The sequence below is a fragment of the Granulicoccus phenolivorans DSM 17626 = NBRC 107789 = JCM 15570 genome (assembly GCF_000423085.1).
Taxonomy (GTDB): Bacteria; Actinomycetota; Actinomycetes; order Propionibacteriales; family Propionibacteriaceae; genus Granulicoccus; species Granulicoccus phenolivorans.
In genome coordinates this window covers 57,672-101,687 of the sequence record NZ_AUHH01000012.1, presented here as the reverse complement: position 1 = coordinate 101,687, position 44,016 = coordinate 57,672, and the positions used below count along the sequence as shown (strand labels likewise).

The following is a 44,016-nucleotide window of genomic DNA, read 5'->3' as shown; positions in this document are numbered from 1 at the left end:
TTCCCGCGTTATTCACGCCGTGGCAACTCGATCTACTCTAGTAGCAACCCCCGACCCGGTCAAATCCGACCCGCAAGCACCACCCTCCGAACACCACAACACCGCCGGAACCCTGGCAGGCCCCAACTGGACACATACCTGAACCGGTCAACACTGAAAAGGAGTTCGCAACCCGTCGGCCGCGGCCATCACCTCCCGGCTGAAGACCAGGTTCCGACGTCCGCCCCTCCGACGAGGCTTGATGAAGCTTAGACCCCGATCCGGTGTCGGTCAAGTCCGACTTTTGCCGAGTCCGACAACGCCGAACGCCCCGGTTCCCCGGGGCGTTCGGCGTACTGGTCGATCCGGTCGGTCGTTGGGGTGTCAGCCCCGATCGATAGTGGTGACACCGGCGGTCTTCTTGCCCCGCCGGCACACTACGTACCGGCCGCCCAACAGGTCGGCTTCGGTGATCCGGGCTGCCGGGTCGGTGACCTTCGCGTTGTTCAGGTACGCCCCACCCTCATTGATGGCGCGTCGGGCGGCCCCCTTGGACTCCACCACCCCACTGGCCACCAGCACAGCCACGACCTCCGGCAGTTCCGCGCCGGCGGTGAGCGTCCCCCCACCCACTTCGGCGGCGAGCGCAGCCATGGTGGCGTCCGGCAACTCACTCAGGTCGCCGCGGCCGAACAGGGCCTCGCCCGCCTTGACGGCGGCCTCGCGTTCGGCCGGGGAATGCACCAGGTCGGTGATGTCGTCGGCCAGCGCCTTCTGCGCCGCCCGCCGGTACGGGACCTCCTCGGTCTGCCGGGCCAGCTCGTCGATCTCCTCCCGGCTGCGCGGGCTGAACACCTTGAGGTAGTCGATCACCTTGGCGTCCTCGGCGTTCAGGAAGAACTGGTGGAAGGCGTACGGGCTGGTCAGCTCGGGATCCAGCCAGACCGTGCCCGATTCGGTCTTGCCGAACTTGGTCCCGTCGGCCTTCGTCAGCAGCGGCGTGACCAGGCCGTGTACGCCGGCCCCCTCGGTGCGCCGGACCAGGTCGATTCCGGCGGTGATGTTGCCCCACTGGTCCTGGGCGCCGGTCTGCAGGGTGCACCCGTACCGGCGGTACAGCTCGAGGTAATCCAGTGACTGGAGCAGCACGTAACTGAACTCGGTGTAGGAGATCCCCGATTCCAGCCGGCGGGCCACCACATCGCGGGCAAGCATCCGGTTCACCGAGAAGTGCTTACCGATGTCGCGCAGGAAGTCGATGGTGTTGAGCTCGGAGGTCCAGTCGTAGTTGTTCACGAACCGCACCGGGTTCGGGCCATCGAGCTGGACGAACTTGCTCATCTGCTCGCGCAGGTTGTCCACCCAGCCGGCCACCACCTCGCGGGGGTTCATCGCCCGCTCGCCGGCCTGCTTCGGGTCACCGATCAACCCGGTCGAGCCGCCGACCAGCAGCAATGCATTGTGCCCGGCGGCCTGGAGCGCGCGGACGACCATCAACTGGACCAGGTGCCCGATGTGCAGGCTCGATGCGGTCGGGTCGAAGCCCACATAGGAAGTGATCGGTCCGGCATCCAGGTGCTCCGACAGGGCGTCGAGGTCGGTGGAATCGGCGATCAGTCCGCGCCAGGTGAGTTCTTCGAGCAGCGTGTTCACCCGGTCACCCTACCGGCGTCGGCCCACGCTCGAGCGTCCTGCCAAGCGGCGTCCGCCTCGTCGAGTTGTTCGCGTACGCGGACGACCGCGGTCCCGCCCCGGCCGTCGCGGGCGTTGATCGACCCGGGCACCGTCAGCACCCGGAGCACCTCCGGGGTGAGTTCGGGGGCGATCTGGGCCAGGTCCGAACCGGTGAGGTCGGACAGTTCCAGGCCACGCTGCTCGCACCAGGCCACGCTCGCGCCGGCGATCTCGTGCGCCCGGGCGAACGGGACCCGTTGCCGGACCAGCCAGTCGGCGACATCGGTGGCCAGGGAGAAGCCGCGCGGAGCGAGTTCCTCGGTCCGCTCGGGGTGGAAGACCAGGGTGCCGACCATCCCGGCGACCGCGGGCAGCAGCACGTGCAGCTGGTCCAGGGTGTCGAAGATCGGTTCCTTGTCCTCCTGCAGGTCTCGGTTGTACGCCAGCGGCAGTCCCTTGAGGGTGGTGAGCAGCCCGGCCAGATTGCCGATGAAGCGGCCGGCCTTGCCGCGGGCGAGTTCGGCGACATCGGGGTTCTTCTTCTGCGGCATGATGCTGGACCCGGTCGACCAGGCATCGTCCAGCGTGACGAACCCGAACTCATGGGTGCACCACAGGATCACCTCTTCGCTGAGCCGGGACAGGTCGATGCCCACCTGGGCCAGGATGTACGCCGCCTCGGCGACCAGGTCCCGGGCGGAGGTGCCGTCGATGGAGTTGGCCACCGAGGAGTCGAAGCCGAGTTCGGTGGCCACCAGTTGGGGGTCCAGGCCGAGCGAGGTGCCGGCCAGTGCCGCCGATCCGTACGGGCTGACGGCCAGGCGCTTGTCGAGGTCCTTCATCCGGTCGACGTCGCGCAGCAGCGGCCAGGCGTGGGCCAGCAGGGCGTGCGAGAGCAGCACCGGCTGCGCCGACTGCAGATGGGTCCGGCCCGGCATCGCGGTCGGGTGCGAGACGTGCTGGGCGCCGGGAATCTCCAGGCCCAGGTGGATCCCGGCCTGGATCAGCAGCGCCTCGATCACCTCGGCGAGTTCGCCGGCGACCCGCCGCAGGTCCTCGCGCAGGTACATCCGGATCAGGGTGGCGATCTGGTCATTGCGGGACCGCCCGGCGCGCAGCCGACCGCCGAGTTCGGGTCCGACCCGTTCGATCAGGATCCGTTCCAGGGCCCCGTGCACGTCCTCGTCGGTGGCGGCCGGTTGCAGGGCGGGGTCGTCGGCGCGGGCCTCGGCGAGCATCTGCTCCAGCGCGGCGGTGAGTCCGGCGTACTCGTCGTCGGTCAGCAGGTCGGCCGCCCGCAGCGCCTTGGCGTGGGCCAGCGATCCGCGCAGGTCGTAGGGGGCCAGGCGCCAATCGAACTGGGTGGACTGGGAGAGCCGGAACATTGCCTCGGCGGGTCCGCCGGCGAAGCGTCCACCCCACAGCCGGCCCTCCCCGGCATGTGACTCGCGACCGGATGTTTCGGGCTGCTCAGACTGCATGCGGGTCAATCTATCGGTCGTCGGCGCCGCGGCGGCACAGGGCCAGCGCCCGGTCGGCCAGCGCCTGTCCCCCGGTCGGGTCCCGGGCGATCAGCAGCACGGTGTCGTCCCCGGCGATGGTGCCCATCAGGTCCGGCCAGGCCACCTTGTCGATCGCCGAGGCGAGGTACTGCGCGGCCCCCGGTGGGGTGCGCAGCACCGCCAGGTTCGCCGATGCCTCGGCCGAGAGCACCACGTCCGGGGCCAGCCGTGCCAGCCGGGCCTCGTACGCCGGGGCCTCGCCGGTGACCGCCGCCCCGTCGCCCTCGCGCGGGACGGCGTACACCAGTTGCCCGTCGGCACCGCGCAACCGGGTCGCGCCGACCTCGACCAGATCCTTGGAGAGGGTGCCCTGGGCCACCCGGATCCCGCGCTCGGCCAGTTCGTCGAGCAACTGGCTCTGGGACCGCACCGTCCCGGTCGCGATGACCTCGAGGATCATCGCGTGCCGGGCGGCTTTGGTCACCAGCGGCATGGCAGTCACCGGACTCCGGTCACGCACCCTGCGCCAGGAAGGTCAGGATGGCCTTCTGGGCATGGCGCCGGTTCTCCGCCTCGTCGAAGAGCACCTGGGCGTGCTTCTCGAGGACGTCCTCGGCGATCTCCTTGCCGCGATAGGCCGGCAGGCAGTGCATCACGATGGCGTCGTCCTTGGCGTGACTCATCAGGTCGCTGGTGACCGAGTAGGGCCGGAAGACCCGTTCGCGCTCCTCGGCCCCGTCCTGACCCATCGAGACCCAGGTGTCGGTGCAGATCACGTCGGCCCCGTCGGCGGCGGCCTGCGGATCCTCGATCACCTCCACGGTGCCGCCGGTGGCCTCACCGATCCGGCGGGCACGGTCGAGGATGGCCTGCTCGGGGTGGAAGCCGGCCGGGGCGCTGATGCGGACGTGCAGCCCGGCGGTGACCAGCCCCAGTGCGTAGGAGTTCGCCATGTTGTTCGCCCCGTCACCGAAGTAGCTGAAGGTGAGTCCGGCGCGGTGACCCTTGTGCTCGGTGATCGTCTGCAGGCAGGCCAGGATCTGGCAGGGGTGGTAGTCGTCGGTGAGCGCGTTGACCACCGGCACGCTCGCGTACGCCGCCATCTCCTCGATCCGGGCCTGGGCACCGGTCCGCCAGGCGATCGCGGCGACGTGGCGCGACAGCACCCGGGTGACGTCGGCGATGGTCTCGCGTACGCCCACCTGGGCCAGGTTCCCGTCGACCAGCATCGGGTTGCCGCCGAGTTCGGCGATCCCGGCGTGGAAGGAGACCTGGGTCCGCAGGGTCGGCTTGTCGGTCAGGATGGCCACCGATTGCGGGCCCTCGAAGGGGCGGTATTTGAACGGTTCGGCCTTCATCTCCGCGGCCAGGTTCAGCACCTGCTCCTGTTCGGCCGGGGTGAGGTCGTCGTCGGCCAGGAAATGGCGCACCGTCATGAGTTGTCCTTTGCAGTTGTCTGGTGCTGGGCGGTGGCCAGCAGGCCGGGCAGGGCGTGGGTGAATTCGGCGATCTGGTCGGCGGTGATGATCAGCGGGGGCACGATCCGGATCACGTCCGGGCGCGGTGCGTTGATCACGAAGCCGGCGCCCATGGCCGCGGCGTGGACCTGCGGCGCGATCGGTTCGGTGAGCACGATGCCGCGCAGCAGGCCTTCGCCGCGGACGCCGCTGATCAGCGGGTGGTTCAGGGCGGTGATCTCGTCCACGAGTTGCTGCCCGCGATCGCGGACGTTGGCCAGCAGCCCGTCGCGCTCGATGACCTTGAGCACCGCCAGGCCGGCGATCGCCGCGACCGGGTTCCCGCCGAAGGTGGAGCCGTGCATGCCGGGGGTGAACAGGTCCGCGGTCGCCCCGGTCGCCACGCAGGCACCGATCGGGAAGCCGGCCCCCAGGCCCTTGGCGAAGGTGACGATGTCGGCGCCGACCTCGGCGCCGGAGGCGAGCCAGTCGCCACAGCGACCGATCCCGGTCTGCACCTCATCGATCCACAACAGCGCACCGTGGCGCTGGGTGATCTGCCGGGCGGCGCTCAGATAGCCCGCCGGCGGGACGACGACGCCGTTCTCCCCCTGGATCGGTTCGAGCACCACCGCGGCGGTCCGGCCGTCGACCGCGGCGGTCAGGGCATCGGCATCCCCGTACGGGACGAACTCGACGTCGCCGGGCAGCGGCGCGAACGGCTCGCGGTATTTCGCGCTGTGGGTGACCGCGAGTGCGCCCATGGTCCGGCCGTGGAAGGAGCCCTCCATCGCGATGATCTTCGTCCGACCGGTCATCCGGGTGATCTTGAAGGCGGCCTCGTTGGCCTCGGTGCCCGAGTTGGCGAAGAAGACCCGCGAAGTGGTCGAGGTGGGCCAGGTCGCCGACACGATCTCGTCCAGGCGTTCGGCCAGGGCGATCTGGGCCGGGGTGGCGAAGAAGTTCGACACATGGCCGAGGGTCGACAGCTGGGAGGTGATCGCCGAGAGCACGTAGGGATGGGCGTGGCCCAGCGAGTTCACCGCGATCCCGGCCAGCAGGTCCAGGTAGCGGGTCCCGTCGGCGTCCCACAGGTACGCGCCCTCGCCGCGGACGAAGACCTTCTGCGGGGTGCCGAAGGTGTTCATCATCGCGTCGGTGTAGCGGTGGGTGAGCTGGTCGGAAGCCTGGTCACCCACGTGGGTCAGGTCCTGGATCTGGCTCATAGCGGGACCACCTCATGGGTCGGTTGGGCGGGTTCGGGGTCCGGGTCGACCTGGGTCCCGACGCCGCGGTTGGTGAAGATTTCCAGCAGTAGGGCATGCGGGACGCGGCCGTCGATCACGGTCGCGGCCTTGACGCCCTGGGTGACCGCGGTCAGGCAGGCCTCCATCTTGGGCACCATGCCGGATTTGAGTTGGGGCAGCAGCTCGCGCAGTTCGGAGACGGTGATCGCGGGGACCACTTCGGTGTCGGTGGGCCAGTTGCGGTACAGGCCCTCCACGTCGGTGAGCGCGACGAACTTCTCCGCGCCCAGGGCGACCGCGATCGCCGCGGCGGCGGTGTCGGCGTTCACGTTGTGGACGGTGCCGTCGGTGTCGGGTGCCACGGTGGCGATGACCGGGATCCGGCCGTGGTCGATCAGGTCGCGGACCGCTTCGGGGCGGACCTTGACCACGTCGCCGACCAGACCCAGATCGACCTCTTCGCCGTCCAGCACGACACCCTTGCGTTCGGCGGTGAGCAGGCCGGCGTCCTCCCCGGACAGTCCGACCGCGAGCGGGCCGTGGCTGTTGATCAGCCCGACCAGGCTGCGTCCCACCTGCCCCACCAGTACCATCCGGACGACTTCCATCGCCTCCGGGGTGGTGACGCGCAGGCCGCCGCGGAACTCCGACTCGATCCCGAGCCGGTTCAGCATCGAGGAGATCTGCGGGCCGCCGCCGTGCACCACGACCGGATGGACGCCGCAGCGGCGCAGGAAGACGATGTCCTCGGCGAAGGCCTGTTTGAGTTCCTCGTTGATCATCGCGTTGCCGCCGTACTTGATCACGATGGTGCGCCCGGCGTACTTGTCGATCCAGGGCAGCGCCTCGGCCAGCACGTTCGCCTTCTGCAGCGGGCTCAGATCGGCGGTGGCCGGCGTGCTCACGGGGCCACTCCGTACAGCGGCAGGCCGGTCTGTTCGGCCATGCCCAGGGCGATGTTCATCGACTGGATCGCTCCCCCGGCGGTGCCCTTGGTGAGGTTGTCGATCGCCGCGACCGCGATGAGCCGATTGACGGCGGGATCGACGGTGACCTGGACGTCGACCCGGTTGGACGCCTGGACGGCCTTGGTCTGCGGCCACACGCCCTCGGGCAGCAGGTTCAGGTAGGTCTCGTCGGCGAACGCCTCGGCGTACGCGGCCCGGGCCTGGGCGGCGGTGGTGGTCGGGTCCTTCAGCGGCGCGGTGCAGGTGGCCAGGATCCCCCGGCTCATCGGCACCAGCAGCGGGGTGAAGCTGACCGTGGGGTTGGTCGCCCCCATCCGCTGCAGGTTCTGCGCGATCTCCGGGGTGTGCCGGTGGACGCCGCCGACCCCGTACGCGGACACGTTGCCGGCGGTCTCGGCACCGATCAGGTGCGGCTTGCTGGACTTGCCCGCCCCGGAGGTGCCGGAGGCGGCGACCACGACGACATCGGTGCCGTCGATCAGCCCGGCGGTGACCGCGGGCATCAGGGCCAGGGACGCCGACGTCGGGTAGCAGCCGGGGACCGCGATCCGGGTGGTCCGGCCGAGGGTGTGCCGGTTCTCGGGCAGTTCGGGCAGGCCGTACGGCCAGGTGCCGGCGTGATCGGTGCCGTAGAACTGCTCCCACGCCTCCGGATCCTCCAGCCGGTAGTCGGCCCCGCAGTCGATGACCAGGGTCTCCTCACTCAGCTGCGCCGCGATCTCGGCGGACGCCCCGTGCGGGAGGGCCAGGAAGACCACGTCATGGCCGGCCAGATTCTCCGCACTGGTCGGCAGCACCTCGCGGTCGGCCAGCGGGGACAGGTGCGGCTGGTGCTGGCCCAGCAGGGTGCCGGCGCTCCCGCCGGCGGTGAGGTTTCCGATCTGTACGCCGTGGTGCCCGAGCAACAGGCGGAGCAACTCCCCGCCTGCGTACCCGGTGCATCCGGCCACTGCCACACTGAACGTCATGCGAATAAATATGCCACGCATGGAATATGTTCGCAAGGGTTCAGGAGTACCCGGGATCAGGAACGCAGCACGGCCCCGAACTGCTCGGCCGCCGCGGCGACGGCAGCGTCCCGGGCTGCGGCGGCGTCCGCGTCGGTCAGGGTCCGGTCGGCGCGGAAGCGCAGGGCGTACGCCAGCGACTTCTTCCCCGCGGCGATCTGGTCCCCGGCGTACACGTCGAACAGCCGGATCGACTCCAGCAGTTCACCGGCACCGGTGCGCAGCGCAGCCTCGACCGCGGCCTGCGGCACCCCGGCGTCGACGATCAGGGCGACGTCCTCCTTGGCGACCGGGAAGGAGGCCAGCGGCGGGAGCGCCCCGCGGTCGGGGGCGAGTTCGATCAGCCGGTCCAGGTTCAGCTCCGCCGCGGCGGCCCGGGCCGGGAGGCCGAGCTGGTGGATCACCGTCGGGTGGAGTTCGCCGGCGTACCCGAGGACCTCGTCGCCGACCAGGATCGCGGCGCAGCGGCCGGGATGCCAGGGCGCCCGCTCGGCGGCCTCACGGCGTACCGTCAGGCCGACCGCGTGCGCGGCGATCTCGGCGAACGCCAGCGCCTGCTGCCACCCGGCCGGGGCGGCCGGACCGGCCCAGCCGGCGGGCTGCCAGTTCCCGGCCAGCAGACAGCCGATCAGATTCGGCTGCGCCGGCAGGGCCGCATCGAGGGCGGCGAGTTCGGTGTCGGTGGGCCGCCGATCGACACCCAGGACCGGGGCGGCGGTGTGCTCGGGCCGGGGCCAGAAGACCTTGCCCAGCTCGAACAGGGCCAGGTCGTCATTGCTGCGGCTGGTGTTGCGGACCGCGGCGGCGGTGAGGCCGGGCAACAGGGTGGTCCGCAGGTTCGGCTGCAGATCCGACAGCGGATTGGCCAGCCGGACCATGGTCCGCCGGGTGTCGTCGGCGGGGATGCCGAGCGCGTCCAGGTCGCTCGGGCCGACGAAGGGGAAGGTGAGCACTTCCACGAATCCGGCATCGACCAGTGCTGCCGACACCGCCCGGCGGCCGCGCTGGGCCTTGGTCAGGCCGCGCCCGACCGGGGCGCGCGGGACGACGGGTTCGACCACGTCCATGCCGACCTTGCAGGCCACCTCCTCGACGTAGTCGTAGGGGTCGCGCAGATCCGGGCGCCAGGTCGGCGGGGTCAGCACGAGTCGCTCCCCCACCTGCTCCACCTGTACGCCGGAAGCGGTGAGCTTCTCGATCGTGGTCGCCACCGGAATGTCGGCGCCGAGGATCCGGGCCGGCAGGTCGGCGTCGATCGTCTGCTGCGGCTGCGCGGGTACGCCGCCCGCGACGGTCTCGGCCGACTCGACGGTGCCCCCGGCAAGCTCGGTGAGCAGCGTGGCGACCCGGTGCGCGGCGGCGTACGTGGCGTTCGGGTCGACTCCGCGTTCGAACCGGCGGGAGGCCTCCGAACTCAGCTTGTGCCGCCGCGAGGTGCGGGCGATCGAAACCTGGTCGAAGGTGGCCGCCTCGATCACCACGGTGGTGGTGTCGGCGCGCAGTTCGGTGTTCTGGCCGCCCATCACGCCGGCCAGCCCGATCGGGCCGGACTCGTCGGTGATCAGCAGGTCCTCGGGGTCGAGGGTGCGGGTCTGGTCGTCCAGGGTGACCAGGGTCTCCCCCGCCCTCGCCCGGCGGACGGTGATCCCGCCGGTCAGGGTCGCGGCATCGTAGGCGTGCAGCGGCTGGCCGGTCTCCAGCATCACGTAGTTGGTGAGGTCGACCCCCAGCGAGATCGGGCGCATCCCGCCGAGTTGGACCCGGCGCTGGAGCCAGCGCGGGCTGCGGGCCTGCGGATCGATCCCGGTCACGGTGACCGCGACGAAGACCGGGCAGGCGGGGTCGGTCAGCGTGACCCCGAACCCGTCGTGGCGTTCGGCCGGCACGTCGACGGTGACCGGGTCGGTGAACGCGACGTCGTACGCCTGCGCGGCCTCGCGGGCCAGCCCGCGGATCGACAGGCAGTAGCCCAGGTCGGGGGTGACCGCGATGTCCAGGACATCGTCGCGCAGGTGCAGCAGCGCGGTCGCATCCGCCCCGGCGACCAGCGGGTTCCCGGCGTCGTCGGTGGCGGCGTCCCCGGAGCCGAGGACGATGATCCCCTCCGAGCCGTCGTCGCCGAGGCCGAGTTCGCTGGTGGAGCAGATCATTCCGTCCGAGACGTGGCCGTAGGTCTTCCGCGCTGCGATCGCGAAATCGCCGGGCAGCAGCGCACCGGGGAGGGCAACCACGACCCAATCGCCGGGCTCGAAGTTGTGTGCACCGCAGACGATGCCGCGGGGTTCGGCCTCGCCGACCTCGACGCTGCACCAGTTGATGGTCTTGCCGTTCTTCTGCGGTTCCTTCTCCGCGGTCAGCACGCGGCCGACCACGACCGGGCCGGTTACGTCGGCGCCGGCCTCCTCGACGGTTTCGACCTCCAGGCCGGCGGCGATCAGCTTCTCGCCGATCTCCCGGGCAGTGGCGGATTCGGGGATGGCGGCGTACTCACGCAGCCAGGAAACAGGGGCCCTCATCTCAGGAGTCTTCCTTCTTCGGGTTGGGGAGCGTGGGTTAGCGGGCCTGCCCGATGAGCGAGCGGGAGAAGCGGAGGTCGCCCTCGACCATGTCGCGCATGTCGGCGGCGGAGTTGCGGAACATCAGGGTGCGTTCGACGCCCATCCCGAAGGCGAACCCGGAGTACACCTCCGGGTCGACGCCGGCGGCGATGAGCACGCGCGGGTTGACCACGCCGCAGCCGCCCCATTCGATCCAGCCCTCCGAGGAGCAGGTGCGGCAGGGTCGGTCGGGGTTGTTCACCGATTCGCCGTGACACACGAAGCACTCCAGGTCGACCTCGGCCGACGGCTCGGTGAAGGGGAAGTAGCTGGGCCGCAGGCGGGTCTTCACATCACCGAACATGGCGCGGGCGAAGTGGTCCAGGGTGCCCTTGAGGTGACCGAGGGTGATGCCCTTGTCGACGCACAGGCCCTCGAACTGGTGGAAGACCGGGACGTGGGTCGCGTCGAACTCGTCGGCGCGGTACACCTTGCCCGGGCACAGCACGTAGACCGGCAGGTCGCGATTGAGCAGGGAGCGGATCTGCACCGGCGAGGTGTGCGTCCGCAGCACCAGATGGTCGCTGGGCGGGTCCAGGAACAGCGTGTCCTGCATCGTCCGCGCCGGGTGATCGACGTTCAGGTTGAGCGCATCGAAGTTGGTCCACTCGCTCTCGGCCTCGGGCCCCTCCTCGATCTCCCAGCCCATCGCGACGAAGACGTCGCTGACCAGGTCCATCAGACCGGAGATCGGGTGCCGGGCCCCGACCGGCGCGGTGGCGACCGGGAGGGTCACATCCACCCGTTCGGCGCGCAGGGTGGCCTCGAGTTCGGCGGCGGAGATCTCCGCATCGCGCGCGGCCAGCGCCTGATTGACCCGGCCACGGGCCTGGCCGATCCGCTTGCCGGCGTCCTTGCGGGCCTGCGGCGGCAGCGCGCCGATCTCCCGGTTGGCCAGTCCCAGCGGGGAGCGGTCGCCGGTGTGCGCGATCCGGGCCTCCTTGAGTTCGGCCACGGTCGTGGCGGCCGCAAACGCTGCGATCGCCTCGGTCACGAAGCGGTCGATCTCCTCAGCGTTGAGCGGTGTGACCTCGACTGGGTCGTAACTCTTGTTTGGCCCGGACATGGGCTCCCCTCGGTTCGTACGGACAACTCGCCCGGTCAGTCTAGGAGGGATTGCCGACAGGTACGGAACCGGTTCACCGGCGCCGTACCATGCTGGGCCGCGCTGCCCGGATAGACTCGGGACATGACCACAAACGCCCACGATGTCGAGCAGGCTTTGCTGGCGCTCAGTCGTGAGGAGCGTGCAGCCGTGATCCAGCATGCCCTCCAGAGCCTGGAACTTGGGCCGGCGGAAGCGGACCAGACTGGGGTTGATCGAGCCTGGCAGGCAGAAATCCGGCGACGGTTCGAAGAGGTTGAATCCGGGGAGACTGCCTTGCGCCCTGCAGACGAAGTCTTCGCCGAGCTGCGGGCTGACCTGGCCCGCCAACAGCCGTGAGGTGGACCCTCCAGGTTCACGAAGCAGCCGCTGTCGACCTGCGACGAGCAACCGCAGTCATCCTTGCCTACGCACATCTACGGCGTCGGCCTGACTACTGGCAAGGGCGCCTCCAGGTTCGTTGAAAATCCTCGCTTCCCATCGGGGCGTTTCCGTGGGTGCTTCGGAGCTGGCTCAGCGGCGCTGCGCGGTTGCAGTGGTGTACAGGCAGACGGCGGCTGCGGTGGCGAGGTTGAGACTTTCGGCGTTCCCGTACAGCGGGACGCTCACCACCCGGTCGGCGAGCACGGCGTGTTCGGGCGGCAGGCCCCAGGCCTCGTTGCCCATCACCCAGACCGTCGGCCGGGCCAGTTCCCCGGCGGCGTCCAGCTCGGCCAGGTTCGCGCTGCCGCCGCCGTCGGCGGCCAATACCTGCATCCCGGAGTCGCGCAGCGAGGCGACGGTGTTGCCCAGATGGGCGCCGACCACGATGGGCAGGTGGAACAGCGAACCGACGCTGGCCCGGACCACCTTGGGGTTGTGCACCTCCACGGAGTCGGCGGAGAAGATGACGGCGTCGGCCCCGAAGGCGTCGGCGCAGCGGATCACGGTCCCGGCGTTGCCCGGGTCGCGGACCTGCGCGCACAGCACGATCAGTCGGGGATGTTTGGGCAGGTCGGCCAGGTCGATATCGACCGCCCGGCAGACCGCGATCACGCCCTGCGGGGTCACGGTGTCGGCGAGCGCGGCCAGGTCCTCGGGGGGTACGCCCCGCACCGCCACATTGGCCGCCCGGGCCGCAGCGATGAGATCGCGCATTCGGGACACGGCGTCCTCGGCGATGTAGACCTCGCGGCACGCGCCGGGGGTGGCCAGCGCCTCGCGTACGGCCTGCGGGCCCTCGGCCAGGAACAGGCCCTGCTCCAGGCGCTGCTTGCGCTGGCGCAATTTGCGAGCCGACCGGAGTTGCCCCTGCGAGGCGGGGTGCAATCCGGTCGGCTCGGTGGATCCGTGCGGATCGTTCAAGGTCAGGCGACCTCGGTCTGCGGCTTGGCACCGATCTCGGCGGCCTGGTTGGCCTTGGCGACCTCGACCAGGGCGTTGAACGCCTTGGGGTCGGACACCGCCAGTTCGGCCAGCATCTTGCGGTCGACCTCGACACCGGCGTTGCTCAGGCCGTTGATGAAGCGGTTGTAGGTGATGCCCTCGGCGCGCGCGGCGGCGTTGATCCGCTGGATCCACAGCTTGCGGAAGTCGCCCTTCTTGGCGCGACGGTCGCGGTAGCTGTAGACGCCGGAGTGCAGCACCTGCTCCTTGGCCTTGCGGTACAGGCGGGAGCGCTGACCGCGGTAGCCCGAGGCCTGCTCCAGAATTTCACGACGCTTCTTCAGCGCATTCACCGAACGCTTCACGCGTGCCATGTGTTCTCCTTGTGTGCATGCCGATCCGGTGCGTGGGCGGATCAGCGGGGGTTCAGGTGGGCCGGTGGGCCCGAAAGATCAGTGGGGACGCGGACCGCATCCCGGAGAGACCCGAGCGGGACTCACTTGCCGAGGAGCTTCTTGGCCTTCTTGGCGTCGCCGGTCACCAGGACCCGGTCACCGTCGAGGCGACGGGTGCGCTTGGTCGGCTTGTGCTCGTTCAGGTGCATCTTGCCGGCCTGGCGATGCATCACCTTGCCCGAGCCGGTGATCTTGAACCGCTTCTTCGCACCGGAGTGCGTCTTCATCTTGGGCATCGTGGCTCCTGTTCTGCGCCCGTTCGGGCACGGCTGAGGGATGCGGCGCGGTGGCCGCGGTGACCCGGTGGGGTCACAGGTCGATATCGGGGTCCATGTTGTCGGCGGGACCCTTCTTCTTCTTGGGCTTTGCTTCCTGCGCGGCCTGGGCACGACGATCTGCCTGGTGCTGCGCGTCCGCGTTGGCGTCCGCGGTCCGGTTGGCGGCCCGCTTGTCGCGCTCGGCGGCCACGTCGGCCCGCGCCTCGCTCTTCTTCTTGTGCGGGGCGAGCACCATCAGCATGTTGCGCCCCTCCTGCTTCGGGTTGGACTCGACGAAGCCGAACTCCTGCACATCATCGGCGAGCTTCTTGAGCAGATCGAGGCCCAGTTGGGGGCGGCTCTGCTCACGACCGCGGAACATGATGGTGATCTTCACCTTGTCACCGGCCTTGAGGAACCGCACGACGTGACCCTTCTTGGTGTCGTAGTCGTGGTCGTCGATCTTCGGCCGAAGCTTCATTTCCTTCAGGTCGATGTTGCCCTGGTTGCGCCGGGAGTTGCGCTCCTTCTGGGCGTTCTCGTACTTGAACTTGCCGTAATCCATGAGCTTGGCCACCGGCGGGCGCGCCATCGGCGCCACCTCGACGAGGTCAAGATCGGATTCCCGGGCCAGACGCAGTGCGTCCTCGATCCGGACGATGCCCACCTGCTCCCCACCGGGACCGACGAGTCGGACCTCGGGGACGCGGATGCGATCGTTGATGCGGGTTTCAGTGCTGATGAGTCCTCCTAGTTCTGGCTTCGACCGATGTCCGGAAGCTGAACTCCAGTGCGAATCCCGGAAACCAGAACGGCCCCCAGGTGATACCTGAGGGCCTGCAAGACACGTCGGTCGTGCGTCTCAACCTGCGCGGCCGACACCGCGTACGCTGGGAAACACCACCACCGTGACCGGACCCGACGACCCGAGGGTCGATGCGGGTGGGAGATCCAGGCCCCACTTGAGATTCGGCATGCCGAATCGGTCGACGTCCATAGTAACCGATCCCCGGAGTGGAACCAACTCGGCGCGTTGACTCATCCGCAAAGCCCGCGCGGGGTGGTTCGTTGCCTCATCCTAACGTGCCTGCGGGGGGTGCTTCATTGTCTGAGCTCAATGTAGCCGGGGGTGTCCGTGACCTGGGCTCGATGTGCCCGCTCGGAGGGTGCCCGGATCTGGTCGAGTGGATCGAGCTTCGGTCCGGTCAAGCAGCGTCACCGTTGGGCGGGCAGCTTCGGTGCGCCGTGACGCTGGGTTGCCCATGGCGACGTTGGGTGGGGCTGGGGGAAGCTCGATCCGGCCGCGTCGGTGTTGTCGACAGGTGTCATCTCACCATGCCCGGGACCGACCCCGGAATCCGGCGGTTCGACCGGCGTCCCGCCGCTGAGATTCCGTCGCGGGAGGCCCGAACGCCGAAGTCCCGGTCGCGGAAACAGTCGCGCCGGCCTATCCGGTCGCGGCTGCGGTCACCCAGCCCCCGGTTCCGGCAACCAGCGACAGCTGACCTCACCCGAGTCCGTCCCGCGACGGAAGATTCGCCCCGTACGCCTCCCGCGACAGCTGCCGCCACACCGCGGCGCAAGAGCCCACCCCGCGCTTGTCGCAACACTCACGGGAGACTCCAGCTGTCGCCGAATCGCGTGGGCTGTCGCGCGAAGCCCGACGCTGGACTTTTGTCGCGGAAAGTCCGGGCGCCGATGTTCCCGGCGTCGACGTACGCAGGCAGAAGCCCGGCGTCGACGTACGCAGGCAGCGCCCGACGCCGTCCCTTCCCGCGTTGGCTGCGAGCATCCCGCGGCGCGAACAGTTTCCCGCGTCTGCTGCAGCGCCCGCAAATACCTGGGTGCTGTCGCCGGATCTCTCGGGCCATCGCAGGAAGCCCCTGCCCCGACGTTCCTATCGCGGGAAGCCCCAGCCCCGAGATTCCTGTCGCAGGAAGCCCCAGCCCGAGATTCCTGTCGCAGGAAGCCCCAGCCCGAGATTCCTGTCGCAGGAAGCCCCTGCCCCGAGATTCCTGTCGCAGGAGGCCGCGCCCGGGACCCGGGGTCCCGCCCGCACGCCTATTCGATCCCGCGCTTCTTCAGCAGGGCCTCGATCTCGTCCATCCCGTCATCGGACTTCGCCGCGGCTTGCTTGCTCGCCCGGGGCTGCTTCGCCGGCTGCTCCGGTCGGGTTGCCGGACCCGAGCCGATCAGCGGATTCCCGGCGCCACCCTCGGCCCGGGCGACCGCCCGGTTCGACAGATGCCGGATCGCCACCCGGCCGCCGATGATCCACAACAGCACGAACAGAACGATCAGCGCGACCCCGACCCACACCACGGTGGTCCCGCTCTGCTGCTGGATCCAGCGGATCAGTTCCCGGGCGCCATCGACCAACAGAGTCAGTACGCCGGTCAGGTAGAGCCCGATCGGCAGCAGCGCCAGGCCGAACCACTGCACCGCCCGGCCCCGCCGGTGACGGACCCACAGCAGTACCGCCACCGCCAGCAGGAGTACGCCCAGCACGATCACGATCGGCAGCAGGGCACCCTTGATCATCTCGGTCATGACTCCACTTTTCCATACCCGACTGGGCTAGCGTGACAGCCATGGCCGAACTTCCCCAGCACCTGCGCTCCCTCGGCGGCTATGCCGAATACTCCGACGACGACGGCACCGCCGATCCGCAGGTACGCCGGGCGCTGGCCGCGGCCGACGGCCCGGCCCAGGGCCCGTATCTGGAGGCCATCGTGGAGCTGTGTCTGTCCCGGCTGCTGATGGCGCTGATGGCGACCGGGGACGAGACGATGACGCCGGATCCGACCCGCCATGCCGAGATGCGTACGGTCTTCCTGAAGCGGGCGGACGGGTCGATGGCGCTGCCCGCCTTCACCGGGATGGACGCGATGACGCAGTGGAACCCGCGGGCCCGCCCGGTGCCGGCGACGCTGGACAAGATCGCCGAGGCGGCCCTGGCCGACGGTGCCGACACCGTGGTGATCGACCTCGTCGGGCCGCACCCGCTGGTGATCCGCGGGGAGATCCTACAGAATCTGGCGTTGAGCCGCCGGCTCACCCGGCTCCCCGACGGCGGGTTCGGCTGGCTGGTCGCCGGCCCCGAACCGGGGCCGGGCTCACAGACCGAGTGACTCCCGGCGCAGGCTCTGCAGGTCCCGGACCCCTTCGAGGGTCCGCTGCCCGTCCACCCGCTGCAGCGCCAGCAACATGTAGCGCTGGGGATCCTCACTGGTCGGGTCGTCGCCGTTGAGGTACACGTACGCCCAGGGATCGTTCGGGCCGTAGCCGATGCCCCGGACCTCGCCCCAGGTGAGGGTTCGGCGGAACAGTCCGTTGCGGAAGGTCATCCCGGTGCGATCGGCCCGGACGTGGGAGAAGCCCAGCCCGAGCATGATCCCGGCCATGATCGCGATGAAGCCGATCAGGGTGAGGACCTGGATCCAGCTGAACTGGCTCTGGATCTGCCCCGGCAGCATCGCCCACCCGAACAGCGAGGCCGCCACCAGCACCGCGGTGAAGCCGAGGGCCCACCACAGCAGCTTGCGCGGGTGGTAGGTCAGGATCGGATCGGACACCACGTTCGGACCCGTCACAGCCGGCAGGCGGCGATGTCGGTGACCAGAATCGCCCGGGCGCCCAACTGCCACAGGTCGTCCATCACGCTGTGCGCATCGCGCCGGGGCACCATCGCCCGGACCGCGTTCCAGCCCTGCTTGGCCAGCGGCGACACCGTCGGCGATTCCAGCCCCGGAGTGATCCGGGAGGCCTGATCGACCAGGTCGCTGGGGCAGTCATAGTCCATCATCACGTAGTTGCGCGCCACCAGGACGCCGGACAGCCGGTGCTTCAGCAGCTCCAGGCCCTCCGGCTCGTGATCGGCGCGGCGGATCACGATCGCCTCGGAGTGCATGATCGGGTCACCGAACAGTTCCAGTCCGGCCTGCCGCAGCGTACGCCCGGTCTCGACCACATCGGCGATCACGTCGGCCACCCCGAGCTTGATCGCGGACTCCACCGCGCCGTCCAGCTTGATCAGCCGGGCACCCTCGATCCCCTGCTCGGCCAGGTAGGCCCGGACCAGGCCGGGGTAGGAGGTGGCGATCCGCAGCGATCCGAGGTCGGCGACCCGGAAGGTCTGGTCCTTGGGCCCGGCCCACCGGAACCGGGTCGCGCCGAAGCCGAGTTCCATGATCTCCACCGCCGGCGCTCCCGAATCCAGCAGCATGTCGCGGCCGGTCAGCCCGACATCGAGGGTGCCCTCCCCCACGTACACCGCGATGTCGCGCGGGCGCAGGTAGTAGAACTCCACATGGTTCGCGGGATCGGCCAGCACCAGGTCCTTGGAGTCGGAGCGCTGGCGGTACCCCGCCTCGCGCAACATCTGGGCACTTGCCTCGGCCAGGGATCCCTTGTTCGGGACGGCAATCTTCAACACAGGACGCTCGGTCACGCCGGTCACTGTAGCCGAGCGCTCACAAATGCGCGTACACGTCTTCCAGGCTCAGATCGAGCTTGATCATCATCACCTGGAGGTGGTACAGCAGCTGCGAGATCTCCTCGGCGGCGGCGTCCTTGCCCTCGTACTCGGCCGCCATCCAGACCTCGGCGGCCTCTTCGACGACCTTCTTGCCGATCGCATGGACGCCGGCATCCAGCCGGGTGATCGTCGAGGACCCCTCCGGCCGGGTCGCGGCGATCTCGGTCAACTCGGCAAACAGGCCTTCGAACGTCTTGTGAGTCACCGCAGCAGCCTAGCGCTGTTCCGAACCCGGATCCGACTCCTCGGCCGGGCCCGGGCGGGCTTCGTCGCCGGTGGGGGCCGTCGCGGTGCTGCCGGGATCCTGCTTGCCGGGATCCGGCTTACCGTGCCCCTGCTTACTGTGCTCCTCGTCGCGATGCCGGCTGGTGGCATGGCGTACGTCGTCGGTGAGCTGGGACAGCGTTTCCCGGGTCGTTTCCTGGTGCACCGGCGCATCGGCGGTCTTCGGGTTGGAGGCGATGAGTGCGTTCACCCAGCGGGCCTTCGGGTCGGCGTCGATCAGGACCGCCTTCACCAGCAGGGTGGCCGGCAGCGCCAGCAGCGCGCCCAGCGGGCCGAGCGCCCAGGCCCACACACCCAGGGACAGGAAGGTCACGAACGGAGTGACCCCGACCGATTCCCCGGTGAACTTCGGTTGGATCACCGACTGGATCACGAAGTTGATCACCGAGTACAGCACGACCACGACCAGCGCCTGGGTCGGGCCCATCGCAACCAGGGCGATCAGCGCCGGCGGGATCAGGCCGATCACGAACCCGATGTTCGGGATGTAGTTGGTGATGAAGGAGAGGATGCCCCACACCAGCGCCAGCGGTACGCCCATGATCGCCAGCGCGACGACGTCGAAGACCGCGACGATCAGACCGAACACCGTGGTGACGCCCCAGTACCGACGCACCCCCTCACCGAAGGAGCGCAGCGCGTTGACCAGCCCGGGGTGGTACTTCCCGGCCCGCTTGAGCCGATCGGCGAAGCTCAGTGAGTCCATCATCAGGAAGAAGATCGTGATGACGATCAGCGCGGCCAGCGACAGCACGCCCTGCAGGTTCGACAGCACCCCGGTCAGCACGCTGACGATCGAGTTCGGGTCGATCGTCTTGACCTGGTTCTCCAGCTGTTCGATGGTGATCCCGACCGAGGCCAGCCAGTTCACTGCCTGGTTGTACAGGTTCTGGAAGTCCCCGGAGTACTGCGGCAGGGTCTGCACCAGCACCGCGATCGCCCAGATCAAGGCACCGATCAGGATGACCAGGATCGCCAGGACCACCAGCAGCGTGATCACCGCCGCCACGATCTTCGGCACCTTGTGCCGCACCAGGAAGCTCTGCAGCGGGGAGACCGCCAGCACCAGGTTCAGCGCCATGAACATCGGCCCGACCAGATTCTGCAGCTGCTGGGTGCCGTACAGCACGGCCAGCGCCGCAGCCAGTCCGACCAGGATCACCACGATCCGGGGCAGACCGAACCGACTGCCCGAGCGGCTGGTCCCGGCCCCCTGGGCCGCCGAGGCGTCCGGTGTTGCGTCGGGGGTGGCATTCTGGGCTGTCATTCGGTTCCTTCCGGATCCTGGCGGCTGGCTACTACCGGGTCAGCTTAATGCCCAGCAGCGCGTCCGCGGCGGCGGCCACGTCGCGGGGCCCGTCGGTGTCGTCCCCACCGACGGCGAGCGTCGCCGAGGCCCACCCGTCGATCGCGGCCAGCGCGGCCGGGGCGTTCAGATCATCGGCCAGGGCGCCGCGAACCTCGGCGAGGACACCGGCGGCGTTCAGGCCGGAATCCAGGTCGGTGGCATGGCGCCACAGCCGCAGCCGCTCCTCGGCCGCGGCGAGCCCCTCGTCGGTCCAGGACCAATCGCTGCGGTAGTGGTTGGCCTGCAGCGCCAGCCGGATCGCCATCGGATCGGTCCCGGCGGCCCGCAGCTTGGACACCAGCACCAGGTTGCCCTTGGACTTCGACATCTTCAGCCCGTTCAGGCCCACCATGCCAGCATGCACGTAGCTGCGCGCGAACGGCTCCCCGGTGGCGACCTTGGCCTCGGCCGACGACATCTCATGGTGCGGGAACACCAGGTCCGACCCACCGCCCTGGACGTCGATCTCGTTGCCCAGGTAGTGGTTGGCGATCGCGGCGCATTCGATGTGCCAGCCGGGGCGACCGACCCCGTACGGGCTGTCCCAGGACGGCTCCCCGTCCCGCTCGGCCTGCCAGACCAGACAGTCCAGCGGATGCCGCTTGCCGACCCGATCGGGATCGCCGCCGCGGGAGGCGGAGATCCGGATCGCGGTGGCGGGGTCCAGCTTGGACAGCGACCCGAAGGCGGGATCGGTGTGCACGTCGAAGTACCAGTCGTTGTCGACCCGGTACAGCGCCTGCTCCGGCATCCGCTGCAGCATGGCGGTGACCAGGTCGATCGCCTCGACCGCGCCGATGTAGTTGCTGGGCGGGATCACGTTCAGCGCGGTCATGTCGGTGCGGAACAGTTCGATCTGGCTCAGTGCCAGTTCGGTCCAGTCCACCCCGGTCGCGGTGGCCCGCTCCAGCAGCGGATCGTCGACGTCGGTGACGTTCTGGGTGTAGTCGACCGCCAGGCCGTGATCGCGCCAGTAGCGGTTCACCAGGTCGAAGGTGACGTAGGTGTTGGCATGACCCATGTGGGTGGCGTCGTAGGGGGTGATCCCACACACATAGATCCGTGCCGTGCCGCCGGTCGGCCCGGCCTCCTCGATGCTCCCCGTGGCGGTGTTGGTCAACCGCAACCGCGGTGTCGGCTCGGTACGGGGGATGGTCGGGATGGCCGGCGTGGTCCATGCATGCATGGCGGGCAGCCTACAGCGGCGGCCAGGGAATCGCGGGCCAGTCCCGGCCCGGGAGGGGGAAGCCTTCCTCGACCAGGCGCAGACAGCGGTACTCGGCCGCCTCGATCTCGGCATCGGTGAGATAGCTCGCCAACGCGTCCAGGCAGCCGACGCTGCGATCGATCAGCTCGCGTTCGATCTCGTTCAACGGTTCCCCGGCCCACCCCCACAGCAGGGTGCGCAGCTTGGGATCGGTGTGGAAGGTCACCCCGTGGTCGACGCCGTACACCCGATCCCGGGTGATCAGGATGTGGCCGCCCTTGCGGTCGGAGTTGTTCACCACCGCATCGAACAGCGCCATCCGGCGCAGTCGCGGATCATCGGCATGGCTGACCACGATCGGGCGCTCGTGCTGGTCGATCCCGCGGACGATCCGGAAGTCGCCGGCCGGGACCCGATTGGGTCGGGAGACATGGACCACATCGGTGGCCGGATCCTCCGACACCTCGATCCAGCGTTGCAGCATGCCCGGACCGCAGGGACCATCGGGCACCAGCACGGTGGTCGGGACCACCTCGAAGCCCGCCCGCTGGGACACCTCGTACGCCGCGACCTCCCGCGAGGCCAGATTCCCGTGCGGAAAGTCCCACAGGGGCTGCTCACCGCTGATCGGTTTGTAGACCGCGTCGTACTCCCCCGACGGGCTCTGACAGCGCACCAGGAAGGTGTCATTGCTGGCGTCGACCAGGCGTCCGACCAGGGTGAACTCGGCGGCCGCGAGGTCCGCGGAGTCGGTGGTCACCGATCAGCCCTCGAACAGGGGACGCCGATACCCGTTGGCCCGCGGGCAGATGTGGCCCCCGGCATTGACCGGCTGACCGCAGAACGGGCACGGCGGGCGGCCGGCCGACAGCACCGCATTGGCGCGGGCGATGAAGTCGCGGACCGCCGGCAGTGTCATCCGGACCCGGACGACCTCCTCGGCCCGCTGGGCCAGCATCTCCGGGGTCTGCTCGGCGGCGTCCTCCTCGTCCTCGTCCTCGGGGGCGTCGCCGGTGACCGAGAACAGCTCGATGGTGATCCGCTCCTCGGCCAGGTCGAACCCGAGGGACATCGTGCCGACCCGGAACTCCTCCTCGATCGGGGCGTCCAGGGGATCGTTGTCGCGCGCGACCGCCACCGGGGGCGGCAGCTGCAGATTGCCGTCGACGAGCTTGCCGACCTCGTCCATCATCCGTTCCAGGTGCTCGGCCAGCAGCGCGACCTGCTGCTTTTCGCACAGCACCGAGACCAGATTGTTGCCCTGCCGTGCCTGCAGGAAGAAGGACCGTTCACCCGGCCGGCCGACGGTGCCGGCCACGAAGCGGTCGGGGTTGTCGAAACTGTGCTGGAGAATCGCCATGGCTCTACCTTATGTCCCCTGAATACGGACTAGACCTGCTTCCCGGTTCCGCCCCCGACAACCGCGTCGCCGGTCTCCTGCTTGGGAATCCAGTCGGTCGGTTTTCCGTCGGTCTGGTTCATCGTGACCACGAAGGTGGCCTGCGGGGTGTAGTTGATCACCGACAGCGACGCCGGCTCGACCATGATCCGCTGAAAGTTGTCCAGATGCAGCCCCAGCGCGTCGGCCAGGATCGACTTGATCACATCGCCGTGGGAGACCGCCAGCCAGGCCGCGTTGTCCCCGTGCTCGCTGCGGATGCCGCGCTCGGCCTCGCGGACCGCGGTGACCGCCCGGGCGTACATCTGCGGCATCGACTCGCCCCCGGGGAAGACCGCCGCGGACGGGTGCCGCTGCACGGTCTTCCACAGCTCCTCCCCGGCCAGTTCCTTGAGCGTACGCCCGGTCCACTCGCCGTAGTCACACTCGGCCAGACCGGGCTCCTCGCGGACCGGCACGGCCCGATCGGCCAGCACCAGCCCGGTGGTCTCCAGGCACCGCTGGATCGGTGAGGTGAGCGCGGCCACCAGGGGCACCTCGGCCAGCCGACGTCCGACCCCGCGGGCCTGCGCGATCCCGGTCTCGTCCAGGGCCACCCCCGGCGTACGCCCGGCCAGCACCCCGGCGGTGTTCGCGGTGGAGCGCCCGTGCCGCAACAGGAAAAGCGTCGTCATGAGCAGAGACTCTAGTCGCTCAACCAACCGCGAGTTCGCGCAGTCGCACCGCCGCCTGGGCGCGCGAGGACACCCCGAACTTCGCCAGGATCTGTTCCACGTGCCCATCCACGGTCCGGATCGAGATGGTCAGGCGCTTGGCGATCTCCTTGTTGCTCAGCCCCTCCACCAGCAGCGCGGCCACCTGGGTCTGCCGTTTGGTCAGGCCGGCCTGGCTGGCCGGGGACACCTCCACCTGGGCCAGTTCGGCCAGCGCGAACCGGATCGCCGAGGGTAGGTCCAGCCGGCCGGCCCCGTCCTGCAGATCCCGCAGTTCCGCAGCCGGCAGCAGCCGCCGCAGCCGCTCCCGGTTCTGCCGGTCGAAGGCGGCCAGATCGGGCCCGAAGGCCTGGATATCGGTGCCCTGATCGGCCCAGGCGGCATCGGAGGCGCCCTGCAGCCGCGCGGCCAGGCGTACCTTCCCCGCCGAGATCAGCACCTGGCAGGCCAGCAACAGCAGGTGCGAGGTGCAGATCCCGTCGCGGAAGATGAGCTGCAGTTCCAGGGCCTGCACCACGTTGTCGCGCACCGCGGTCATGTTTCCCTCGCGCAGCCGGATCATGCCCATGATCCACAGCGCGTACGCCTTGGTCCAGGCCTCCCCGGTGCGTTCACTGATGGTCAGGATCTCGGTACAGGTGGCGGTCGCGGCATCGGCGTCATCGGAGAACATCTCGCACAGCGCGAGTTGGAACATCGCGGTGACCATGGCGCCGAGGTCGCCCACCTCGCGCAGCACCGTGATGCCGCGCCGGTACAGCGGGACGCCCTCGGCCGGGCGACCGGAGAAGAGGCGATGCAGCCCGGTCCAGGTGGATACCTCCGCCAGGATCCGGCGATCCCCGAGCTGTCGGCCCAGCTTTCCGGCGTCGGCCAGGTAGAGCAGGGCCTGATCGTGGTCGCCCTGCAGCAGGGTGACCCAGCTCAGCACCAACAGGCACTCGCAGCGCAACGGTTCGGAAACGTCGGACAGGGCCAGCACGCGTTCCAGTCGGTACCGCCCCGCAGCCATGTTGTATCCGCTGGCCCAGTAATTGCGCAGGGTCGCCGCGATCTCGGCGGCGATGTCGTGGCCGCTGGGGCAGCCGATGGCCCAGTCCATCGCCGCGACGATGTCGGCGACGTTGCGGCGGGCCCAGTCCAGCCCGGCGGCCTGGTCCGGCCCGAGCCAGGTGCGGCGCAGGGCCCGGGTCCGGCTGAGCACCTGGTCGGCATGGCGGCGCCGCAGGGTCTCCCACTCCCCCGAGCTCTGCGCGATCCGTTCGCCGTAGTCCCGCATCGTCACCAGCATCCGGAAGTACGCCTCGTTGCCGGCCCCACCGATCACCACCGACTTCGCGATCAGGCCGTCCAGCAGATCGAGTACCTCCTCCGGCGCGATCTCGCCGAAGCCGCACACCGCCTCCGCGGCCGCCAGATCCCAGCCTTCGCGGAACACCGACAGGCGGGCCCACAGCACCTGTTCCTGCGGACTGCACAGGTTGTAGGACCAGTCGACCAGGGCCTCCAGGGTCCGGTGCCGCGGCAGCACGTCCCGCGCCGACCCCTTGAGCAGGGTGAAGCGCTGATCCACCCGCTCCAACAGGTCCCCCACCCCGAGGGTCCGCAACCGCGCGGCGGCGAGTTCGATCGCCAGCGGCATCCCGTCCAGATATTTGCACAACCGAATCACGTCCGCGCAGTTCGCCGCGGTGACCTCCAACTCGGCCCCGGCCGCCGTGGCCCGGTCGACCAGCAACCGGACCGCCTCCGACTCGCGGACCAGATCCAGGTCGGCACAGGAGTCGGGCACCTGCAGCGGCGGCACCGACAGCACATATTCCCCGCTGATCCCCAGCGGCTCCCGCGAGGTGGCGATCACGCTCACCAGGGGACACTCCCGCAGGATGGCCAGCACCAGGTCGGCCGAGGCGGCCAACAGGTGCTCACAGTTGTCGATCACCAGCAGCATGGTGCGCTCCTGCAGCCGGCGCAGCACCCGGGTCTGCGGATCCAGGTCCAGTTCCTCCCCGGCCCCGATCGCCGAGGCGGCCCGCCAGACCACGTCCTCCGGGCTGACCACCGCGTCCAGGCCGATACCGACCACGCCCTGGGGGAATCGGGACTGCAAGCGGTCCGCGAGTACCGCGGCCAGTCGCGTCTTGCCGATCCCGCCCGGACCCACCAGGGTCACCAGCCGGTGTTCGGCCACCAGGTCGCCGGCCCTGGTCAACAGTTCCTCACGTCCCACGAATGTGGCCAGCGGGGTGGCCAGCACGGACTCGGCCAGGTCAGTCACAAGGCTCCTTTGCTCGCGGGGTCCGGGAATCGGAAACGGGTAGTTTCACGGATTCCGGTCCCTAGGTGACCCAGATTACAGTCGAAGACACAAGCACGACGCAGTGCTGCAGACTCAAGGAGGAGCCCCACCCATGACCATGTTCATGCACCGGCTGGCCGAGGTCCTCGGGACCGACGAGCCGACCGAGGCACCGGCGCCGGCCGTCCGACCGGCGCTGGCCGTGGCCCGCAACGAGGGCACCGACCGGCAGGTCGAGTTGCGCTGCCTGGCCGAGCAGTACGTCTGCGAAGCCAACGCCATCATCCAGGACGAGGCGTCCCACCTCAGCCTCGAGGACCAGATCAGCGGGGACGAACTGGCGTTCACGATGACCTGCCGCTCGCACCGGGCCCGGGTCGCCACCCACTACACCGGCGGTTCCACCGTCGGCCAGCTGCTGCTCGACGACCGGCCGAGCAGCGAACCGCAGGAACTTTCCGGCCCCGAAGCCCTGCCCGATCTGATCATCTCTTTGGTGATCGCCGCCGGACTGCACAACGAGCAGCCCGTCCATCTCAGCTGAAAGCCCTCACTGCTCACTGTTGAGCATCTCGCACACCGTTAAGGAGTAATTCCGTGCAATATGAGCTGAAGCAACAAATCATCGAGCCGTTGCGGCACACGTTTGATCCGCTCATCAAGCGTTACGGCGACAAGCCCGCCTCCCGTTACCTGGAGGGCACCATCGATCTGCAGCCGGTGGAGAACTTCCACTACCGCCCGACCTGGGACGCGACCCGCGAGCTCTACGACGCGGACTACTCCGCGCTCAAGCTCGCCGATCCGTACTCCTACCTGGATCCGCGGCAGTACTACTACACCCCGTACGTGACCAACCGGGCCGCGATGCACGAGGCCTTCGGCAAGACCCTGGACTACGTCACCGACCACGGTCTGCTCGAGCGCACCCCCGAGGCCTGGCAGCAGCTGATCACCGAGGTCATCATCCCGCTGCGCCACTACGAGTCCGGCGGCCAGATGCTGTTCTCCAACGCCTGCCGCTTCGGCTACGGGGCCACGATCACCCAGTGCGCCGGCTACGAGGGCTTCGACCGCGTCGGCAACGCGCAGCTGATCTCCCGGGTCGGCATCGCCCTGGGCAACCAGACCGCCGCCCAGCTGAAGGTCGCCAAGCAGCTGTGGCTGGAGGAACCGAGCCTGCAGGGGCTGCGCGAGGCGATCGAGAAGCTGCTGGTCGAGGAGGACTGGGCCGTCGGTGTGATCGGGATGGACATGGTCGACGAGTTGCTCGACCAGTTGGTCTACCGGCACCTGGACGAGGCCGCGATCCTCGGCGGCGCCGGGGCGTACTCGCTGCTGGCCCAGCACATCGGCACCTGGTGGACCGACCACCGCAAGTGGCTCGATGCGCTCTACAAGACCTGGGTGAACGACGAGGAGTACGGCGAGTCGAACAAGGCCGCCATGTCCGCGGCGATCAACAAGTGGCTGCCGCAGGGGTACGCCGCGGTCCGCAGCCACGCCGAGCACGCCGATGCGCTCGTTGCCACCGGCGCGGTCGAGCGCCTGGACGAGTACGTCGGCGAGGTCGTGGAGAAGTACCGCAAGCTCGGGCTGGACATCGATGATGTGAAGGTTGGTGCCTGAGATGACTGCACAGGAGACGAAGTTCGATCGCCCGGTGTCGATCGACCTGCAGGAGAACGACGAGAACCGTTCTTTGGTCACCGCCATCCAGGGTGACAACGCTGATCTGCTGACCTCCTACACCCCCGGCCTGGTCCGGCTGCAGGCTCCGGCCCGGCTGGAGATCAAGCGGGAGAGCGTGGAGGCCCAGCTGGGTCGCCCGTGGGAGACCCACGAGTTCCAGATGGCCATCGTTTCCCTCGCGGGAAACATCTCCGAGTGGGATGAGGACAAGATCGTCATCTCCTGGGGACCGAAGGTAGAAGACGACGAGGACGAGGATTACTGAGATGACCGCCACTGCCAACCCGACCGGCACTCCGAAGGCCAAGAAGCTGTCGATGAAGGCGCGCTACGGCGCCCTGACCCGGGACCTCGACTGGGCTCCCGGCTACGTCTCCGAGGAGGAGATGTACCCCCACACCAGCTACGAGGGCATCAAGATCCACGACTGGTCCAAGTGGGACGACCCCTTCCGCCTCACCGTCGACGCCTACTACCGCTACCAGGCCGAGAAGGACAAGCGCCTCTACTCGGTGCTGGACGGCTTCGCCCAGAGCCAGGGCCACCTGACCCTGTCGGAGGGCAAGTACCTCAACGCGATGAAGGTCTTCCTCGGCGGCGTGACCCCGCTGGAGTACGCCGCGCACCGCCACTTCGCCTACCTGGCGCGGCAGTTCAACGGCCCGGGCCCCCGCTTCGCGGCGCTGTGCCAGTCGATCGACGAGATGCGCCATGCGCAGACCGAGATCCACACGCTGTCGAACTACAACAAGTACTACCAGGGCATGCACAACTTCGCCCAGCAGCACGACCGCGTCTGGTACCTGTCGGTGACCAAGTCCTACTTCGACGACGCGCTGTCGGCCGGCCCCTTCGAGTTCCTGATCGCGATCGGGTTCTCCTTCGAGTACCTGCTGACCAACCTGCTGTTCGTGCCGTTCATGTCGGCCGCGTCGTTCAACGGCGACCTGCCCACGATGACCTTCGGCTTCTCGGCGCAGTCCGATGAGTCCCGGCACATGACCCTGGGTCTGGAGGCGATCAAGTTCATCCTGGAGCAGGATGAGGCGAACGTCCCGATCGTCCAGGAGTGGGTCGACAAGTGGTTCTGGCGCGGCTACCGGGTGACCGGCATCGTCTCGCAGATGCTGGACTACCAGCTGCCGCGGCCGGTGATGAGCTGGAAGGAAGCCTTCGAGCTGTACTTCGAGCAGCAGATGCTCGGCGGCCTGTTCCCCGACCTGGCGCTGTACGGCATCAAGCCGCCCAAGCACGTCGACCAGGCGATCTGGGAGAAGGATCACCTGTCGCACTGGCTGCACGACACCTTCTACCAGTTCAGCCACGCCGCGAACTTCACCACCACCGTGCCCGACACCGAGCACCTGGACTGGCTGGCCCAGGCGTACCCGGATACCTTCAACCAGCTGTACCGCGGCAAGTGGGAGGAGATGGGCAAGCTGGCCGAGGAGGGCAACCGGTTCTTCTACCCGGGCCTGCCGCAGCTGTGCCAGGTCTGCCAGGTGCCGATGGTGTACTGCGAGAACGGGAACCCGCACAAGCGGGCGGTGTACCACTCCGAGTACGAGGGTGAGAACTACAACCTGTGCTCCGAGGGCTGCAAGTGGATCTTCGACCGCGAGCCGGCCAAGTTCCGTCAGGCCTGGCTGCCGGTGCACCAGATCTACCAGGGCAACTGCGGTGGCCCGACCATCCCGGACGTGCTCGAGTGGTACGGCTTCCAGGAAGGCGACTCCGGTGAGTACATCGGCTCGGTCGACCACAAGAACTGGATTGCCCGCCACCAGATGATCGAGGACAAACTCGGTCAGGGCGCCGGGCACTGACCACCGACAATCTCCGAGGAGGACGAACAATGGCTACACCTGCCCTGTACGACTACAACTTCCCGTCCCGCTCCGCCCAGGAGCTGTACGGCGACGACATCCTGGTGAACATGGTGCAGACCGACGACATGTGGTTCCGCAGCGGTGCGACGGTCCGGGTCCCGAAGGCGATGACCTGGGGCGATTTCTACCAGACCCAGTTCCTGCCCTACGTGAGCGCGAACCCGCACACCAAGGCGGGTCAGGCCTACAGCTTCCAGCTGCAGGACGTCGACTTCACCGCCAAGGACGAGCAGACGCTGGACGAGCTCGGGGTGGGCCACAAGCACACCTTCACCTTCGCCAACGCCTGATCCACACCTGACCGGGCGGGCCGGGGAGGCACGTACTCCCCGGCCCGCCCGGCCGATCATTTTGCCGCTGTGTCGGACGCAGCCGGCTCCCCATCACTGTCACCGTCGACTAGGAACCACCGCCATGAGCGAGACCTTTACTGTCACCGTTGAACCCCTCGGCCGCGAGGTCGAGGTTCCCGCCGGCCAGACCATCCTGGAAGCCTGCCTGCGCGCCGGCGTCTGGCTGCCCCACTCCTGTACCCACGGCACCTGCGCCACCTGCAAGGTCGAGATCCTCGACGGCGAGGTGGATCACGGCGAGGCGTCCTCGTTCGCGCTGATGGACTTCGAACGCGAGGAGGGCAAGACCCTGACCTGCTGCGCCCGCCCGCAGAGCGATGTCACCCTCGAGGCCGACATCGACGTGGACGAGGAACTCGAGGTCTTCCCGGTGCAGGACTACACCGGCACCATCGTCGAGATCAGCGACATCGCCCGCGACATCAAGCGGCTGCGGATCGAACTCGACCGCGACCTGCACTTCAACGCCGGTCAGTACATGAAGGTCATCGTGCCGGGCACCGAACACGTCGACCGCACCTGGTCGATGGCCAACTCCCCCACCGAGAACCGGATCGTGGAGTTCCAGGTCCGCAACGTCCCCGGTGGCGTGGCCACCGACGGCTGGCTGTTCAAGAACGCCGCGGTCGGTGACAAGGTCGAGCTCTCCGGTCCCTACGGCAAGTTCGTGCTGCGGACCTGGGAGGACAAGCCGGTGGTCATGATGGGCGGCGGCACCGGGATGGCGCCGCTGGCCGCGATGGTCAAGCATGCGCTGCTGAACGAGGAGTACGAGGGCCACATCACCCTGTACGCCGGTGGCCGCACCGCCGCCGACCTCTACGACGTGGACTACTTCCGCGAACTCGCCGAGGAGTACCCCGACCAGTTCACCTACCACGCCTGTGTCTCCGACGAGGAGCCCACCGAGGGCTACCGCGGCGGTCTGGTGACCACCGCGATGGAGGAGGACTTCGACAAGCTGACCGGCTACCAGGGCTACATGTGTGGCTCCCCGGGCATGGTCGAGGGCTGCCTGAAGTCGTTCATGAGTCGCCGGCTGTTCCCCCGCGACATCTTCCACGAGGACTTCTTCAACGAGGGTGACAAGCAGACCGGGCTGAACTCGCCGCTGATCAAGCGCTGAACGAGCCCTGTTCCACGGCCGCTACTGCTCCTGGGACAGGGAGCGGTAGCGGCCGTGCCAATGCACCAGGCCGGGTTGGTCGACCACCTCGACGTGCTCGATCACCGCACGCACCAGCAGGGCCCAGCCGGCGTACCCGGGGGCGGTGCGGACCCGCGCGCCCAGCCAGCTGGCGCCGGCCAGCCGGGGCCCCCAGGCGGTGTCGGTCCAGTCCCCCACCCGGAACGGGCCACCCGGGGCCGGGGTGAGGCGGGCGAACGCGTCGGCGAGGTGGGTGTGGCCGGGATCGAGCAGGTTGACCACCAGGGTGGCGTCCGGGGTCAGCGCATCGGCCAGGTCGGTGTCCTCGTCGAGCAGACCGAGCACCTCGGCCGGCCGCTCGGGGCCGCCGTCGGCGACCAGCACCGAGGACAGCGTCCAGCCCTCGCGGGTACGCCCGACCCCGGTGGTCCACACCGTGACCGGGGCCGCCAGCCGGCCCCGGAAGCGACGCAGTTGGTCCCGCTGCTCGGGCGGGGGCAGGAACGGATGCGCGGAGTGGATGGTCACGGGACCCATCCAAACACCTCCGGCGCGCGACCCCGGTACCACCGGGTCAGACCAGGGTCCCCGATCCGGCGGCAGGGGCGTTGCCGATGATTCCCGACACCGCCGGCGGGTCTACGATTCCGAAGGTCGCTGTGCCCCGCCGGGGACCCGCGCCGGAAAGGAAATCACCTATGAACTGGCTGGATGCCATTGTCCTGGGCGTGGTCCAGGGCCTGACGGAGTTTCTGCCGATCTCCTCCAGCGCCCATGTTTCCATCGTCGGCCAACTCCTCGGCGGTCATGACCCGGGCGCCGCTTTCACCGCGATCACCCAGCTGGGTACCGAGACCGCCGTGGTCCTGTACTTCGCCAAGGACATCGGTCGGATCATCAAGCACTGGTTCCTCTCCCTGTTCGGAAAGATCCCGCGCAACGACCCCGATGCCCGGATGGGCTGGCTGATCATCATCGGGTCGGTGCCGATCGGGGTGCTCGGGGTGCTGTTCCAGGACGCGATCGACCATACCCTGCGCAACCTGTGGATCACGGTCGCGATGCTGGCCGGGTTCGGTGTGGTGATCTGGATCGCCGACGCGATGGCCTCCCGCCGGGTCAATGGCGTACCGCGCAACACCAAGACGCTGGCGGACCTGAGCTGGAAGGACGGTCTGCTGTACGGCCTGTGGCAGGCCTGCGCGCTGGTCCCCGGGGTGTCGCGGTCCGGCGGCACGATCGCCGGCGGTCTGTTCATGGGCTACACCCGCGAGGCCGCCGCCCGGTACTCCTTCCTGCTGGCGATCCCGGCGGTGTTCGCGTCCGGGCTGTTCAAGCTCAAGGACATCCCGGGCGATCCGAATGCCAACTGGGGGATGATCGCGGTCGCGACGCTGCTGGCGTTCGCCATCGGCCTGGCGGTCATCCACTGGCTGCTGCGCTATGTGTCCACGCACAACTTCAAGCCGTTTGTGATCTATCGCTGGATCCTGGCCGCGGTGGTGGCCGTCCTGTTGCTGAACGGCACCCTGCACCCGCTCGCCCAGGGGTGAATCCGGCCGTCGATGCCGCGCTGGATCCGACCGCGGTCGAGTTGCGTTAGGGTCTGACCCCATGGAGATGCGAACTGTCGGCGACTCCGGACTGCAGGTCTCCCGGCTCGGGTTGGGCACGATGACCTGGGGCCGGGACACCTCCCGGGAACAGTCGCGCCGGTTGTTGACCACCTTCGCCGAGGCGGGCGGCACGCTTCTCGACACCGCGGCGGCGTACGGGCACGGCGAGGCGGAACGGGTGATCGGGGAACTGACCCACACCGATGTGCCCCGCTCGGACCTGGTCATCGCCACGAAGGCGGGCTTCGTCCCGCGGCACGGGCAGCGGGTCGTGGACACCTCGCGGCGGGCGCTGCTGGCCGATCTGGACGATTCGCTGCGGCGCCTGCAGACCGACTGGATCGACATCTGGCAGGTCCATGCCTGGGGTGAGGCGCCGTTGGCGGAGACCCTGGAAGCGATGGATCAGGCGGTCCGCTCGGGGAAGGTCCGCTACATCGGCCTGTCCAACTTCATCGGCTGGCAGACCGCCCGCGCGGCGACCTGGCAGGCCGCGGTGCCCGGGCGTACGCCGATCACCAGTGCGCAGGTGGAATATTCGCTGCTCGCGCGCCGCGCCGAGGTGGAGATCCTGCCGGCCTGCCGCGATCTCGGGCTGGGCTTCTTTCCCTGGTCACCGCTGGGCCGCGGCGTGCTGACCGGCAAGTATCGCGGCGGCACCCCGCGGGACTCCCGGGGCGCGAGCCATTTCTCCTGGTTCGTCGAGCCCTATCTGGAGCCGCGCTCCCAGGGGGTGGTGGCCGCGGTCGCGCGGGCCGCGGACGGGCTGGGGCTGACCCCGCTGGAGGTCGCGCTGCTGTGGGTCCGCGACGCGCCGACGGTCACCGCGCCGCTGCTCGGGGCCCGGACGGCGGAGCAGTTGGCCGCCTGTCTGCGGACCGAGGAGAAGGGGCCGCTGCCGGCCGAGATCGTCGCCGCCCTGGACGACGTCTCCGGCGGACCCAATCCGGGCCGGCCCGGCTGACCCGGCCCGGGCGCCACGGTGGGTCGGCGCCGGGGGCTTCACCAGGTGGTGCGGACCCGGACCGCCTTGCGGCGTACCCAGATCTCGCGGGACCCGTCGCGGTAGCGGCGCAGGCGCATCAGCTCCCAGCCGCCGTACTCGGCCCGGTCGGTCAGCAGGCGGCGGATCGCGTTGCGCGACCAGGTGCTGTCCAGGCGGACCTTCTCGATCTCGTACTCCACCCCGGGACGGTCGGTGGGTACGCGGGTCCGGTCGGCCAGGACCGGTGGGCGATCAGGCACGGCTGCCCTCCTCGGCAGGCTCGTCGGAGTCGTCGCTGGGCGGGTCGAGGTTGGCCGCGTCGTCGGCGGGGACACAGTCGGCGCCGCCCTGACTGAGGTCGACCTGCCCGGCCAGCACGGCCGCGCGGGCGATCATGTGCGAGGCGACCGGGGCGGTGAGCATCTGGAACAGGATCACCAGCAGCGTGGTGGCCAGCACCGACAGCGAGCGCAGGGTGATCGCGATGGCGAACATCACCAGGATGATGCCCAGGACCTGCGGCTTGGTGGTGGCGTGCATGCGGGAGAGCAGGTCGGGGAACCGGTTCAGCCCGATGGCGGCCAGCAGACAGAGCACCGCTCCGGCCAGCAGCAGCACCGCACCGGCCCAGTCCAGGATGAGGTTGACGGTGTCCATCTCATTCCTCCTGCATGTCGTGCGGCTCACTGTAGACCGGTCGCGAGCGCGGCATGAAGCGTGCCACCGCGACCGAGGAGACGAAGGCGAGCAGGGACAGCGACACCACGATCGGCAGCGACCATTCGTCGCGGCGGGAGACGATCAGGATGCCCAGGGCACAGATCAGGATGGACACGATCAGGTCGGAGGCCAGCGCACGGTTCAGCACCGACGGGCCACGCACGATCCGGTACAGCGCCAGGATCGCCGAAATCGTCAGCATCACCGCACACACGGCGAAGATGATCATCCTCGGGTCGCTCATGCGTCCTCCCATTCCTGCGGTTCCAGCCCCCCGAACGCCTTGCGGACCCGCAACTCGAGGGCGTGGATGTGCGCCACCTCGCGGGCGACCCGCGCGTCATCGGCATGATCCAGAATATGTACCACCATCTCGCTGGTGGCCCCGTCCAGGTCGATCACCACCGTCCCGGGCACCAGGGAGGTCAGTTCGGCGGTCATCACCCGCCGGAAGTCGTTGTGCCCCTGCAACTGCACCGTGACGATGCGGCCCCGGGCGACGCCACTGGGCCGGATCGCCTTGAAGCCGACGACGAAACTGGCCACCACCAGGTCGTGGAAGAAGACCAGCAGGAGCCAGCACAACCACACCGGATGGATCTTCAACCGGGAGCCGGCCCGCGGCATCGGGAACAGGTGGACCGACGCGGCGGCGATCAGGAACCCGAGGACGAAGGTGCCGACACTCGGCCGGCCCCACAGCGCGACCCACAGCAGGGTCAGGGCCAGGATCGAGCCGAGCCGGGCCGAGCGGTACAGCCGCCACAGTTTCTGCTTCATCTCATCACCTGCCCCGTCACAGCCCGAGCACCGCGGTGATGTACGGCGTCCGCTCCAGCAGGGCCAGCGCGGCGGCATCGGTCATCCGGTACAGCGGGCCGGCGAACACCGTCAGCGACATCGTGCAGGCCACCAGCAGGGCGGTCGGGATGATCACCCCGGCGGTGATCTTCTGCGGGGCCTGCGGGGCCTCCTCCACCGGGTCCCGCCAGAACGCCCGGGCCCAGACGCGGGCCATGGCGTACAGGGTGATCAGGCTGGTCAGCAGCGCACCCCCGATCACCACGTACGCCAGTGGCGACCCCTGCTCGACCCCGGCCTGGATCAGCCCGACCTTGCCGAGGAACCCCGACAGCGGCGGGATCCCGGACAGGTTCATCGCGGGGATGAAGTAGAGCAGGCTGGTCAGCGGGGCGATCCCGATCAGGCCGCCGAGCGATTTCAACGAGGTGGATCCGGCGCGCAGTTCCACCAGGCCGGTGACCAGGAACAGGGTGGTCTGCACCAGGATGTGGTGCACCACGTAGAAGATCGCCGCACTCACCCCGGCCTGATTGCCCAGCGCGATACCGAACAGCATGTAGCCGATGTGGGAGACCAACGTGTAGGACAGGATTCGTTTGATGTCGTCCTGGGCGACGGCGCCGAGGATGCCCACCAACATCGTCAGGACGGCCGCGACGAGCAGCATGGTCTGCACCCGGTCGCCGGGGAACAGCAGGGTCTGGGTACGCAGGATCGCGTACACCCCGACCTTGGTGAGCAGGCCGGCGAACACCGCGGTGACCGGGGCCGAGGCGGTCGGGTAGGAGTCCGGCAGCCAGGCCGACATCGGGAAGACGGCCGCCTTGATCGAGAAGCCGAGCAGCAGCATCAGTTGCAGCGCGAGCTGGGTGTCCTCCGACAGCAGGGGTAGCCGTTGCGCCAGCCGCGCCAGGTTCACCGTGCCGGTCGCGGCGTACACCATCCCGATCGCGGTCAGGAAGACCATCGAGGACAACAGGTTGACCAGGACGTAGTTGATGCCGGCCCGGACCCGGTCCTGCGTACCGCCGAGGGTGAGCAGCACGAAGCTGGCGAACAGCAGCATCTCGAAGCCGACGTACATGTGGAACAGGTCGCCGGTCAGGAAGGTCGTCGACACCCCCGCGGACAGCACCAGCAGCGTGGGATGGAAGATCGGCAGCGGCGCTTCGCCGTCGTGTTCGTCGTCGTCGGAGGAGATACCGCGGCCGGCGGAGAACAGCATCACCCCGAGGGTGACCACCGTGGAGACCAGCAGCATCAGGGCGGAGAGCCGGTCCACGATGAGCACGATGCCTTCGGTGACCGACCAGTTGCCGACCACCATCGCCATCGGGTCGCCGTGGTCGGTGAGCCAGACCAGGGCGGCCGAGACCGCGACGACCAGGCCCAGGGCGGTCCCGGAGATCGCGCGCTGGATCCAGGCGAGGCGGCTGGTGACCAGGGTCAGGCCGGCGGCCACCAGCGGGATGACCACCGGCAGCGGGATCAGGACGGTCGGGTCGATGTTCACGGGCGACCCTCCGGTCCGGGGCCGGTTTCGCCCACGCCGGCCGGAACGTCGTCGGCGCCGGGCACTTCCTCGGTCTCCGCTTCGGCTTCCTCGGCGGAGACGTCGCGGCCCTCGCGTTCGATGAACTCGGTGTCGGGTCCCTCCGGCGGGGCCGGTTCGGCGGTGCTGACGAAGTCGGAGTCGGACATGTCGTTGGCGACCGCGCGCTCGTGCGTACGCTGCGACTCGACGTCGTCAGCGACCACATCGGTCCGCCCGATCTGCCAGGAGCGGTGGGCCAGCGCCAGGGTGAACGCGGTGGTGGCCAGGGTGATCACGATCGCGGTCAGCACGAAGGCCTGCGGCAGCGGGTCGGAGATCCCCTCAGGCCCGATCGGTACGCCGGACTTGTCCGCCTCGGTGAGGATCGGCGTCCGCCCGGGCGGTCCGGAGGCCAACAGGAAGACCAGGTTGACCCCATTGCCCATCAGCAGGACCCCGAGCAGGGCCCGCACCAGCGAGCGGGACAGCAACAGGGTGACTCCGCAGCCGAACAGTGCTCCGGCGATCAGGACCAGGGTCAGACTGACAGTCATCGGCGTGCCCCCAGTCCGAGTTGGCTGCCCACCGGTGCGCGGGCGATCTGGCCGTCGATGTTGGCGCCCAGGGAGCGCAGAATATCGAGGATCAGCCCGATCACCACCAGGTAGACACCGATATCGAAGAACGTCGAGCTGACCAGGTGCACGTTGCCGATCAGCGGGACCGGAATGTCGAAGGTCCACGATTGGAGCACCGCTCCCCCGGCGAGCATCGAGACCAGGCCGACGCCGGCGGACAGGAACAGGCCGATGCCGAGCAGGGTACCCGGCATCACCGGCATCGCGGCCCGCAGTTCGGCGGCGCCGCCGGCGAGATAGCGCACGGTCAGGCCGAGGCCGGCGACCAGGCCGGCCGCAAAACCGCCGCCGGGGGCGTTGTGGCCGGTCAGCAGCAGGTAGACCGACCAGACCTGGATGGCGTGGAAGATCAGCCGGGTGACCACCTCGAACATCAGCGAGCGGCGTTCGTCCGGCACCACCTTGGCGGAACTGATCCAGCGACCCGGCGCGGTCAGGTCCACGTCGCGGGTCTGCCGGATGCGCTGCAGTAGATCGGAGAAGGTCGCCTGCCGCAGGAAGATCAGGGACGCGACGCCGGTGGCGGCCACCAGGACGACCGAGATCTCGCCCATGGTGTCCCAGGCCCGGGTGTCGACCAGGATCACGTTGACGATGTTCAGCCCGCCACCGAACTGGTACGCGCTCACCGGCAGCGAGGTGGAATCCGGCGGCGCCACCCGGAGCTGGGGGGCCAGCATCACCGCGGCGGCGAAGACCGCACCGGAGAGAATGCCGACGCCCAGGCGCCAGCCGCGGCCGATCAGGGAGTACTGATCGCGGAAGCGACTGGAGAACCGGCGCAGCACCAGGACGAAGACGACCACGGACACGGTCTCGACCAGGACCTGGGTGAGGGCCAGGTCCGGGGCGCCGTGCAGCAGGAACAGCAGAGCGGTCCCGTAGCCGGTCACCCCGACCAGGAAGACGCCGCGGAAGCGCCGCCGGGCCCGGATGGCGCCGATGGCGGCGGCGACCATGACGATGCCGACCAGGGCCTGGGCGGGGTGGTCCCAGATGACGACCTTGAGCTCGGGCAGGTGCAGGTACGCCGCGGCCACCGCGCTGCCGGGGAACAGGACGAACACGGCCAGGACGGTAGTGAGCGTCATCGGGAGCGAACCGCGGCTGAACAGGCCGGTGCTCTCCAGGGAGAGCCGGTCCAGGCTGCGCATGATCAGCCGGTAGCCCTGGGCGGCGCGCGGCAGATCGGGCAACGCCGCCTGGATCGAGAAGACCTGACGTTTGAAGACGAACAGGACCACGCCGAGGGCGATCGTGAGCGCGGAGAGCCCCAGGGCCGGGGTCAGGCCGTGCCACAGACCGAGGTGGACCGGATGCTCGGAGCTGGGCATCCCGCTCGTCCAGGGCCGCACGACCGGTTCGAACAGGGGGCTGGGGTACGCGAACAGCACCGACAGGGCAGCCATCAGGACGGTCGGGGCGACCACGACCGGAGGGTTCGGGTGGGTCTCGGTACGCTCGGCGGCCGGATCCTTGGTGGCCCAGGCGCCCCAGACGAAGCGGGCGCTGTAGGCGAAGGTGAGCACGGAGCCGGCGACGATCACCACGAGCATGACCGGCTGCCAGGGGTGGTCGGAGTTCCACATTGCGGTGTAGGCGGCCTCTTTGGAGACGAAGCCGAGCAGCGGTGGGATCCCGGCCATCGAGGCCGCACACAGGGTGGACGCGACGGCCAGGACAGGCATCTTTCGGCCCAGGCCGTTCAGTCTGCGGATGTCGCGGGTGCCGGTGGCGTGGTCGATCGCCCCGACGGACAGGAACAGGCCGGACTTGAAGATGGCGTGGGTGACCACCAGCGTGATCCCGGCCAGGGCGAAGTCGGCGGTACCGCCGCCGACCAGGATGACCAGGAAGCCGAGCTGGCTGACGGTGCCGAAGGCCAGGATCAGTTTGAGGTCGGTCTGGCGCATCGCGCGGTAGCCGCCGATGAGCATGGTCAGCCCGCCGAAGGCGAACACCATCCAGCGCCACGGATCGTAGTCGGCGAAGGTCGGGGCGAAGCGGGCGATGAGATAGATGCCGGCCTTCACCATGGCGGCCGCGTGCAGGTACGCCGAGACCGGGGTCGGGGCCGCCATCGCGCCGGGCAGCCAGAAGTGGAACGGCACCTGGGCGGACTTGGTCAGCGCGCCGACCAGCATCAGGGCCAGCGCGACGCCGATGTAGACGTTCGGGGCGGGTGGATGGGCCAGGATCTCACTGACCCGGTAGGTGCCCGAGGCGTGCCCGAGCATGATCATCCCGGCCAGCATCGCGAGGCCGCCGAAGGTGGTGACCACCAGGGCCTGCATGGCCGCGGCGCGGCTCTCGGCCTTCTCCGACAGGTGTCCCACCAGCAGGTAGGACAGCACGGTGGTGATCTCCCAGAACGTGTAGAGCCCGAGCAGGTTGTCCGCCCAGACCAGACCGAGCATCACGCCGGCGAACCCGGTCAGGTGGGCCGCGAACCGGTAGAGATCGGTCTCCTTGTTGGAGAAGTAGCCGGCGCAGTAGGCCAGCACGGCCGCGCCGACGACCGAGACGACGAGGGTGAAGACCCAGGAGAGAGAATCGATCCGGAAGTCGAGGGCGGCGTTGATCGAGGGTACGACCGGATAGCGCTCCTCGTGGGGGGTCTGGGTCCAGCCGATGTTCAGCAGCGCCCAGACCGCGGTCCCGGCACTGGGCAGGGCCAGCAGCCAGAACGCTTTGCGACCCAGTACCTTCACCAGAAGGGGCGCACATACGGCTGCCAAGAAGTGGATCAGCAGCCAGATGAGCACGGGCCTCCTTGTGTTGCATGAGCATTCGGGGGTCGCCCGCAGTCTAGCGAAACCACCCCAGCTCGGCGGACCACTTGCTGCCTTCTGGGCCGGATTCGCGTACAATCACTCAGGCTGATATTGTTCTTCAGCGCTGCCCGTGAGGGCACAGTCACCGGTCCGGGTGGCGGAATAGGTAGACGCGCTAGCTTGAGGTGCTAGTGCCCGTTATAGGGCGTGGAGGTTCAAGTCCTCTCTCGGACACCGTAGGAAATGGGCTCCGACCGCTGGTGCGGCCGGGGCCCCTTTCGGTTTGCGGACCGGTCGGTCCCGGGATTCAGCGGCCGAGGGTTCGGGCGAACAGATCCTTGCTCTCGGTGAAGTGCCGCTCGGCGCCGGCCTCCTGGTAGCTGACCAGGTCCTTCATGGTGAAGCCGTGCGGCGCATCGGGATAGATGTTGCTGATCCAGGTGAGGCCGGCGTCGGTGAGCGCCTGTTCCAGGATCGCGATGTCCTCGGCGGGGTTGATCCGATCCTGATCGGCGTGGCCGTAGAGGAACTCCGCGGTCGCCGAGGCGATCACGGTGTGGGCGCTGTCGGGGTCGTCGCTGACCAGCCGGGCGCCGTGGAAGGCGGCGCAGGCGGCGATCCGGTCGGGGAACCAGCCGGCCGCGCGGGAGGCCATGGCGGCCCCCATGCAGTACCCGATCACCCCGACCGGGCCGGGGGCGGCGATCGCCTGCAGGGCATCGAGGTAGCCGGCCAGGTCGGCGCGCTGCTTGGTGGGGTTGAGGTCTGCGACCCGGAACATCACCTTCTCACCGTGGGCCTGGCGGTTCTCCGGAACGGTCAGGTCGGTGGTCGGGGCGATCTCGGCGACCGAACCCAGCCGGTAGAACAGGTTCGGGACCAGCACCGTGTAACCCCAGCCGGCGATCCGGTCGGCCATCTCCTCGATCCGCGGCCGAATGCCGTTCACGTCGGTGATCAGCAGGATGCCGGGGCGGCCGTCCTCGCCGGTGCGGTACGCCTCGGCGGTGCCGTCGCCGGCGGTGATCTCGATCAGGGCCATCGTGGTGCCTCTCATTGGGGTTCGGGTCGACTCGATCGCACCTTAACCAACGTTGTCGGTCGGGTCGGTGGGTGGGGTCGTCGGAGGTCGGGGGTCGGCCTGCGGGGTGGGGGCTGCGGGGGTCGGGGTCGGTGTGGTCCGCGCTGCCCCGGGTGCCGCCTCCGGCGGGAGCGGCAACCCGGATTCGCGCAGTTCGAGCGCCGCGAGCCGGCGTACCACCGGGGCGTTATCGGTACGCCAGGCGCCGACCGGATCATCCGAGATCGCGGCCAACCTGGTCATCGGCTGATGGGCCATCGCCCGGAGCGCGAACAGGGACAGGTCCGCGTCGGCGTCGATCAGCCGCGCGGCGCTGCGCCGCTCCCGGACGAAGCGGATCCGGCCGGGCAGCCAGCGCCACACGACGAAGGCGACCGGCAGGATGAACAGCACCACAATGCTGAGTTCGGCCATCTGGCGCAGCAGATCCACCTGCTGCTGGGCGCTGGTGGCCAGTTGCGCGACGCTGTCGGAGGCGTCGGTCAGGGGTCGGCCCAGCTCGCCGCCGACCACCGGGACGCGGCCGGCGGCCCGGCCGGCCTGTTCCACCGAACCGCCCACCTGGGTGGTGAGGTCGACCGCGCGCTGGACCTGCGCGGCCGCCGCCAGCAGGAGGTCCCGGACTGCCGCAGTGGCCCAGGCACAGCCCACCACCCACGCCACCACGAAGAGGTCTCCGATGATCTGGCGTACTCGGCGCCACCCTTGTGCATATAAGGCCACGGGCACATTCCATCACCCCGGGACGCTGCCGGAGACCAGGCGCCAGCCGCCCTCAGCGTCCTGATGGACCAGGCCCCGATCGGCCAACCGGGTCAACGTGACCAGGGTGCTGCGCATGTCGAGCCCGGCCCGCAGGGCGAGGTCGCCGGCGGCCAGCGCACCGCGCCCGGGGATGAACTCGAACACCGCGATCTCGCTCTCGGTCAGATCGTCGGTGACCCGTTGCGGGCCGCGGATCTCCGGCAGGGTCGCCAGTCCCATCGGGGAGATCAGTTCCAGAACCTGGGCACTGTCGCAGACCAGGGTCGCCTGCTGGGTGCGGATCAGTTCGTGCGGAGTCACCGACATCGCCGAATGCACCGGACCCGGAACGGCGAGGACCATCCGCCCCAGCAGATTGGCCCAGCTCACCGTGTTCCGGGCCCCCGACCGGGCGGCAGCCTCGACGATGATCGTCGCTTGGGTGAGCCCGGCAATCAACCGGTTGCGGATCAGGAATCGGGGTCGGGTGGGATGGGCGCCCGGCGGCACCTCGGAGACGAGCAAGTGCCCCTCGCCGATTGCCTCCAGCAGGGCGGCGTTGCCGCGCGGATAGGGCTGGTCGACTCCCCCGGCCAGGACGCACAGGGTCCGGCCCCCTGCGGCCATCGCTCCCCGATGGGCGGCCGCGTCGATCCCGAAGGCGCCGCCGGAGACCACCGTGACGCCCGCGGCAGCCAGTTCGGCACCCAGATCGGCGGCGATCCGTTCCCCGTAGCTGGTGGCGGCCCGGGACCCCACGATCGCGACCGTACGCCCGGTCATGGCGGCCAGGTCGCCCGGACCTCGCAGCCACAGGCCCAGTGGGGCACCGCCGAAGGAGCCGAGGGGGCCGGCCAGGTCGAGCTCGGCCACCTGTTCGGGCCATTCCGGACTCGCGGGCGTGATGAATCGCGCGCCACAGGCCTCGGTGGCGGCGACGACGCTGCCGAGGTCGAGCCCGGCCGCCCGCTTGGCCCAGGCGGTCGCTGCCCGGGACCCGGTCAGGGACTCGGCGACCGCAACCGCTCCTTCCAGCCGCACTGCCTCGGTCAAGGTCGGATCTCCGGGCTCGCTCACGCAGCACAACAGCAGCCGAGCCCAAGCCTCGGGGCTCCACGTGGCCGGTGGATTCATGCGACCTTGACCCCCTCGGAATCACCGCGCCGCATGCCGACCGCCGCACGGACATCGTCGGCGCGCGGACTGCGGCCCTGCAGGTCGGCAATGGTCCAGGCCAGGCGCAGGCACTTGTCGACCCCGCGCAGCGTGAGCAGCCCCCGGCCCAGGGCCGTTTCCAGCAGGTCGAAGCCGTCGGGCAGCGGCAGGCTCTTGCGCAGGTAAGGGCCGGGCACTTCCCCGTTGGTCGTCCAGCCGGTCCCCTGCAGCCGGGCCCCGGAACGTTCCCGGGCCGCGGCAACCCGCTGGGCCACCCGGTCCGACCCCTCGGCCGGGGTTCGGGCCGCCAGCCGCAACGAAGCCCGGCTCATCGGGGCCAGGTTCTGCTGGATGTCGATCCGGTCCAGGATGGGTCCGGAGATCCGGTCGCGATAGCGGCGGACGGTGTGTGGTGGACAGGTGCAGTTCGCCCCCGGCGTACCGGCCAGGCCGCAGGGGCACGGATTTGCCGCCAGCACGAGTTGGAAGTCGGACGGGAACTCCACCGCTCCCGAACTGCGGGAGATCGTCACCTTGCGCAGTTCCAGCGGACGGCGCAGGGCCTCCAGCGCGCGGGGTGAGAATTCGGCCGCCTCGTCGAGAAACAGCACGCCCCGGTGGGCCAGGCTGATCGCCCCCGGCCGGACGAAGCGGGCACCACCGCCGACCAGGCTGGCCACCGACGCGGTGTGGTGCGGATCGGCGTACGGCGGGCGGGTCGGTAACTGGTCGGCCAGGTCGTGGCCGGCCAGGGACGCCACCGCGGCCACATCGAGTGCCTCGGTGACGCTGAGATCGGGCAGCAGGCCCGGCAACCGCTCGGCCAACATGGTCTTGCCAACGCCGGGCGGACCGTGCAGAAACAGATGATGCCGCCCGGCCGCGGCCACCTCCAGGGCCCATTTCCCATCGATCTGACCGACGATGTCGGACAGGTCCGCGCTGGCCGGTACCGGATCGCTGCCGCTCGCCGGTTCCGGGAGCGGGTCGGGCACGGGTCGGCCGTGGAGCAACTCAACCAGGTCCTGCAGGCGACTCACACCCTGAACCGCCATCCCGGCCACCAGCCGGGCCTCCCCGGCCTGGGCCGCGGGCACGATGCACCGGGTCAGATTCTGCCGATGCGCGGCCAACAGGCCGGGCAGGATGCCCCGGACCGGGCGGACCCGGCCGTCCAGGCCGAGCTCCCCCATGAAGACGGTGCCGGCCAGCCGCTCCCGGGGCACCAGATCGGCGGCGGCCAGCACCGCGGCGACGATCCCCAGGTCATAGTGCGAACCGGCCTTGGGCAGGGTCGCCGGGGTCAGATTGATGGTGACCAGAGCATCGGGCCAGCGCAGCCCGCAGCTGGCCACCGCGGCACGGCAGCGGTCGCGGGCCTCGTACAGGGAGGTATCGGGCAAGCCGACCAGCACGGTGCGGGGCAGGCCGGCGCCGACGGCGACCTCGATCTCCACCGGGCTGCCCTCCAGCCCGTTCAGCG

44 protein-coding genes, 1 tRNA gene and 1 pseudogene (1 of these 46 cut by a window edge) are annotated in these 44,016 nt (G+C 69.2%); 11 read left to right on the top strand and 35 right to left on the bottom strand.

What is annotated here, in order from left to right; all coding sequences use genetic code 11:
* Positions 1-363: 363 nt before the first annotated feature.
* The 9 genes from tyrS to pheS are packed head-to-tail and all read right to left on the bottom strand — an operon-like array spanning position 364 to position 11,497.
* Positions 364-1,632, bottom strand: coding sequence for a tyrosine--tRNA ligase (gene tyrS / locus G531_RS0106685; protein WP_026926652.1), 1,269 nt, complete (start codon positions 1,630-1,632; stop codon positions 364-366).
* On the bottom strand, positions 1,629-3,134 hold the full coding sequence (argH, locus tag G531_RS20975) for an argininosuccinate lyase (protein WP_051215156.1): 1,506 nt from the start codon (positions 3,132-3,134) through the stop codon (positions 1,629-1,631). Before argH ends, tyrS begins: the two co-directional genes overlap by 4 nt.
* A 10-nt stretch (positions 3,135-3,144) precedes the next feature.
* Complete coding sequence (locus G531_RS0106675) at positions 3,145-3,648, bottom strand: arginine repressor (RefSeq protein WP_035757942.1); 504 nt, start codon at positions 3,646-3,648, stop codon at positions 3,145-3,147.
* 19 nt (positions 3,649-3,667) lie between these two features.
* Positions 3,668-4,591: an ornithine carbamoyltransferase gene (argF, locus tag G531_RS0106670; protein WP_035757939.1), complete on the bottom strand. Its 924-nt coding sequence runs from the start codon at positions 4,589-4,591 to the stop codon at positions 3,668-3,670.
* On the bottom strand, positions 4,588-5,838 hold the full coding sequence (locus G531_RS0106665; RefSeq protein WP_026926649.1) for an acetylornithine transaminase: 1,251 nt from the start codon (positions 5,836-5,838) through the stop codon (positions 4,588-4,590). The genes argF and G531_RS0106665 overlap by 4 nt, the downstream gene beginning before the upstream one ends.
* On the bottom strand, positions 5,835-6,764 hold the full coding sequence (gene argB / locus G531_RS0106660) for an acetylglutamate kinase (RefSeq protein WP_026926648.1): 930 nt from the start codon (positions 6,762-6,764) through the stop codon (positions 5,835-5,837). The genes G531_RS0106665 and argB overlap by 4 nt, the downstream gene beginning before the upstream one ends.
* On the bottom strand, positions 6,761-7,795 hold the full coding sequence (gene argC, locus G531_RS0106655; RefSeq protein WP_026926647.1) for an N-acetyl-gamma-glutamyl-phosphate reductase: 1,035 nt from the start codon (positions 7,793-7,795) through the stop codon (positions 6,761-6,763). Before argC ends, argB begins: the two co-directional genes overlap by 4 nt.
* A 56-nt stretch (positions 7,796-7,851) precedes the next feature.
* Positions 7,852-10,350, bottom strand: a complete 2,499-nt coding sequence (gene pheT / locus G531_RS0106650) for a phenylalanine--tRNA ligase subunit beta (protein WP_026926646.1) — start codon at positions 10,348-10,350, stop codon at positions 7,852-7,854.
* A 37-nt stretch (positions 10,351-10,387) separates the two neighbouring features.
* Positions 10,388-11,497 carry a phenylalanine--tRNA ligase subunit alpha gene (gene pheS / locus G531_RS0106645; protein WP_026926645.1) on the bottom strand — a complete coding sequence of 370 codons (1,110 nt, stop codon included), beginning with the start codon at positions 11,495-11,497 and terminating at the stop codon, positions 10,388-10,390.
* Between the two features lie 123 nt (positions 11,498-11,620).
* Here pheS and G531_RS0106640 point away from each other — a divergent pair, with 123 nt between their 5' ends.
* Positions 11,621-11,875, top strand: a complete 255-nt coding sequence (locus G531_RS0106640) for an addiction module protein (protein ID WP_026926644.1) — start codon at positions 11,621-11,623, stop codon at positions 11,873-11,875.
* 174 nt (positions 11,876-12,049) lie between these two features.
* Here G531_RS0106640 and G531_RS0106635 read toward each other — a convergent pair whose 3' ends face one another.
* From G531_RS0106635 to G531_RS24410, 5 genes are all read right to left on the bottom strand, one after another.
* On the bottom strand, positions 12,050-12,880 hold the full coding sequence (locus G531_RS0106635) for a TrmH family RNA methyltransferase (RefSeq protein ID WP_211221788.1): 831 nt from the start codon (positions 12,878-12,880) through the stop codon (positions 12,050-12,052).
* A 2-nt stretch (positions 12,881-12,882) separates the two neighbouring features.
* The gene (rplT, locus tag G531_RS0106630; protein WP_026926642.1) at positions 12,883-13,275 is read right to left on the bottom strand and encodes a 50S ribosomal protein L20; all 393 of its coding nucleotides are present in this window, start codon (positions 13,273-13,275) and stop codon (positions 12,883-12,885) included.
* Between the two features lie 122 nt (positions 13,276-13,397).
* Entirely contained in the window at positions 13,398-13,592 is a 195-nt protein-coding gene (gene rpmI, locus G531_RS0106625; RefSeq protein WP_026926641.1) for a 50S ribosomal protein L35, read from the bottom strand.
* 73 nt (positions 13,593-13,665) lie between these two features.
* Positions 13,666-14,325, bottom strand: coding sequence for a translation initiation factor IF-3 (gene infC / locus G531_RS0106620; protein WP_035757936.1), 660 nt, complete (start codon positions 14,323-14,325; stop codon positions 13,666-13,668).
* A gap of 1,349 nt (positions 14,326-15,674) precedes the next feature.
* Entirely contained in the window at positions 15,675-16,163 is a 489-nt protein-coding gene (locus G531_RS24410; RefSeq protein ID WP_051215155.1) for a hypothetical protein, read from the bottom strand.
* 41 nt (positions 16,164-16,204) lie between these two features.
* Here G531_RS24410 and G531_RS20960 point away from each other — a divergent pair, with 41 nt between their 5' ends.
* A complete protein-coding gene (locus G531_RS20960; RefSeq protein WP_051215154.1) occupies positions 16,205-16,744 on the top strand; it encodes an SseB family protein in 540 nt (179 codons plus the stop codon).
* Here the strand turns inward: G531_RS20960 and G531_RS0106600 are convergent.
* The 9 genes and pseudogenes from G531_RS0106600 to G531_RS0106560 form a co-directional block, all read right to left on the bottom strand.
* On the bottom strand, positions 16,730-17,206 hold the full coding sequence (locus tag G531_RS0106600; protein ID WP_026926639.1) for a PH domain-containing protein: 477 nt from the start codon (positions 17,204-17,206) through the stop codon (positions 16,730-16,732). The two genes, G531_RS20960 and G531_RS0106600, sit on opposite strands and share 15 nt — an antisense overlap.
* On the bottom strand, positions 17,203-18,048 hold the full coding sequence (gene hisG / locus G531_RS0106595; protein WP_026926638.1) for an ATP phosphoribosyltransferase: 846 nt from the start codon (positions 18,046-18,048) through the stop codon (positions 17,203-17,205). Before hisG ends, G531_RS0106600 begins: the two co-directional genes overlap by 4 nt.
* 37 nt (positions 18,049-18,085) lie before the next feature.
* Positions 18,086-18,355 carry a phosphoribosyl-ATP diphosphatase gene (locus tag G531_RS0106590; RefSeq protein WP_026926637.1) on the bottom strand — a complete coding sequence of 90 codons (270 nt, stop codon included), beginning with the start codon at positions 18,353-18,355 and terminating at the stop codon, positions 18,086-18,088.
* Positions 18,356-18,598: 243 nt separating this feature from the next.
* Positions 18,599-19,576: pseudogene (locus G531_RS20955) on the bottom strand (AI-2E family transporter); the annotation flags it as partial.
* A 157-nt stretch (positions 19,577-19,733) separates the two neighbouring features.
* A complete protein-coding gene (mshC, locus tag G531_RS0106580) occupies positions 19,734-20,969 on the bottom strand; it encodes a cysteine--1-D-myo-inosityl 2-amino-2-deoxy-alpha-D-glucopyranoside ligase (protein WP_026926636.1) in 1,236 nt (411 codons plus the stop codon).
* 10 nt (positions 20,970-20,979) lie between these two features.
* The gene (locus tag G531_RS0106575; RefSeq protein ID WP_026926635.1) at positions 20,980-21,750 is read right to left on the bottom strand and encodes an SCO1664 family protein; all 771 of its coding nucleotides are present in this window, start codon (positions 21,748-21,750) and stop codon (positions 20,980-20,982) included.
* Positions 21,751-21,753: 3 nt separating this feature from the next.
* Complete coding sequence (locus tag G531_RS0106570) at positions 21,754-22,350, bottom strand: DUF3090 domain-containing protein (protein WP_026926634.1); 597 nt, start codon at positions 22,348-22,350, stop codon at positions 21,754-21,756.
* 29 nt (positions 22,351-22,379) lie between these two features.
* Complete coding sequence (locus G531_RS0106565; protein ID WP_026926633.1) at positions 22,380-23,063, bottom strand: MSMEG_4193 family putative phosphomutase; 684 nt, start codon at positions 23,061-23,063, stop codon at positions 22,380-22,382.
* 19 nt (positions 23,064-23,082) lie between these two features.
* Complete coding sequence (locus G531_RS0106560) at positions 23,083-25,380, bottom strand: ATP-binding protein (protein ID WP_051215153.1); 2,298 nt, start codon at positions 25,378-25,380, stop codon at positions 23,083-23,085.
* 133 nt (positions 25,381-25,513) lie between these two features.
* Here G531_RS0106560 and G531_RS0106555 point away from each other — a divergent pair, with 133 nt between their 5' ends.
* The 6 genes from G531_RS0106555 (at position 25,514) to G531_RS0106530 (ending at position 30,461) form a co-directional block, all read left to right on the top strand.
* Positions 25,514-25,945, top strand: coding sequence for a hypothetical protein (locus tag G531_RS0106555; protein WP_026926631.1), 432 nt, complete (start codon positions 25,514-25,516; stop codon positions 25,943-25,945).
* A gap of 53 nt (positions 25,946-25,998) precedes the next feature.
* Complete coding sequence (locus G531_RS0106550; RefSeq protein WP_026926630.1) at positions 25,999-27,030, top strand: ferritin family protein; 1,032 nt, start codon at positions 25,999-26,001, stop codon at positions 27,028-27,030.
* Between the two features lies 1 nt (position 27,031).
* Positions 27,032-27,358, top strand: a complete 327-nt coding sequence (locus tag G531_RS0106545) for an MmoB/DmpM family protein (RefSeq protein ID WP_026926629.1) — start codon at positions 27,032-27,034, stop codon at positions 27,356-27,358.
* A 1-nt stretch (position 27,359) separates the two neighbouring features.
* Positions 27,360-28,919 carry a YHS domain-containing protein gene (locus tag G531_RS0106540; protein WP_051215152.1) on the top strand — a complete coding sequence of 520 codons (1,560 nt, stop codon included), beginning with the start codon at positions 27,360-27,362 and terminating at the stop codon, positions 28,917-28,919.
* Positions 28,920-28,948: 29 nt separating this feature from the next.
* Positions 28,949-29,272: a hypothetical protein gene (locus G531_RS0106535; RefSeq protein ID WP_026926627.1), complete on the top strand. Its 324-nt coding sequence runs from the start codon at positions 28,949-28,951 to the stop codon at positions 29,270-29,272.
* Between the two features lie 124 nt (positions 29,273-29,396).
* Positions 29,397-30,461 carry an NADH:ubiquinone reductase (Na(+)-transporting) subunit F gene (locus G531_RS0106530; RefSeq protein ID WP_026926626.1) on the top strand — a complete coding sequence of 355 codons (1,065 nt, stop codon included), beginning with the start codon at positions 29,397-29,399 and terminating at the stop codon, positions 30,459-30,461.
* A gap of 21 nt (positions 30,462-30,482) precedes the next feature.
* Here the strand turns inward: G531_RS0106530 and G531_RS0106525 are convergent, their stop codons facing one another.
* On the bottom strand, positions 30,483-31,019 hold the full coding sequence (locus G531_RS0106525; protein WP_035757930.1) for a flavin reductase family protein: 537 nt from the start codon (positions 31,017-31,019) through the stop codon (positions 30,483-30,485).
* A 161-nt stretch (positions 31,020-31,180) separates the two neighbouring features.
* On the opposite strand from G531_RS0106525, the gene G531_RS0106520 reads away from it, so the two are divergent.
* Complete coding sequence (locus tag G531_RS0106520; RefSeq protein ID WP_026926624.1) at positions 31,181-32,035, top strand: undecaprenyl-diphosphate phosphatase; 855 nt, start codon at positions 31,181-31,183, stop codon at positions 32,033-32,035.
* A 61-nt stretch (positions 32,036-32,096) separates the two neighbouring features.
* Positions 32,097-33,062: an aldo/keto reductase gene (locus tag G531_RS0106515; RefSeq protein WP_026926623.1), complete on the top strand. Its 966-nt coding sequence runs from the start codon at positions 32,097-32,099 to the stop codon at positions 33,060-33,062.
* Positions 33,063-33,100: 38 nt separating this feature from the next.
* On the opposite strand, the gene G531_RS20950 is transcribed toward G531_RS0106515, so the two are convergent.
* The 7 genes from G531_RS20950 to G531_RS20930 are packed head-to-tail and all read right to left on the bottom strand — an operon-like array spanning position 33,101 to position 39,544.
* Positions 33,101-33,343, bottom strand: a complete 243-nt coding sequence (locus G531_RS20950) for a DUF5703 family protein (RefSeq protein WP_245630516.1) — start codon at positions 33,341-33,343, stop codon at positions 33,101-33,103.
* The gene (gene mnhG / locus G531_RS20945; RefSeq protein ID WP_051215151.1) at positions 33,336-33,740 is read right to left on the bottom strand and encodes a monovalent cation/H(+) antiporter subunit G; all 405 of its coding nucleotides are present in this window, start codon (positions 33,738-33,740) and stop codon (positions 33,336-33,338) included. Before mnhG ends, G531_RS20950 begins: the two co-directional genes overlap by 8 nt.
* Before the next feature lies 1 nt (position 33,741).
* Positions 33,742-34,047, bottom strand: coding sequence for an MrpF/PhaF family protein (locus tag G531_RS20940; protein WP_081683889.1), 306 nt, complete (start codon positions 34,045-34,047; stop codon positions 33,742-33,744).
* Positions 34,044-34,583 (bottom strand): Na+/H+ antiporter subunit E, encoded by a 540-nt coding sequence (locus tag G531_RS20935; protein WP_051215149.1) that lies wholly within the window; start codon positions 34,581-34,583, stop codon positions 34,044-34,046. Before G531_RS20935 ends, G531_RS20940 begins: the two co-directional genes overlap by 4 nt.
* Before the next feature lie 16 nt (positions 34,584-34,599).
* Positions 34,600-36,120: a Na+/H+ antiporter subunit D gene (locus tag G531_RS0106490; protein WP_026926622.1), complete on the bottom strand. Its 1,521-nt coding sequence runs from the start codon at positions 36,118-36,120 to the stop codon at positions 34,600-34,602.
* A complete protein-coding gene (locus tag G531_RS0106485) occupies positions 36,117-36,695 on the bottom strand; it encodes a Na(+)/H(+) antiporter subunit C (RefSeq protein WP_026926621.1) in 579 nt (192 codons plus the stop codon). Before G531_RS0106485 ends, G531_RS0106490 begins: the two co-directional genes overlap by 4 nt.
* Positions 36,692-39,544 (bottom strand): Na+/H+ antiporter subunit A, encoded by a 2,853-nt coding sequence (locus G531_RS20930; RefSeq protein ID WP_051215148.1) that lies wholly within the window; start codon positions 39,542-39,544, stop codon positions 36,692-36,694. The genes G531_RS0106485 and G531_RS20930 overlap by 4 nt, the downstream gene beginning before the upstream one ends.
* Positions 39,545-39,701: 157 nt before the next feature.
* Here G531_RS20930 and G531_RS0106475 point away from each other — a divergent pair.
* Positions 39,702-39,787, top strand: a tRNA-Leu gene (locus G531_RS0106475).
* A 73-nt stretch (positions 39,788-39,860) separates the two neighbouring features.
* On the opposite strand, the gene G531_RS0106470 is transcribed toward G531_RS0106475, so the two are convergent.
* The 4 genes in view from G531_RS0106470 to G531_RS0106455 are tightly spaced (at most 53 nt apart) and all read right to left on the bottom strand, a layout consistent with a single transcriptional unit that may run on beyond the window.
* Positions 39,861-40,595: a dienelactone hydrolase family protein gene (locus tag G531_RS0106470; RefSeq protein ID WP_211221787.1), complete on the bottom strand. Its 735-nt coding sequence runs from the start codon at positions 40,593-40,595 to the stop codon at positions 39,861-39,863.
* A gap of 42 nt (positions 40,596-40,637) precedes the next feature.
* Positions 40,638-41,357: a hypothetical protein gene (locus G531_RS20925; protein ID WP_145978747.1), complete on the bottom strand. Its 720-nt coding sequence runs from the start codon at positions 41,355-41,357 to the stop codon at positions 40,638-40,640.
* A gap of 12 nt (positions 41,358-41,369) precedes the next feature.
* Positions 41,370-42,455 carry a DNA-processing protein DprA gene (gene dprA, locus G531_RS0106460; RefSeq protein ID WP_060930021.1) on the bottom strand — a complete coding sequence of 362 codons (1,086 nt, stop codon included), beginning with the start codon at positions 42,453-42,455 and terminating at the stop codon, positions 41,370-41,372.
* Between the two features lie 53 nt (positions 42,456-42,508).
* On the bottom strand, positions 42,509-44,016 hold the 3' portion of the coding sequence (locus G531_RS0106455; protein ID WP_026926618.1) for a YifB family Mg chelatase-like AAA ATPase. The gene runs 31 nt beyond the window's last position; the window shows 1,508 of its 1,539 coding nt (coding positions 32-1,539); the start codon falls outside the window, past its right edge; it ends in the stop codon at positions 42,509-42,511.

Bases quoted from the DNA above. Each gene is read 5' to 3' on its own strand.
- argH (WP_051215156.1), bottom strand. From the start codon at position 3,134: ATGCAGTCTGAGCAGCCCGAAACATCCGGTCGCGAGTCACATGCCGGG.
- G531_RS0106675 (WP_035757942.1), bottom strand. From the start codon at position 3,648: ATGCCGCTGGTGACCAAAGCCGCCCGGCACGCGATGATCCTCGAGGTC.
- argF (WP_035757939.1), bottom strand. From the start codon at position 4,591: ATGACGGTGCGCCATTTCCTGGCCGACGACGACCTCACCCCGGCCGAA.
- G531_RS0106665 (WP_026926649.1), bottom strand. From the start codon at position 5,838: ATGAGCCAGATCCAGGACCTGACCCACGTGGGTGACCAGGCTTCCGAC.
- argC (WP_026926647.1), bottom strand. From the start codon at position 7,795: ATGACGTTCAGTGTGGCAGTGGCCGGATGCACCGGGTACGCAGGCGGG.
- pheT (WP_026926646.1), bottom strand. From the start codon at position 10,350: ATGAGGGCCCCTGTTTCCTGGCTGCGTGAGTACGCCGCCATCCCCGAA.
- pheS (WP_026926645.1), bottom strand. From the start codon at position 11,497: ATGTCCGGGCCAAACAAGAGTTACGACCCAGTCGAGGTCACACCGCTC.
- G531_RS0106640 (WP_026926644.1), top strand. From the start codon at position 11,621: ATGACCACAAACGCCCACGATGTCGAGCAGGCTTTGCTGGCGCTCAGT.
- rplT (WP_026926642.1), bottom strand. From the start codon at position 13,275: ATGGCACGCGTGAAGCGTTCGGTGAATGCGCTGAAGAAGCGTCGTGAA.
- rpmI (WP_026926641.1), bottom strand. From the start codon at position 13,592: ATGCCCAAGATGAAGACGCACTCCGGTGCGAAGAAGCGGTTCAAGATC.
- G531_RS24410 (WP_051215155.1), bottom strand. From the start codon at position 16,163: ATGACCGAGATGATCAAGGGTGCCCTGCTGCCGATCGTGATCGTGCTG.
- G531_RS20960 (WP_051215154.1), top strand. From the start codon at position 16,205: ATGGCCGAACTTCCCCAGCACCTGCGCTCCCTCGGCGGCTATGCCGAA.
- mshC (WP_026926636.1), bottom strand. From the start codon at position 20,969: ATGCATGCATGGACCACGCCGGCCATCCCGACCATCCCCCGTACCGAG.
- G531_RS0106570 (WP_026926634.1), bottom strand. From the start codon at position 22,350: ATGGCGATTCTCCAGCACAGTTTCGACAACCCCGACCGCTTCGTGGCC.
- G531_RS0106565 (WP_026926633.1), bottom strand. From the start codon at position 23,063: ATGACGACGCTTTTCCTGTTGCGGCACGGGCGCTCCACCGCGAACACC.
- G531_RS0106555 (WP_026926631.1), top strand. From the start codon at position 25,514: ATGACCATGTTCATGCACCGGCTGGCCGAGGTCCTCGGGACCGACGAG.
- G531_RS0106545 (WP_026926629.1), top strand. From the start codon at position 27,032: ATGACTGCACAGGAGACGAAGTTCGATCGCCCGGTGTCGATCGACCTG.
- G531_RS0106540 (WP_051215152.1), top strand. From the start codon at position 27,360: ATGACCGCCACTGCCAACCCGACCGGCACTCCGAAGGCCAAGAAGCTG.
- G531_RS0106535 (WP_026926627.1), top strand. From the start codon at position 28,949: ATGGCTACACCTGCCCTGTACGACTACAACTTCCCGTCCCGCTCCGCC.
- G531_RS0106530 (WP_026926626.1), top strand. From the start codon at position 29,397: ATGAGCGAGACCTTTACTGTCACCGTTGAACCCCTCGGCCGCGAGGTC.
- G531_RS0106525 (WP_035757930.1), bottom strand. From the start codon at position 31,019: ATGGGTCCCGTGACCATCCACTCCGCGCATCCGTTCCTGCCCCCGCCC.
- G531_RS0106520 (WP_026926624.1), top strand. From the start codon at position 31,181: ATGAACTGGCTGGATGCCATTGTCCTGGGCGTGGTCCAGGGCCTGACG.
- G531_RS0106515 (WP_026926623.1), top strand. From the start codon at position 32,097: ATGGAGATGCGAACTGTCGGCGACTCCGGACTGCAGGTCTCCCGGCTC.
- mnhG (WP_051215151.1), bottom strand. From the start codon at position 33,740: ATGGACACCGTCAACCTCATCCTGGACTGGGCCGGTGCGGTGCTGCTG.
- G531_RS20940 (WP_081683889.1), bottom strand. From the start codon at position 34,047: ATGAGCGACCCGAGGATGATCATCTTCGCCGTGTGTGCGGTGATGCTG.
- G531_RS20935 (WP_051215149.1), bottom strand. From the start codon at position 34,583: ATGAAGCAGAAACTGTGGCGGCTGTACCGCTCGGCCCGGCTCGGCTCG.
- G531_RS0106485 (WP_026926621.1), bottom strand. From the start codon at position 36,695: ATGACTGTCAGTCTGACCCTGGTCCTGATCGCCGGAGCACTGTTCGGC.
- G531_RS0106470 (WP_211221787.1), bottom strand. From the start codon at position 40,595: ATGGCCCTGATCGAGATCACCGCCGGCGACGGCACCGCCGAGGCGTAC.